Annotated in this window: 58 protein-coding genes (1 of these 58 only partly in view); 33 read left to right on the forward strand and 25 right to left on the reverse strand. The window is 71.0% G+C overall.

The window, feature by feature from the left end:
* The first annotated feature begins 116 nt into the window (after positions 1–116).
* The gene (locus MFF64_RS07120) at positions 117–1,763 is read left to right on the forward strand and encodes a dihydroxyacetone kinase subunit DhaK (protein ID WP_099906912.1); all 1,647 of its coding nucleotides are present in this window, start codon (positions 117–119) and stop codon (positions 1,761–1,763) included.
* Positions 1,764–1,898: 135 nt separating this feature from the next.
* Here MFF64_RS07120 and MFF64_RS07125 read toward each other — a convergent pair whose 3' ends face one another.
* Positions 1,899–2,441 carry a Ros/MucR family transcriptional regulator gene (locus MFF64_RS07125; protein ID WP_099906915.1) on the reverse strand — a complete coding sequence of 181 codons (543 nt, stop codon included), beginning with the start codon at positions 2,439–2,441 and terminating at the stop codon, positions 1,899–1,901.
* Between the two features lie 240 nt (positions 2,442–2,681).
* Between MFF64_RS07125 and MFF64_RS07130 the strand changes: the two genes are divergently transcribed.
* The 5 genes from MFF64_RS07130 to MFF64_RS07150 all read left to right on the forward strand — a co-directional run bounded on the left by MFF64_RS07130 (position 2,682) and on the right by MFF64_RS07150 (position 7,634).
* Positions 2,682–2,897, forward strand: a complete 216-nt coding sequence (locus MFF64_RS07130; protein ID WP_099906926.1) for a ferredoxin — start codon at positions 2,682–2,684, stop codon at positions 2,895–2,897.
* Positions 2,894–4,171: an NAD(P)/FAD-dependent oxidoreductase gene (locus MFF64_RS07135; RefSeq protein ID WP_099906917.1), complete on the forward strand. Its 1,278-nt coding sequence runs from the start codon at positions 2,894–2,896 to the stop codon at positions 4,169–4,171. Before MFF64_RS07130 ends, MFF64_RS07135 begins: the two co-directional genes overlap by 4 nt.
* Positions 4,172–4,187: 16 nt before the next feature.
* A complete protein-coding gene (locus MFF64_RS07140) occupies positions 4,188–5,438 on the forward strand; it encodes a cytochrome P450 (protein ID WP_099906920.1) in 1,251 nt (416 codons plus the stop codon).
* A 63-nt stretch (positions 5,439–5,501) separates the two neighbouring features.
* Entirely contained in the window at positions 5,502–7,052 is a 1,551-nt protein-coding gene (locus MFF64_RS07145; RefSeq protein ID WP_099906923.1) for an FAD-dependent oxidoreductase, read from the forward strand.
* Positions 7,053–7,151: 99 nt separating this feature from the next.
* The gene (locus MFF64_RS07150) at positions 7,152–7,634 is read left to right on the forward strand and encodes a MarR family winged helix-turn-helix transcriptional regulator (RefSeq protein ID WP_238190227.1); all 483 of its coding nucleotides are present in this window, start codon (positions 7,152–7,154) and stop codon (positions 7,632–7,634) included.
* 3 nt (positions 7,635–7,637) lie between these two features.
* Here MFF64_RS07150 and MFF64_RS07155 read toward each other — a convergent pair whose 3' ends face one another.
* The 4 genes from MFF64_RS07155 to MFF64_RS07170 all read right to left on the reverse strand — a co-directional run bounded on the left by MFF64_RS07155 (position 7,638) and on the right by MFF64_RS07170 (position 12,408).
* On the reverse strand, positions 7,638–8,099 hold the full coding sequence (locus MFF64_RS07155; protein WP_099900881.1) for an acyl-CoA thioesterase: 462 nt from the start codon (positions 8,097–8,099) through the stop codon (positions 7,638–7,640).
* Complete coding sequence (locus tag MFF64_RS07160; protein ID WP_238190229.1) at positions 8,096–9,904, reverse strand: feruloyl-CoA synthase; 1,809 nt, start codon at positions 9,902–9,904, stop codon at positions 8,096–8,098. Before MFF64_RS07160 ends, MFF64_RS07155 begins: the two co-directional genes overlap by 4 nt.
* Positions 9,905–9,908: 4 nt before the next feature.
* The gene (locus MFF64_RS07165) at positions 9,909–11,123 is read right to left on the reverse strand and encodes an ABC transporter substrate-binding protein (RefSeq protein WP_099905398.1); all 1,215 of its coding nucleotides are present in this window, start codon (positions 11,121–11,123) and stop codon (positions 9,909–9,911) included.
* A 493-nt stretch (positions 11,124–11,616) separates the two neighbouring features.
* Complete coding sequence (locus MFF64_RS07170; RefSeq protein WP_099905396.1) at positions 11,617–12,408, reverse strand: crotonase/enoyl-CoA hydratase family protein; 792 nt, start codon at positions 12,406–12,408, stop codon at positions 11,617–11,619.
* A gap of 137 nt (positions 12,409–12,545) precedes the next feature.
* Between MFF64_RS07170 and MFF64_RS07175 the strand changes: the two genes are divergently transcribed.
* From MFF64_RS07175 to MFF64_RS07190, 4 genes are read left to right on the forward strand one after another with little or no spacing between them, the layout of a single operon-like run.
* Entirely contained in the window at positions 12,546–13,517 is a 972-nt protein-coding gene (locus tag MFF64_RS07175; protein WP_099905394.1) for a 3-hydroxyacyl-CoA dehydrogenase NAD-binding domain-containing protein, read from the forward strand.
* Between the two features lie 34 nt (positions 13,518–13,551).
* Complete coding sequence (locus tag MFF64_RS07180) at positions 13,552–14,433, forward strand: beta-keto acid cleavage family enzyme (protein WP_099905393.1); 882 nt, start codon at positions 13,552–13,554, stop codon at positions 14,431–14,433.
* A 14-nt stretch (positions 14,434–14,447) separates the two neighbouring features.
* A complete protein-coding gene (locus MFF64_RS07185) occupies positions 14,448–15,668 on the forward strand; it encodes an ABC transporter substrate-binding protein (protein WP_238190231.1) in 1,221 nt (406 codons plus the stop codon).
* The gene (locus MFF64_RS07190) at positions 15,665–16,129 is read left to right on the forward strand and encodes a DUF3237 domain-containing protein (protein ID WP_099906724.1); all 465 of its coding nucleotides are present in this window, start codon (positions 15,665–15,667) and stop codon (positions 16,127–16,129) included. The genes MFF64_RS07185 and MFF64_RS07190 overlap by 4 nt, the downstream gene beginning before the upstream one ends.
* Positions 16,130–16,134: 5 nt before the next feature.
* On the opposite strand, the gene MFF64_RS07195 is transcribed toward MFF64_RS07190, so the two are convergent.
* The gene (locus MFF64_RS07195; RefSeq protein WP_165795840.1) at positions 16,135–17,196 is read right to left on the reverse strand and encodes a PAS domain-containing protein; all 1,062 of its coding nucleotides are present in this window, start codon (positions 17,194–17,196) and stop codon (positions 16,135–16,137) included.
* Positions 17,197–17,737: 541 nt separating this feature from the next.
* On the opposite strand from MFF64_RS07195, the gene MFF64_RS07200 reads away from it, so the two are divergent.
* Both MFF64_RS07200 and msrA read left to right on the forward strand, forming a co-directional pair.
* Positions 17,738–17,980 carry a hypothetical protein gene (locus MFF64_RS07200; RefSeq protein ID WP_099906718.1) on the forward strand — a complete coding sequence of 81 codons (243 nt, stop codon included), beginning with the start codon at positions 17,738–17,740 and terminating at the stop codon, positions 17,978–17,980.
* A gap of 109 nt (positions 17,981–18,089) precedes the next feature.
* Complete coding sequence (msrA, locus tag MFF64_RS07205) at positions 18,090–18,749, forward strand: peptide-methionine (S)-S-oxide reductase MsrA (RefSeq protein WP_099906716.1); 660 nt, start codon at positions 18,090–18,092, stop codon at positions 18,747–18,749.
* 42 nt (positions 18,750–18,791) lie between these two features.
* Here the strand turns inward: msrA and mepA are convergent, their stop codons facing one another.
* A complete protein-coding gene (gene mepA / locus MFF64_RS07210) occupies positions 18,792–19,712 on the reverse strand; it encodes a penicillin-insensitive murein endopeptidase (RefSeq protein WP_099906714.1) in 921 nt (306 codons plus the stop codon).
* 229 nt (positions 19,713–19,941) lie between these two features.
* On the opposite strand from mepA, the gene MFF64_RS07215 reads away from it, so the two are divergent.
* Complete coding sequence (locus MFF64_RS07215) at positions 19,942–20,316, forward strand: PRC-barrel domain-containing protein (RefSeq protein ID WP_238190341.1); 375 nt, start codon at positions 19,942–19,944, stop codon at positions 20,314–20,316.
* 21 nt (positions 20,317–20,337) lie between these two features.
* Here MFF64_RS07215 and MFF64_RS07220 read toward each other — a convergent pair whose 3' ends face one another.
* Entirely contained in the window at positions 20,338–20,703 is a 366-nt protein-coding gene (locus tag MFF64_RS07220; protein ID WP_133123674.1) for a hypothetical protein, read from the reverse strand.
* Positions 20,704–20,728: 25 nt separating this feature from the next.
* Positions 20,729–21,142 carry an EVE domain-containing protein gene (locus tag MFF64_RS07225; protein WP_099906707.1) on the reverse strand — a complete coding sequence of 138 codons (414 nt, stop codon included), beginning with the start codon at positions 21,140–21,142 and terminating at the stop codon, positions 20,729–20,731.
* A 263-nt stretch (positions 21,143–21,405) separates the two neighbouring features.
* Here MFF64_RS07225 and MFF64_RS07230 point away from each other — a divergent pair, with 263 nt between their 5' ends.
* A complete protein-coding gene (locus MFF64_RS07230; RefSeq protein ID WP_238190233.1) occupies positions 21,406–22,014 on the forward strand; it encodes a LysE family translocator in 609 nt (202 codons plus the stop codon).
* Between the two features lie 69 nt (positions 22,015–22,083).
* Here MFF64_RS07230 and secB read toward each other — a convergent pair whose 3' ends face one another.
* On the reverse strand, positions 22,084–22,581 hold the full coding sequence (gene secB / locus MFF64_RS07235; protein WP_099906705.1) for a protein-export chaperone SecB: 498 nt from the start codon (positions 22,579–22,581) through the stop codon (positions 22,084–22,086).
* Between the two features lie 403 nt (positions 22,582–22,984).
* Here secB and MFF64_RS07240 point away from each other — a divergent pair, with 403 nt between their 5' ends.
* From MFF64_RS07240 to MFF64_RS07280, 9 genes are all read left to right on the forward strand, one after another.
* Positions 22,985–23,704 (forward strand): Tim44/TimA family putative adaptor protein, encoded by a 720-nt coding sequence (locus tag MFF64_RS07240; RefSeq protein ID WP_238190343.1) that lies wholly within the window; start codon positions 22,985–22,987, stop codon positions 23,702–23,704.
* 129 nt (positions 23,705–23,833) lie between these two features.
* Entirely contained in the window at positions 23,834–25,084 is a 1,251-nt protein-coding gene (gene mltA, locus MFF64_RS07245) for a murein transglycosylase A (RefSeq protein ID WP_099907740.1), read from the forward strand.
* Positions 25,081–25,674: a Smr/MutS family protein gene (locus MFF64_RS07250; RefSeq protein ID WP_099907742.1), complete on the forward strand. Its 594-nt coding sequence runs from the start codon at positions 25,081–25,083 to the stop codon at positions 25,672–25,674. Before mltA ends, MFF64_RS07250 begins: the two co-directional genes overlap by 4 nt.
* Positions 25,675–26,195: 521 nt before the next feature.
* The gene (rho, locus tag MFF64_RS07255) at positions 26,196–27,509 is read left to right on the forward strand and encodes a transcription termination factor Rho (RefSeq protein ID WP_099907744.1); all 1,314 of its coding nucleotides are present in this window, start codon (positions 26,196–26,198) and stop codon (positions 27,507–27,509) included.
* 193 nt (positions 27,510–27,702) lie between these two features.
* Complete coding sequence (mnmE, locus tag MFF64_RS07260; RefSeq protein WP_099907746.1) at positions 27,703–29,016, forward strand: tRNA uridine-5-carboxymethylaminomethyl(34) synthesis GTPase MnmE; 1,314 nt, start codon at positions 27,703–27,705, stop codon at positions 29,014–29,016.
* Between the two features lie 87 nt (positions 29,017–29,103).
* Entirely contained in the window at positions 29,104–30,987 is a 1,884-nt protein-coding gene (mnmG, locus tag MFF64_RS07265) for a tRNA uridine-5-carboxymethylaminomethyl(34) synthesis enzyme MnmG (protein WP_099907748.1), read from the forward strand.
* A complete protein-coding gene (gene rsmG, locus MFF64_RS07270) occupies positions 30,984–31,625 on the forward strand; it encodes a 16S rRNA (guanine(527)-N(7))-methyltransferase RsmG (RefSeq protein ID WP_099907751.1) in 642 nt (213 codons plus the stop codon). The genes mnmG and rsmG overlap by 4 nt, the downstream gene beginning before the upstream one ends.
* Positions 31,622–32,488, forward strand: a complete 867-nt coding sequence (locus tag MFF64_RS07275; protein WP_099907753.1) for a ParA family protein — start codon at positions 31,622–31,624, stop codon at positions 32,486–32,488. The genes rsmG and MFF64_RS07275 overlap by 4 nt, the downstream gene beginning before the upstream one ends.
* Before the next feature lie 35 nt (positions 32,489–32,523).
* Positions 32,524–33,411 carry a ParB/RepB/Spo0J family partition protein gene (locus MFF64_RS07280; RefSeq protein ID WP_099907756.1) on the forward strand — a complete coding sequence of 296 codons (888 nt, stop codon included), beginning with the start codon at positions 32,524–32,526 and terminating at the stop codon, positions 33,409–33,411.
* 55 nt (positions 33,412–33,466) lie between these two features.
* Here the strand turns inward: MFF64_RS07280 and holA are convergent, their stop codons facing one another.
* The 3 genes from holA to leuS form a co-directional block, all read right to left on the reverse strand.
* A complete protein-coding gene (gene holA / locus MFF64_RS07285) occupies positions 33,467–34,495 on the reverse strand; it encodes a DNA polymerase III subunit delta (protein ID WP_238190235.1) in 1,029 nt (342 codons plus the stop codon).
* 27 nt (positions 34,496–34,522) lie between these two features.
* A complete protein-coding gene (locus MFF64_RS07290; protein WP_238190237.1) occupies positions 34,523–35,059 on the reverse strand; it encodes an LPS assembly lipoprotein LptE in 537 nt (178 codons plus the stop codon).
* Between the two features lie 266 nt (positions 35,060–35,325).
* Positions 35,326–37,917 (reverse strand): leucine--tRNA ligase, encoded by a 2,592-nt coding sequence (gene leuS, locus MFF64_RS07295; RefSeq protein ID WP_099904966.1) that lies wholly within the window; start codon positions 37,915–37,917, stop codon positions 35,326–35,328.
* A gap of 183 nt (positions 37,918–38,100) precedes the next feature.
* Here leuS and MFF64_RS07300 point away from each other — a divergent pair, with 183 nt between their 5' ends.
* The gene (locus MFF64_RS07300; RefSeq protein WP_099904964.1) at positions 38,101–38,784 is read left to right on the forward strand and encodes a YggS family pyridoxal phosphate-dependent enzyme; all 684 of its coding nucleotides are present in this window, start codon (positions 38,101–38,103) and stop codon (positions 38,782–38,784) included.
* A gap of 24 nt (positions 38,785–38,808) precedes the next feature.
* Here the strand turns inward: MFF64_RS07300 and MFF64_RS07305 are convergent, their stop codons facing one another.
* Both MFF64_RS07305 and MFF64_RS07310 read right to left on the reverse strand, forming a co-directional pair.
* A complete protein-coding gene (locus MFF64_RS07305; protein WP_099904962.1) occupies positions 38,809–39,009 on the reverse strand; it encodes a hypothetical protein in 201 nt (66 codons plus the stop codon).
* A gap of 172 nt (positions 39,010–39,181) precedes the next feature.
* Positions 39,182–39,715: a L,D-transpeptidase family protein gene (locus MFF64_RS07310; protein WP_099904960.1), complete on the reverse strand. Its 534-nt coding sequence runs from the start codon at positions 39,713–39,715 to the stop codon at positions 39,182–39,184.
* Positions 39,716–39,852: 137 nt separating this feature from the next.
* Between MFF64_RS07310 and MFF64_RS07315 the strand changes: the two genes are divergently transcribed.
* Together MFF64_RS07315 and MFF64_RS07320 are read left to right on the forward strand one after the other, a co-directional pair.
* On the forward strand, positions 39,853–40,515 hold the full coding sequence (locus tag MFF64_RS07315; protein ID WP_238190240.1) for a 3'-5' exonuclease: 663 nt from the start codon (positions 39,853–39,855) through the stop codon (positions 40,513–40,515).
* 160 nt (positions 40,516–40,675) lie between these two features.
* Positions 40,676–41,362, forward strand: coding sequence for a response regulator transcription factor (locus tag MFF64_RS07320; RefSeq protein ID WP_238190242.1), 687 nt, complete (start codon positions 40,676–40,678; stop codon positions 41,360–41,362).
* A gap of 149 nt (positions 41,363–41,511) precedes the next feature.
* Here the strand turns inward: MFF64_RS07320 and MFF64_RS07325 are convergent, their stop codons facing one another.
* Positions 41,512–42,600: an alanine racemase gene (locus MFF64_RS07325; RefSeq protein WP_425324388.1), complete on the reverse strand. Its 1,089-nt coding sequence runs from the start codon at positions 42,598–42,600 to the stop codon at positions 41,512–41,514.
* Between the two features lie 215 nt (positions 42,601–42,815).
* Between MFF64_RS07325 and MFF64_RS07330 the strand changes: the two genes are divergently transcribed.
* The 3 genes from MFF64_RS07330 (at position 42,816) to dapD (ending at position 45,864) form a co-directional block, all read left to right on the forward strand.
* Positions 42,816–44,339 carry a sensor domain-containing diguanylate cyclase gene (locus tag MFF64_RS07330; RefSeq protein ID WP_099905007.1) on the forward strand — a complete coding sequence of 508 codons (1,524 nt, stop codon included), beginning with the start codon at positions 42,816–42,818 and terminating at the stop codon, positions 44,337–44,339.
* A 165-nt stretch (positions 44,340–44,504) separates the two neighbouring features.
* On the forward strand, positions 44,505–44,957 hold the full coding sequence (locus MFF64_RS07335) for a Crp/Fnr family transcriptional regulator (protein ID WP_099905009.1): 453 nt from the start codon (positions 44,505–44,507) through the stop codon (positions 44,955–44,957).
* A 61-nt stretch (positions 44,958–45,018) separates the two neighbouring features.
* Positions 45,019–45,864, forward strand: coding sequence for a 2,3,4,5-tetrahydropyridine-2,6-dicarboxylate N-succinyltransferase (dapD, locus tag MFF64_RS07340; protein ID WP_099905011.1), 846 nt, complete (start codon positions 45,019–45,021; stop codon positions 45,862–45,864).
* Here the strand turns inward: dapD and panC are convergent.
* Entirely contained in the window at positions 45,861–46,769 is a 909-nt protein-coding gene (gene panC / locus MFF64_RS07345) for a pantoate--beta-alanine ligase (protein ID WP_238190244.1), read from the reverse strand. The genes dapD and panC overlap by 4 nt on opposite strands.
* Before the next feature lie 210 nt (positions 46,770–46,979).
* On the opposite strand from panC, the gene MFF64_RS07350 reads away from it, so the two are divergent.
* The 3 genes from MFF64_RS07350 to MFF64_RS07360 are packed head-to-tail and all read left to right on the forward strand — an operon-like array spanning position 46,980 to position 48,642.
* Complete coding sequence (locus MFF64_RS07350; RefSeq protein ID WP_099901403.1) at positions 46,980–47,411, forward strand: RusA family crossover junction endodeoxyribonuclease; 432 nt, start codon at positions 46,980–46,982, stop codon at positions 47,409–47,411.
* The gene (locus MFF64_RS07355; RefSeq protein WP_238190246.1) at positions 47,393–48,073 is read left to right on the forward strand and encodes a hypothetical protein; all 681 of its coding nucleotides are present in this window, start codon (positions 47,393–47,395) and stop codon (positions 48,071–48,073) included. The genes MFF64_RS07350 and MFF64_RS07355 overlap by 19 nt, the downstream gene beginning before the upstream one ends.
* Positions 48,070–48,642 (forward strand): HD domain-containing protein, encoded by a 573-nt coding sequence (locus MFF64_RS07360; protein ID WP_238190247.1) that lies wholly within the window; start codon positions 48,070–48,072, stop codon positions 48,640–48,642. Before MFF64_RS07355 ends, MFF64_RS07360 begins: the two co-directional genes overlap by 4 nt.
* 17 nt (positions 48,643–48,659) lie before the next feature.
* Here MFF64_RS07360 and MFF64_RS07365 read toward each other — a convergent pair whose 3' ends face one another.
* The 6 genes from MFF64_RS07365 to MFF64_RS07390 all read right to left on the reverse strand — a co-directional run bounded on the left by MFF64_RS07365 (position 48,660) and on the right by MFF64_RS07390 (position 51,815).
* Positions 48,660–49,310, reverse strand: coding sequence for an aspartate/glutamate racemase family protein (locus MFF64_RS07365; protein ID WP_099904181.1), 651 nt, complete (start codon positions 49,308–49,310; stop codon positions 48,660–48,662).
* A 110-nt stretch (positions 49,311–49,420) separates the two neighbouring features.
* Positions 49,421–49,768: a hypothetical protein gene (locus tag MFF64_RS07370; RefSeq protein WP_165795765.1), complete on the reverse strand. Its 348-nt coding sequence runs from the start codon at positions 49,766–49,768 to the stop codon at positions 49,421–49,423.
* A 77-nt stretch (positions 49,769–49,845) separates the two neighbouring features.
* Positions 49,846–50,316, reverse strand: a complete 471-nt coding sequence (gene ybaK / locus MFF64_RS07375; protein WP_099904178.1) for a Cys-tRNA(Pro) deacylase — start codon at positions 50,314–50,316, stop codon at positions 49,846–49,848.
* Positions 50,317–50,340: 24 nt separating this feature from the next.
* Entirely contained in the window at positions 50,341–51,234 is an 894-nt protein-coding gene (gene bla, locus MFF64_RS07380; protein WP_099904176.1) for a class A beta-lactamase, read from the reverse strand.
* A gap of 169 nt (positions 51,235–51,403) precedes the next feature.
* Complete coding sequence (locus tag MFF64_RS07385) at positions 51,404–51,625, reverse strand: hypothetical protein (protein WP_099904174.1); 222 nt, start codon at positions 51,623–51,625, stop codon at positions 51,404–51,406.
* Positions 51,626–51,629: 4 nt separating this feature from the next.
* On the reverse strand, positions 51,630–51,815 hold the full coding sequence (locus MFF64_RS07390; protein ID WP_099904172.1) for a hypothetical protein: 186 nt from the start codon (positions 51,813–51,815) through the stop codon (positions 51,630–51,632).
* Between the two features lie 204 nt (positions 51,816–52,019).
* On the opposite strand from MFF64_RS07390, the gene MFF64_RS07395 reads away from it, so the two are divergent.
* Complete coding sequence (locus MFF64_RS07395; RefSeq protein ID WP_099904170.1) at positions 52,020–52,529, forward strand: ferritin-like domain-containing protein; 510 nt, start codon at positions 52,020–52,022, stop codon at positions 52,527–52,529.
* 3 nt (positions 52,530–52,532) lie between these two features.
* Here the strand turns inward: MFF64_RS07395 and MFF64_RS07400 are convergent, their stop codons facing one another.
* Both MFF64_RS07400 and MFF64_RS07405 read right to left on the reverse strand, forming a co-directional pair.
* Positions 52,533–53,246 carry a maleate cis-trans isomerase family protein gene (locus MFF64_RS07400; RefSeq protein WP_238190258.1) on the reverse strand — a complete coding sequence of 238 codons (714 nt, stop codon included), beginning with the start codon at positions 53,244–53,246 and terminating at the stop codon, positions 52,533–52,535.
* Positions 53,246–53,480, reverse strand: the end of a protein-coding gene (locus MFF64_RS07405; RefSeq protein WP_238190260.1) for an ABC transporter ATP-binding protein. 536 nt of this gene lie beyond the right edge of the window; 235 of the gene's 771 nt are visible here — the last part of the coding sequence; the start codon falls outside the window, past its right edge; the stop codon is at positions 53,246–53,248. Before MFF64_RS07405 ends, MFF64_RS07400 begins: the two co-directional genes overlap by 1 nt.

A 53,480-nucleotide genomic window follows, 5' to 3' on the forward strand; every position in this document is an offset into this window, starting at 1 on the left:
GGCAGGATCGGCCGCGCTGCCGCCGAGTCGCGACCAGGGATCCGCGACCAGGGATCCGCGGCCAAGGACTCGCGGCCAAGGAGGGGCAGCCAAGCTGCCAGGGGAGGACCGACCGGATGGCCCACTTCATCAACGACCGCGCCGCCCTGGTGGCGGAGGCGGTGGACGGCCTCGTCAAGGGCAGCGGCGGGCGGCTCGCCCGCCTCGACGGCGATCGCGCGATCCGGGTCGTGCTGCGGGCCGACTGGCAGGCCGACCGCGTCGCGGTCGTCTCGGGCGGCGGTTCGGGTCACGAGCCGGCCCATGCGGGCTTCGTCGGGCGCGGCCTCCTCACCGCGGCGGTCTGCGGCGACGTGTTCGCCTCGCCCTCCGTCGACGCGGTGCTGGCGGGCATCCTGGCGGTGACCGGGCCGGCGGGCTGTCTCGTCATCATCAAGAACTACGCCGGCGACCGGCTGAATTTCGGGCTCGCCGCCGAGCGCGCCCGGGCTCTGGGCCTGTCCGTCGAGACCGTCACGGTCGCCGACGACGTCGCGATCCCAGGTGCGGCGCAACCCCGGGGCATCGCCGGCACGCTCCTGGTGCACAAGGTGGCGGGCCACGCCGCGGAAAGCGGCCGGCCCCTGGCCGAGGTCGCCGCGGCCGCGCGGGCGACGGCCGCCGGGGTCAAGTCCCTCGGTATCGCGGTCTCGGGTTGCACGATGCCGGGCGGGGTGGCGGAATCCCGCCTCGCTCCGGGGCAGGCCGAGCTCGGCCTCGGCATCCACGGCGAGCCCGGCATCGAGCGCATCGCCCTGCCGCCGGCCGCCGACCTCGCCGGCCTGATGACGGCGCGCCTCGCCGAGGCCCTTCCGGGCGGCGGGCCGCTCGCCCTCCTCGTCAACAATCTCGGCGGCACCACGGCCCTGGAGATGCAGGTGCTGACAGGTGCGGTGCTGGCCACGCCGCTGGGGGCGCGGGTGCGCCTGCTCCTGGGGCCGGCCGCCGCGATGACCGCCCTCGACATGCACGGCGCCTCGCTCTCGCTGCTGCCCCTCGACGCCGCGACGGAGGACGCGCTCACTGCCGCGACCGAGGTCCCGGCTTGGCCGCGGACGGTTCCGGTGGTGGCGCCGACGACGCGGGCGCTGCCCGACCGCCTTGCGCAGCAGGGCCCCGCCGCCTCCCCCTCGCAGGATCCCGCCGTGACGCGGGCGATCACCGCGGTCTGTACGGCGCTGATCGGGGCGGAAGCGGCGCTCAACGCCCTCGACGCGCGGGTCGGGGACGGCGACACCGGTACCACCTTCGCGTCGGCGGCCCGCGCCGTGCTCGCCGATCTCGATCGGCTGCCGCAGGCCGACCCCGCTGCCCTGTGCCGCGCGCTCTCCGACCGCCTCGCGCGGGTGGCCGGCGGATCGAGCGGGGTGCTGATGTCGATCTTCTTTTCCGCCGCTGGCTCCGGCCTCGCCGACGGGATGCGCTGGCCGGAGGCCCTGGCCCGCGGTGCGGAGCGGCTCCAGGCCCATGGCGGCGCACGGCCCGGCGACCGTACCCTGCTGGATGCCCTGGTGCCGGCCCTCGCGGCCCTGCCCATGGGCGGCGTCACCGCGGCGGCGCGGGCGGCTGAAGCGGGAGCCGCCGCCACCGCCCGGATGACCCGCGCCGGCACCGGCCGGTCGAGCTACCTCGCCGCCACCGACCTCGCCGGGGTGGAGGATCCGGGCGCCGTCGCGGTGGCCCGTGCCTTCACGGCCCTGGCCGTCGCAGCGCCAGGGGGTTGAGCTGCCAAGGGGTTGAGGTGCGCGGGCGCCACGACGGCCGGCATGGGACTCGTTCGACGCGACTCCCGCGCCGGTCTCACCCTGAACGTGTCCCGGCATTCCGCCGGCCGAGGCGCAGAATCCCGTGCCGGCGCCTCAGGCGCCGCGGCGGCCGCGGCGCGGCTTGCTCTCGCTCGAGGTCTCGGGCGCGACCGCTGCTTCGGCCGCCGCCTCGGGGGCGAACACCTCGACTGCCTCCTCCGCCGCCTCCTCGTTCCGCACAGAGCGGCGGCGCTGCTGGCCGAGGCCGAGCGAGCGGGCCAGCTCGGAGCGCTGCTCCGAATAGCTCGCCGAGGTCATCGGGTAGTCGTGGGGCAGGCCCCACTTCTGGCGGTAGGCCTCGGGCGTCAGGCCGCGCAGGGTGAGATGGCGGCGCAGGGTCTTGTACGACTTGCCGTCCTCGAAGCTGATCAGGAAGTCATGGGTGATCGAGCGGCGGATCTCGCTCGACGTCGCCTTGGGATGGACCGGCTCGGGGGGAGCTTTGCTCCCTCGCGCCATCTCGTTCAGCGCACCATAGACATCGGAGATCAGCTTCGGCAACTCGGCGCTCTGCAGATGGTTGCTGCTGACATAGGCAGAGATGATATCAGCCGTCAGCGTGACGATCTCATTGTGAGTGCTAGCGGTCTCGTCCATCCCGGCACGCTCTGTGAATCACTGAAAATCGGTGTCATATCCTTAAGTTCGCGGTGACCAAAAAGGCAAGGATTATTTGTTGATAAAAATCACGAACTCGGAGGGACCAACCGGTTGACGTAACAAGCGCATGCGGAATCGACCTCCATGCTGCCCGATCGGGCGGCGGCGTCGCCGGAACCCGGCCGGGCCGCCGCGGTTCTCCCGCCGGATACCGGGAAGCTGGCGGGGGAGTCCTGGATGCGCGTCGTCGTCGATCTGAACCGCTGCCAGGCCTATGCCCAGTGCTGCTACGCGGCGCCGGAGCGCTTCGTGCTGCGGGGCGACGAGATCCTGGTCTACGACCCGGCGCCGCCCGCCTCGGACCGCGCGGCGGTCGATCGGGCGGTGCAGGCCTGCCCGGTCCGCGCCATCCGGGTCGAGCATGAGGATGCGCCGACGGAGCGTCCGGCATGAGGGACGGGACGATCGTGATCGCCGGCGCCTCGCTCGCGGGTTTGCGCGGGGCGGAAGCCCTGCGGGCGAACGGATTTACCGGCCGCCTGGTCGTCGTCGGCGACGAGCCCCATCCGCCCTACGACCGCCCTCCTCTCTCGAAGCACGTCCTCACCGGCGAGATCCCGCCCGGCGCCACCACCCTGCCGGGCGTCGGCGCGCTTCGGGCCGAATGGCGCCTCGGCACGCCGGCGCTCGGTCTCGACCGGGACGGCCGGGCGCTCCACCTGGCGGATGGCGGGCGCGTCGCGTTCGACCGCCTGCTGATCGCCACCGGGGCCCGTGCCCGGCCCTGGCCGATGCCCGGGGAGGCGCGGCTCGCAGGCGTTCACACCTTGCGGAGCCGGGACGACGCGACGGCCCTGGCGGCAGGCCTCGCGGCGCGGCCGGGACGGGTGCTGATCCTCGGCGCCGGCTTTATCGGCTGCGAGGCGGCGTCCAGCATCCGCGCCCTCGGCCTCCCGGTCACGGTGGTCGATCCGGCGCCGGCGCCCCTCGCCGGGGCGCTCGGCAGCGTCATCGGTGGCTTCGTCGCCGGGCGGATGGAGGCGGCGGGGGTCGATGTCCGGCTGGGCGCCCGGGTGACGCATCTCGAGGGTGATCGCGCGGTGCGGCGCGCCCGGCTCGAGGGGGGCGGCACGATCGAGGCCGATCTCGTCGTGGTGGCGTTGGGCGCCGTGCGCAACACCGGGTGGCTCGCCGGCGCCGGCCTCGATGCCGACGAGGGCGGGCTGTCCTGCGACGGCGCCTGCCGCGCCCTCGACGCGGCGGGCCGGCCGGTCCCAGGCATCTTCGCCGCCGGCGACGTGGCGCGCTTCCCCCATCCGCTCTACGGCAACCGCCCGGTCGCCCTGGAGCATTGGGGCAACGCCGTCGCGCAAGCTGCGCACGCCGCCCGGGCGATGCTGGACGGGCCGGATTCCGTGGAGCCCTATGGCGAGCTGCCGGCCTTCTGGTCGAGCCAGTTCGGGCTCAACATCAAGTCGCTGGGCCTCACCGAGGGGGCCGACGCGGTGGCGATCGTGCAAGGCAGCCCGAGAACCGGCCGGTTCCTGGCAGTCTATGGCCGGGCCGGCCGCACGGTCGCGGCGGTCTCGGTCAATGCCGGGCGCTGGCTGCCGGCCTACGAAGGCCCGATCCGGGACGGCGCGCTCTTTCCGCCGATCACCGGCGGCGCCGACCAGCCGAGGCCGGAGCCGATGCCGCCGGGCCTTCCGGCCCATGAGGCCGCCTGATCCCTGAAGGCCCATCATGACCGACGCACCCGATGGCACCCTGTTCGCGACAGCCCGCGATCCGGCGAACCGCGCCGATCCCTACCCGCTCTATGCCCGCCTGCGCGCGCATCCGGTGGCGCGCCAGGACGACGGCACCTGGGTGGCGAGCGGACACGCGGCGATCCGCGCGCTCCTTCATGATCCGCGGGTCAGCTCGGAGGATCTGCCGCCGGCCGAGCACCCGCCCACCGGCAACCCGGTCAAGGACTGGATCGTCAACCCGCTGAAGGACTGGATCACCGACCGCCATCGCCCCTTCATCTTCCGCGATCCGCCCGACCACGGCACCTTGCGCCGCCAGGTGATGGGGCAGTTCACGATCGCCCGGGTGCGGGGCATGAAGCGGCGGACGGAAAGCCTGGTGGCCGAGTGCCTGGACCGGTGCGCCGGCCGCCGGACGTTCGACCTCGTCGATGACCTCGCCTATCCGCTCCCCGTCACGGTGATCTGCGACCTGCTCGGCGTGCCGCGGGAGGACGAACCGCGCTTCCATGCCTGGGCGACGCAGCTCGCCACGGCCCTGGAGCCCGAGAGCCGCCACGACGAGGAGTTGCGCGCCCGCAACACCGAGACCTTCGACGCCATCGCGGCGTACATGCGCGACCTGATCCGCGAGAAGCGCCGGGCACCGGCCGACGACCTGCTCTCAGGGCTCGCCACCGCGAAGGACGGGCAAGCCGGGCGGATGAGCGATCCCGACCTCGTCGCCACCGCGATCCTGCTGCTGATCGCCGGGCACGAGACCACCGTGAACCTGATCACCAACGGCATGCTGACGCTGCTGCGTCACCCCGCCGAGTTCGCGCGCCTGCGCGCCGACCCGGAGCGGGCGCCCCGGGTGATCGAGGAGCTCCTGCGCTACGAGCCGCCGGTGCATTTCCGCACGCGGCTCACACGGGCCCCGATCCCGGTCGCCGGCACGGTGATCCCGGAAGGCGCGCCCCTGGTGCTGCTCTTCGCCGCCGGCAACCGCGACCCGGCGCGCTTCCCCCACCCCGACCGGTTCGACCCCGACCGGGAGGACAACCAGCATTTCGGCTTCGGCGGCGCGCTGCATTACTGCGTCGGCGCGCCGCTCGCCCGGATCGAGGCCGAGGCCGCCCTGACCGCGCTCGCCGCCCGGCTGAGCGCCCCCCGCCTCGCCGAGGACCCGCCCCCCTACCGGCCCGGCGCCTCCCTGCGCGGCCCGAAGCGCCTCTTGCTGCACATCGACGGCATCGGGTGAGGCACCGTTACGGCACCCGCGCGTTTCCTGCCGACGACGCATCCGCTGACGAAGAGGCAGGCCATGGCCGACAAGGATTCGCAGGACAAGCCGGATTTCGCGAGCGGCATCCCGTCGGACGACCTGCCCGAGGGGGCGATGCTCGAGGGCACGCTCGGTGAGGACAAGGTGCTGCTCCTGCGCCGCGACGGCCAGGTGCGGGCGATCGGCGCCCGTTGCACCCATCTCGGCGCGCCGCTCGCCAAGGGGATCGTCGCTGACGGGGAGGTGCGCTGCCCCTGGCACCATGCCCGCTTCAGCCTGGAGACCGGCGAGGCCGTCGGCGCCCCGGCCTTCGACCCGCTGCCGTGCTACCGCGCCGAGGAGCGCGACGGCCGCATCACCGTGACCGGACGGCGCAAAGCCGCGGTCAGGCCCGCGACGAGGAATCCCGGCAAGGTGGTCATCATCGGCGGCGGGGCCGGCGGGCATGCCTGCGCCGAGTGGCTGGCCCGGGCCGGCCACGGCACCGCCGTCACCCTGGTGAGCGACGATCCCGATCCGCCCTACGACCGCACCTTCTGCTCGAAGCAGTACCTCTCCGGCAAGGCGAAGCGCGAGACGACGCGGCTCGCCCCCGAGGGCTTCTACGGCGGCGACGGGCCCCGCCTCCTGCGCGACCGGGTGGTCTCCCTCGATCTCGACGCGCAGGAGATCGCGACCGCGGGCGGCGAGCGGCTGCCCTACGACGCCCTGGTGATCGCGACGGGCGCCGCGCCGCAGCGGCCGGACGTGCCGGGCTTCGAGCGTCCGAACGTCCACACCCTGCGCAGCCTCGCCGACGCCGACGCGCTGATCGCGGCGACCGAGACCGCCCGCAGCGTCGCGGTGGTGGGAGCGAGCTTCATCGGCCTCGAAGTCGCCGCCGCGATGGTGGCCCGCGAGAAGGTCGTCACGGTGGTGGCGCCCGATGCGGTGCCGCTGGCGCGTGTCCTCGGCGAGGCGGTCGGCCGCTTCGTCCAAGGCCTGCACGAGGACAAGGGCGTGACCTTCCGCCTCGGCCGCGAGGCGACGGGCTTCGACGGGACGGCGCTGACCCTCGACGACGGCAGCCGGATCGAGGCCGATCTCGTCGTGCTCGGCACCGGCGTCTCGCCCCGCACCGACCTCGCCGAGGCCGCCGGCCTGACGCTGGCGCAGAAGGACGAGGGCGGCGGCATCGCGGTCGACGCGACTCTCGCCGCCTCCGCCTCCGGGATCTACGCGATCGGCGACGTCGCATCCTATCCGGATCCGCGCAGCGACCGGCGCCTGCGGGTCGAGCACTGGGTCCACGCCCAGCGCCAGGGCCAGCACGTCGCCCGCGCCCTCCTGGCAGGGGCGACCTTGGGCGAGGCGGCGCCCTTCGCCGAGACGCCGTTCTTCTGGAGCGGCCATTACGGCACCAGCCTGCGCTACGTGGGCCATGCCGGCTCGGCGGAGGAGACCCAGGTCGAGGGCGACGTGAGCAAGGGCGATTTCGCCGTCACCTACCGGGAGGACGGGCGCGACGCCGCGCTCGCCACCTGCAAGCGGGACACGCGGTCGCTCGAGGTCGAGGACGCGTGGGACCGGGAGGGCCGGGCGGCGGGCTGAACGCAGCGCCCGGGCGCGCGGCCTCCCCGCTTGCGCCCGGGCCCGATCGCGGGCAGGTGGCGGGACAGGTTCACGGCCGAGACAGGGGCCCGTCCAGCGTTGCCGAGTGATGACACCCCGGGCCTCGCCCGCCTCGAAGGCCTGATCGGCTACACCCTGCGGCGGGCGCAGGTCGCGGTCTCCCGCAGCTTCGTCGAGCTGTTCGCCGATCTCGACGTGCGCCAGAGCCAGCTCGGCGTGCTCACCGTGATCGAAGGCAGCCCGGGCTCGCGGCCGAGCCAGGTCGGCGCGGCGATCGGGATCAAGCGGGCGAATATCGGCCCGCTCCTCGACGAGCTGGAGGCCCGCGGCCTGGTGCGCCGCGAGCCCGACCCGACGGATCGCCGCTCGCAGTCCCTCTTCCTCACCCGGGACGGCGAGGCGCTGATGGCCGAGCTGCACCGCCGCGAGGCTGCCCACGAGGAGCGCATCGCCGCGTTCCTGAGCCCGGAGGAGCGGGCCGCGCTCCTCGGGCTGCTGCGCCGCCTCGAACAGGGCGCGCGGGACGTGGCGGGGGATGAGGGGGCGGAGGAGACCGACTGATCCTCACTCTCCCCGGAACCGCCGCACCAGCTCCTCCGGGATCGGCGCCGCCTTCATCCGGGCCGGGTCGTCGGGGTGGCGGCCGGCCCAGACCCGGCGCTCGCGGCCCTCGACGGCGAGGTCCCCGGCATTGAGCAGGCGGTGGCGTACCGCGAAGCTCGACCGGCCGACATCCACCACCGTCGAGACGATCTCGACCTGGTCGCCGTAGCGCGAGGGCTTGAGGAAGCGCGCCCCGGTCTCGACCAGCGGGATGCCGAGGAGGTCGTAGCGGGCGAGCATCCCGGCCTTCGGCAGCCCGGTCGCGGCCGCGCACAGGAGCGCCGTCGACCAGTCGAAGAAGTCGAAGAAGCGCGGGTTGAACACGATGCCGGCGGGGTCGCAATGACCCCATTCCACCGTCAGGGTGCGGGTATGGGTGAAGCCCTCGTGATCGACGACCTGGTCTTGCGTCGGCGGGGTCATGCGGTCTCCGGGATGATGACGTCGGGAGCGTAGGGTTCGGCGTAGAGGCGGGCGACGGCGTCCGCCCGGTTGCGCAGGACGCCGCGCTGGTTGATCGAGCCCTTGTCGGTCACCTCGTCGCGGTCGAGGGCCGGTGGTTCAGCGAGCAGCAGGAGCCGGGCGATGCGGTTGGACGAGCCGGTGGCCTTCCGCGCGAAGGCCGCGAGGCGCCGGGCGAAATCCCGCCGCAAAGCCGGGTGGGCGAGGATGGCGGCATCGTCGCCCGCCGCCCCGCAAAGGGTGCGGCAGGCGGCGAGGTCGGGGAAGACCAGGGCCGCGACCTCGTCGCGCGCCTCGCCCGCGATGGCGACGTCGCGCACCAGCGGCTGGAACGCGTCGAGGAAGGCGGCCCGCAGGGGGCCGACGCTGACCCAGACCCCGGTGGTGAGCTTGAAATCCTCGTTGAGGCGGCCGTCGAAGGTGAAGCCGCGCTGGAGATCGCTGGAATCGACCGGCACCAGGGCGTCGCCGAGGCGGTAGAACCCCTCCTCGTCGAAGGCCGACGCGGTCAGGTCCGGCCGGCGCCAGTAGCCGGGGGTGACGTTCGGCCCCCTCACCCGCGCCTCGCGCTTGGTGCCGACGGGCGCGACCTTCAGCTCGACCCCGGGCGCCGGAAGGCCGACCTGGCCGGCCTTCGCCGGACGGTCGTCGGTGACGAGGGCGAGCGGCGCGGTCTCGGTGGCCCCGAGCCCCGTCACCATCGGCACCGTCCGGCCGATCGTTTGCCGGGCGAGGTCGTCGATGGCGTCCCAGACCGGCTGCGGCAGGCCGGCGGCGGCGAAGAAGGTGACCTGGAGCCGGCTGAAGAAAGTCTTTCGGAGTTCGGCGTCGTCGCGCAGGTGCGGCACCAGCGCCTCGAAGCCCTTCGGCACCGTGAGGTAGAGGGTGGGGGCCACCTCGCGCAAGGCGCGCACGGTCTCCCGGATGCCGCCGGGGGTCGGCCGGCCCTCGTCGATGGTGAGGGTGCCGCCATTCGCCAGCACCAGGTTGAAGTTGTGGTTGCCGCCGAAGGTGTGGTGCCAGGGCAGCCAGTCGACCATCACGGGCGGCTCGGCCGCGAGCGCCGGGAAGCGCGCCTGCAGCATCGCCTGGTTGGAGCCGAGCATCCGGTGGGTGTTCACCACCGCCTTCGGCACGCCGGTGGAGCCGGAGGTGAACAGGAGCTTCGCCACCGTTTCGGGCGCGACCGCCGCGTGGGCGGCCGCGACGGCCTCGGGATCGTGAGCCTGCATCAGCTCCCTGAACGGCGTCGCGGGCCGGCCGATCTCGGCGCCGTCGGCGACCACCACCTCGGTCCCTGCCGGGACCGCCGCCGCGATGGCCGGGGCGTAGACCGCGCCCTCGGCGGCGAAGACGAGGCCGGGGGTGAGCAGCTCCACGATCGCCCGCAGACGGGCATGGTCCTGCGACACGGTGGAGTAAGCCGGCGAGACCGGCGCCACCGCGATGCCGACATGGAGGGCGGCGAGCGAGATCAGCGCGTGCTCGAAGCCGTTGCCGGACAGGATCATCACCGGCCGCTCGGCCGAGAGGTTCCGCGTGAGCAGGGACGCGGCGATCCGCTCGACGGATTCGAGTGCCGCCCCGTAGGTCAGGGGCTCGAACACCCCGTCCGGCCCGCGCCGGACCAGGAACGGCCGGTCCGGCGCCTCGGCGGCGTGGCGGGTCAGGTGCGCGGTCAGACGCTCGGGATAGGGCGGCAGAGGGGCGGTCGCGGTGACCAGCAGGCTGCCGTCGTCCCGCGCGACGAAACGATGCGTCGTCATCGCCTCACCCCTTCACCAGCGGGCAGCCGCCCTCGGAGAGCGGGCGCCAGGCCTCCTCGGCCGGCACGGTGCGCACCGGTTTGAAGTAGTCCCAGCCGCCCTTGCTCTCGGCCGGGGTCTTGGTGGTGAGGAGGTACATCGGGTGGAGCTTCCGCCCGTCCTCGCGGATGCGGCCGGGGCCGAAGATCGGATCGTCGGTCGGCATCGCCTTCATCGCCGCCACCACCGCGCGGCCGTCGCCGGCCTCCTTCACGGTACTGACGGCCTTCAGGTAATGCTCCACCGCCGAGTAGATTCCGGCCTGCATGTCGTTCGGCATGGCGTGGCGCGGGTGGCGGGCAGCGTAGCGCGCCGCGAAGGCGCGGGTGCCGTCGTTGAGGTCCCAGTAATAGGGCGTGACGATGTAGACGCCCTGCGTCGCCTTGAGGCCGAGCGCCGGCATGTTGGTGATGTTGAGGATCAGCCCGGCGAGGCGCTGGGCCGGGGCGATGCCGAACTCGGCCGCCTGCTTGAGGGCGTTCGAGGTGTCGTCGCCGGCATTCGCCAGCCCGATCACGTCGGCGCCCGAGCCCTGCGCCTGGAGCAGGAAGGACGAGAAGTCGGCGGTGCCGAGCGGGTGGCGTGACGCTCCCTTCACGCTGCCGCCCATGGCCTTCACCTCCTCGGCGGCCGAGCCTTCGAGGTCCTTGCCGAAGGTGTAGTCGGCGGTGAGGAAGTACCAGGACTTGCCGCCCTGCTGCACCAGTGCCTTGGCGAGCGCGTGGCCGAGCGACCAGGTGTCGTAGGTCCAGTGCACGGTGTTGGGCGAGCATTGCTTGCCGGTCAGCTCGGCGGTGCCGGCGCCCGAGCCGATGAACACCTTGTTCTTCTCCCGCGCCAGGTTTGCGACGGCCAGCGCCACGGCGGAGTTCGGCACGTCGACGATCAGGTCGACGCCGTCCTGGTCGAACCAGCGCCGGGCGATCGAGGCGCCGATATCGGTCTTGTTCTGGTGGTCGGCCGAGACCAGCTCGACCGGCCGCCCGGCCTGCTTCGCGAAATCCTCGATGGCGAGCTGGGCGGCGATGACCGAGCCCTGGCCCTGATAGTCGGCATAGGGGCCCGACATGTCGTTGAGCACTCCGATCTTCACGGGCCGCTCGGCGGCGGCGGCGGGAGCGAGCAGCGACAGAAGGGCGGCGAGGGCCGGGGCGAGCCGGCGGACGGCGTGGCGGGACATGGTTTCCTCCGTGGGTAGGGCGGCCGGTCTTGGTGCCGGGTTCTTTGGAGTGCGTATGAAGTCTTCGGAGCGCTTTACTCTGTTAAAACGAGGTCGAAGAAGACGAGAGATCCCCTCTCTCGGCTGGGAGAGGGGTAGGGGTGAGGGTGGAACGCTTCAGTGTAAAGCGCTGAGCGTCGTGCTGGCAGCGGAACAGTCTGAGTTCGACTTAGAACCGTCGCACCTTCACCCCTAAACCCTCTCCCACATGGGAGAGGGGAACAGCGCCTTACTTATTACCCCCTTCGCTTCCCCTTCTCAGGGTCATCCCGGGGCCGCGCATCGGAGCCCGAGATCCAGAACCGCGGGTGGTACCGGATGAGTCGGGCGTGTTCCGCCCCATCCTGAACGTCCTGAGTGTCTGGATTGCGCTTCGCGCCCCTTCGGGGTCCGGGCTCTGCTTCGCGGCCCCGGAATGACGCGGAGGGATCCAGGATGCGGTGCGGGTCCTGAGCTATTCCCTCACCTTCTTCGCCCGCCCTTCCAGGAACTCAGCCAGGCGGCGCTTGGCCTCGGCGTCGCTTTGCGCCACCGCGGTCATCAGGGCCTCGGTGAGGTAGCCCGTCGCCGGGTCGGCCTCGGCGATGCGCGGCAGGGCGTGGATCAGGGCGTAGTTGGTGAGCGGCGCGTTCTCGGCCGCGCGGGCGGCGAGGGCGATCGCCCGTTCTAGCCCCTCCCCTGCCGGCACGACGTAGTGCGAGAGGCCCAGCCGCTCGCCGCTCTCGGCGTCGTGGACGCGGCCGGTCAGCATCATGTCGCGCATCCGCGAGACGCCGATCAGCCGCGGCAGCCGCACAGAGGCGCCGCCGCCGACGAAGATGCCGCGCTGGCCCTCCGGCAGGGCGTAAAAGGCGGACGACTCGGCCACCCGCAGGTGGGCCGAGAGCGCCAGCTCCAGCCCGCCGCCGATCACCGCCCCTTTCAGCGCCGCCACCACCGGCACCCGGCCGAACTCGATCTCGTGGAAGGCCCGGTGCCACATCCGCGAATGCAGCATGCCGGCGGGCGCGTCGCGCTCGGTCAGCTCGGCGAGGTCGAGCCCGGCGCAGAAATGCGGGCCCTCGGCCGCGATCACCAGCGCCCGCACGTCGTCGGGCAAGCCGCGGGCGATGCGCTCCAGCCCCAGCACCATGCCGTCGTCGAGGGCATTGCGCTTGTGCGGGCGGTTCAGGGTCACGATCGCCACCGCGTCCCGCCGCGTGACGACCAGGGACTCGGTGCCGAGGCCCGACAGGTCCTCCGCCATATCGGCGCTCCTCCGATTCTCGCTCCGGCCTGTTCGCGCCGGATTGCCAAACCTGATTTGTAATGTGATATAACTATCTCAACGGGTCAATCGGGCGACAAGCCCTGACAGCAGGCCCGATCAGGGAGGGCGCCGCGATGGACGACGCGAGCGGACCGGCCGGCGGTTATCGCACGGCCATCGGGCGGGTGGCGGTGATCGGCACCGGCGTCATCGGAGCGTCGTGGGTGTCGCAGTTCCTGGGCTCCGGCCTCGACGTCGTCGCCACCGATCCGGCTCCCGGCGCCGAAGACCGTCTGCGCGAGACGGTCGCCCGGCACTGGCCGATCCTCGAAGCGATCGGCCTCAGCGCCGGTGCCTCGCCGGAGCGACTGACCTTCGTGGCCGGGCCGGAAGAGGCAGCGGAGGGCGCCGACTTCGTGCAGGAGAACGGGCCCGAGCGCCTGGAGATCAAGCGCGAGACGTATCGGCGCCTCGATGCGGCAGCGGCGCCCGACGTGGTGCTGGCGACGAGTTCCTCCGGCCTCACCCCGAGCGCGGTTCAGACCGCCTGCCGCCATCCGGATCGGGTCGTCCTCGGCCATCCCTTCAACCCGCCCCACCTGGTGCCGCTGGTTGAGGTCCTGGGCGGCGCTCAGACCCATGAGGGCGCGGTCGCGGCGGCGACGGCCTTCTACGAGCGGATCGGCAAGCGGCCGATCCGCCTGCGGCGCGAGCTCGTCGGCCACGTCGCCAACCGGCTCCAGGCGGCGCTCTGGCGCGAGGCGTTCCACCTCGTCGGCACCGGCGCCGCCACGGTCGCCGACATCGACGCGGCGATCGCCCACGGGCCGGGCCTGCGCTGGTCCCTGATGGGGCCGTGCCTGCTGAATCACCTCTCGGGCGGCCCCGGGGGGCTCGCCCACACCCTCGACCATCTCGGGCCGCTGATGGAAGCGATGTGGGCCGATCTCGGCGACCCGCGCCTGACCCCTGAGCTGAAGCAGACCCTGGTCCGCGGCCTCGACGAGGCGCTGGCCGGGCGCGACCTCGACGCGATGGTGGCCGAGCGCGACCGGCTGCTCGTCGATCTCGTCCGGCAGAAGCGCGACGCGCCGAGCCTGCCGTAGCCCAATCCCGACCAACCCAAACAGGGAGGACAACATGGCCAAGGTGATCGTGACGGTGGCGCCGACGGGCGGCATGGCCTCGAAGGCGCAGAATCCCAACCTGCCGACCCAGCCCGGCGAGATCGCCGAGTCGGTGCACAAGTCCTGGAAGGAGGGGGCGGCGATCGCGGCGCTCCATGCCCGCCGGCCCGACGACGAGGCGACCTGCAACGACGAGATCTACCGCGACATCAACCGGCGCATCCGCGAGCGCTGCGACATCATCCTCAACAACTCGACCGGCGGCGGCTCGAGCGGCGACATGCTGGTGCCGCGCCCCGACGGGCTGTTCGAATCGAGCTTCGAGGAGCGGCTGAAGGGCTGCGAGGCCGGCGCCGAGATGGCGACCTTCGACGGGATGACCTTCGCGGACGTGCATGGCGGCCGCGAGATCCTGGTGGTCACCACGCCGAGCCGCTGCGAGGCCCTGGCCAAGCGCATGCAGGAGCGCGGCATCAAGCCGGAATGGGAGGTGTTCGGGCCCCAGCACATCCTGCAGGACGTGACCCGGCTGATCGAGAAGGGCTACGACAAGCCGCCCTACTACATCAACATGGTGCTCGGCGCCGACAAGGGCTTCCAGGGCGCGATGCCCTACTCGCACGACATCCTGGCGGCGATGATCCGGATGCTGCCGCCGCAATCGATCTTCTGCGTCTCCGGCATCGGCCCGGCGCAGCTGCCGGCGACCACGCAGGCCATCCTGCTCGGCGGCCATGTCCGGGTCGGGCTCGAGGACAACAACTACTATTCCCGCGGCCAGCTCGCCACCAACGAGCAGCTCGTCGCCCGCACGGTGCGGATCATCAAGGAACTCAACCACGAACCGGCGAGCCCGGCGGAGGCCCGGGAGATCCTCGGCCTCAAGGCCGTCTGACGGGGGTCGGCACGATGCGCGCCCTCCGCTCCGCCCTCCTCGCGGGCCTGATCGCCTTCGCGCCGGTCGTCGCCGGTGCGGAGGGCGCCGTCTCCGGCGATCGCGTCAAGATCGGCGTGCTCGCCGACATGTCGACCGCGATGGCCGACAATTACGGCACCGGCAGCGTCACGGCGGCGCGCCTGGCGGTCGAGGATTTCGGGCCCACCGTGCTCGGCAAGCCGATCGAGATCGTCGCCGCCGACCACCAGAGCAAGCCGGACGTGGCGAGCACCCTCGCCCGGCGCTGGTACGACGTCGAGGGGGTCGACATGATCACCGACCTCGACAACTCGGCGATCGCGCTCGGCGTCCAGGCGCTGGCGAAGGAGAAGGGCCGGCTCGCCCTCATCACGGGATCGGGCTCGACGGTGATCACCGGGGCGCAATGTTCAGCGAACGGCGCGCTCTGGGTCATCGACACTCATGCGCTGGCGCGGGCCATCGCCAAGCCCCTGGTGGAGGCAGGCGAGAAGAGCTGGTTCTACGTCGTCGCCGACATCACGCTCGGAAAGTCCTTCGTCGCCGACGTGACGCCGGTGGTGACCAAGGGCGGCGGCAAGGTCGCCGGCCAGGTCTTCCACCCCCTGCTCTCGCCCGACCTGTCGTCGCAGATCCTGCAGGCGCAGGCCTCGGGCGCCGGGGTGATCGCGCTGTTCAACGTCGGCGGCGACGCCATCAACGCGGTCAAGCAGGCCTCCGAGTTCGGGGTGCTCGGCGGGCGTCAGAAGCTCGCCGGCTTCTACATGACGGTGGTCGACGTCCACGCGCTGGGCTTGACGGTCGCGGGCGGGCTCTACCTCTCGGAGGCGTTCTACTGGGACACCGACGACGCCACCCGCGCTTTCGCCAAGCGCTTCTACGATCGCCAGCGGGCGATGCCGAACAGCTACCAGGCCGGGGTCTACTCGGCGGTGATGCATTACCTGAAAGCCGTGAAGGCTGCCGGCACCGACGCGGCCGAGCCCGTCATGGCGAAGATGCGCGAGACCCCGATCGACGACTTCATGACGCGGGGCGGCCGTCTGCGGCCGGACGGGCGGGTGATCCGCGACGTGTCGCTGTTCCGGGTCAAGCGCCCGGAGGAATCGAAGGGGGAGTGGGACGTGATGGAGCGGGTCGCGACGCTGCCCGGCGACGACGCCTTCCGGCCGCTCTCCGAGAGCGACTGCCCGCTGGTCAAGGGCAAGCCGTGAGGCTTCCCCCGCCCGCTCTCGAGCACGTCTTCGACGCCCGCATCGGCGTCGCGGTGCCGGTCGAGGTCGGCGTCACGGTCGCCGGCGCCCGCCGTGTCGTCGCCATCACCGGCGGCACCGTGTCGGGTCCCGCCCTGTCCGGGCGGGTCGTGCCCGGCGGGGCCGATTACCAGACCATCGCGGCAGACGGGCTCACCCAGCTCCACGCCCGCTACGTGATCGAGGCCGAGGATGGCGCCCTGATCTACGTCGAGAATACGGGCCTGCGCTTCGGGCCGCCGGAGGCGCTGGAGCGCCTGCGAAGGGGTGAGCCGGTCGATCCGGCGCTGATCTATTTCCGCACCGCGCCCCGGTTCGAGACCGCGGCGCCGCACCTCGCCTGGATGCAGACCAGCCTGTTCCTCGCCACCGGGGCCCGGGCGCCGGACCACGTGGCGTTGAGCGTGTACCGGGTGGGGTGACCCCGTCACTCCGCCCGCGCCAACGCCACCGCGCCGCCCTCGACCAGGGTGAAGACGATGCCGGCCTTGCGCAGGGCGGCCAGCACGTGGGGGCGGGAGCGCGAGGACGGTCCCTCGGATTCCTCCTCCAGGCGCCGCACGGTGGAGAGCGACAGGCCGCTCTCCCGCGCGAGGTCGTTCAGGGTCCAGTCGAGGAGGCCGCGGGCCGCCCGCAGGTGGCGGCCCTCGATCGCCCGCTCGACGCGGACCGCCGGTTCGGCCTGGCGCTGCGGGCGTTCCCGGGCGGGGGCCTCGGCCGCCAGCGGCGCGATCACGGCGGTCCAGCAGACCGGATCGGGAGTCCCGTCGCGCAGGGGCACCAGCGTCATGCGGAACGGCGCGGCCCCGCCCTCGGCGAGCCGCAGGGTCGGTGCGATGCTGAACGGCTGACCCAGGGCGGCGAGGCGGGGCAGCTCGTCGCGCCAGCGCGGCCGCTCCTCCGGCACGATCGGGCTGAGCCAATCCGCCCGCACCTCCTCGCGGCGCAGGCCCACGAGGGCCAGGAAATCGGGTTCGTACTCGGTCAACGGCAGGCTCGGCTCGGTATGGATGAAGACCTGCGCGTCCCGCGCCAGGCTGGCCAGGCGCTGCTGCTCCAGGCGGTGCATCTCGGCCAGGCGCTCGCGGTCGGTTACGTCGAGGAGCACGCCGGTCGCCGCGACCGGGCGACCCGCAGGGCTGAAGAAGACCTCGCCGCGGCTCACCACCGTGCGCGCCGTCCCGTCCGGTCGGATGAGCCGGACCGTGTGGCTGCTGAGAACCCCGGCCTGGACGATCTGGGCGGCATCCTCGAGCACGTCGCGATCGGCCGGGTGGACGAGGTCGAGCAGCCGCTCGTAGCTCGCCGGTTCGCCCTCCCGCAGCCCGAGCAGGCGGTAGAGCCCCGACGACCAGACCTGCCGACCGGAGACGAAATCCCAGCGCCAGGCGCCGGTCAGGCCGAATGCCTCGATCAGGCGCATGAAGTCGTGCGACGACAGGTCCGCCGCCCGCGGATCCACGCGATGGGCCGGAGGGTGCAGATTCATCGGGCGCCGGTCCGCATGGCGTTTCGATCCGGGCCGGATTGCCGACCCGGGACGAGCTGCCGCCACAAGCCATGAGCCGCCCGCGCGACGCGCGTCCGAATTCCGCTCTCCAAGGTAAATCTTCCTAAGCTCAGCACTCGGGCTTGGCCGCGAATAGGCTGGCATACCGCAGGGTCATTGAATTGTAGGCCGGACGATCCCGGCGGATCAACCATGTGGGCGGGTCACCAGCCCTCGGCCTGCCCCTGTGGTACCGAAGGGTCACTGCTGGCGGCGGCGGCATGGGGGAACCGGTTTCGGTCGCACCTGCACGGCCGCCGAGGGCGGCGGCGAGGCCGGATGCGTCACGATGCGTCACCGAAGCATCGCCGCTCCAGGGAAAAAAGACGAAATTTCTCTCTATGAGCTTTCACGCAGCAAATATCTTCTATGTCGCTCCATAAAATAGAAAACCGCGCCTATTGCTGCGAAGCCTGCACCGGACCTATCTACAGTCTCCAAGCTCCGCCCGCCGGAGCCGTGCGTCACGCCGGATTCGACCATGCGTCCTGCCATCTTCGATCCGTTCGGCGAGCGCCTGGACCTGAGGCCCGGGCAAGAAGCCAGGTGCGCGACGACGCGCCGCCGTCCGGTCCGGACCCGGCGGATCGTCGGCGCCGTGCTGTTCTGGGCCCTGGCGGCCGGGCTGATCACCGCCCGCGGCGTCTTCTTCGATCCCAGCACCGCCTTCGGGCCCGAGGCCCCGGCCCGCGTCGCCGCGACGCAAGCACCGGTCCTGCGCTGACGGCGCGCCTCTTCAGGAACGAGGCCCGGCACCCCACATCAGGCCGCGATCAGAGGCATCTCGCCTCCGGAGCTGCGAGGCTCCGTTCCGATACCGGAGCGACCCGCCGATGCTGTTCTTCCGCAAGCGCGCCGAGATGCCCGCCCCCGACCGGATCCTGCCGGGGCGGCCCACCCCCCAGCCGACGGCGGAGCGGCATTTCGTCAACGGTCACCCGCTCAAGGGCCCGTATCCGGACGGCATCGAGACGGCCGTGTTCGGCCTCGGCTGCTTCTGGGGTGCGGAGCGCAAGTTCTGGCAGCTCGGCGACGGCGTCTTCGTCACCGCCGTTGGCTACGCCGCCGGAACCACGCCGAACCCGACCTACGAGGAGGTCTGCTCCGGGCTGACCGGCCACAACGAGGTCGTGCTCGTCGCCTACGACCCGGACGTGATCCCGTTTTCCGCCCTGCTCAAGACGTTCTGGGAGAGCCACGATCCGACCCAGGGCATGCGCCAGGGCAACGATGTCGGCACGCAGTACCGCTCCGGCCTCTACCTGCCCGACGTCGGGCGCCGGGCCGAGGCCGAAGCCTCCCGCGACGCCTACGCCGCCGCCCTGAAGGCGCGGGGCTACGGCCCGATCACCACGGAGATCCGCGACGGCGGCCCGTTCTACTTCGCCGAGGAGTACCACCAGCAGTACCTGGCGAAGAACCCGGGCGGCTATTGCGGCCTGGGGGGCACCGGGGTGTCCTGCCCGATCGGGGTCGGCGTCGCGGCGGAATGAGGCTCGAACCGGGACCGGCCATGGACCGGTCCCGAAACGGGATCAGCGCGCCTTCAACACCGTGCGGCAGGCCTCCGGCAGTCCGGCCAGGGTCATCGGCGGGCGCGGCTTGCCCGGCGGGCGGGGCTTGGGGTTCAGCACCGCGTCCGAGAACCAGTAATCGAGCTCGGAGCCGCAACCGTCGCCGGCCGGCGGCGGGTCCTGGTCGTGGCAGGCCGCCTCCCCCGCCGGGCATTCGAGCCGGATGTGGAAGTGATAGTTGTGGCCGTAGATCGGCCTCACCTTGGTGAGCCAGCTCCGGTCCGAACCCGCCTCGCGGCAGAGCGCCCGCTTGATCGCCGGATTGACGAAGATCCGCGCCACCTCCGGCTCGCGCGACACCATCTTGATCAGCCGCAGGTGCTCGGGCAGCCACACGCTCGGGTCGATGTCGCGCCGGTCCGGCCGCACCACGTTGGTGGCCGACATCTCCTCGCGCTCCGCCCGGGTCAGGCGCCGGTCCGGCATCGGGGTCAGCCAGATGTCGGCGTCGAGGCCGAGCTGGTGCGAGGCGTGGCCGGTCAGCATCGGCCCGCCCCGGGGCTGGGACATGTCGCCGACGAGGAGGCCCGGCCAGCCCGCCTTGCGCGGCGCCTCGGTAGCGATTTTCTCCAGGAAGGCGACGAGCCGGGGATGGCCCCAGTTCCGGTTACGCGACAGGCGCATCACCTGCCAGGTCGCGCCGTCGATCGGCAGGGCCTCGGCGCCGGCCACGCAGCCGCGCGCGTAGCCGCCGATCGCCTGCGGCGGCAGTGCCGCCGGCGTCGTCGCGCGGCCGAACAGGGCCTTTGCCGGCGTGGACGGATCGTCCGGGTTGGCGAGCGGCGGCAGCGGCTTCGGGGTGAGGGTGCCGCGATCCTGCGCGAGGGCGGGAGCGGCGAGGGCGAGGAGAACCGTCAGGACGGCGGCACGGCGAATCGGCATGGGACCAGGGTGATGGGACGCAGGGGCATGGCCGCAGGCTAGCGCCCCTGACGCCCGGGGGGAACCGCCCCGCTGCTCCGCCATTCGCCGCAGCGCAGATGCCGAACTCTCGCGGCCGGGCGCCGGCTCCGGAACAGGCTCCGCCGCGGCAGCGTTGCCGGGGAAGAGACCAAGATCCGGAGGAATTCCGATGACCACCGTCGCACCGACCGTCGGCGACCGCTCCGACATGGGCAGCACCACCACCAGCGAGACGAGCAAGCTCATCGCCAGCGACCGCGTCGAGGGCACCACCGTGCGCCGCCCGAACGGCGATGCCGTCGGCCGCATCGAGCGCCTGATGATCGAGAAGACCACCGGCCAGGTGGTCTACGCGGTGATGAGCTTCGGCGGCTTCCTCGGCATCGGCGAGGGTTACCACACCATCCCGTGGTCGACCCTGCGCTTCGCGCCGGAGCTGGACGCCTACGTGCTCGACGTCACCGAGGACCAGCTCCGCTCCGCGCCGCCGGCCTCGGCCGAAGGCAATGATCCCTCCTACGACCGGAAGTGGGAGGAGCACGTCCACCGCTACTTCAACGCCACGCCGTACTGGAGCATCTGACGCTCCCCGATGGGAGGCGCCTCACGGCGCCTCCGCCGGCACGCCGGACAGGGTCCAGCGGCACAGGCTCGTCTCCTTCACCTTCAGGCAGTCATACGCGGTGCCGCCGATTACCACCCGCTCGGCATTGCCCTCGATCCGGTCGCGGCCGACCCGTGTGCAACCGAGGTGATCCGCCTTCGGATCCTCTAGCCGGGTCTTGATCGCTGCGGAGCTGCCCCCTGTCTCCGCCATCAGGATGCGCAGGTTCGCCAGGGCCCCGCAGGTCAGGACCTTGTCGGGCAGGGGCTTTGCCGGCGCCTTGGACCTCTGGGCGCTCGCCGGTTCTGCCAGCAGCACGAGGACGAGCCAGCACCCGGCCCGGAGCCCGGCGACCACGCGCCTCACGCGCCGGTCCTCATCGGTGCCTCATCTAAAGACCACCCATGCGGCGCACCAGCGCCCATTCCGCCGCGCTGACTGGCTGCACCGACAGGCGCGAGTTGTTGACGAGCACCATCTCGCGCAAGGCTGGCTCGGCTTTGATCGCCTCCAGGGTGACGGGGTTGGGCAAGCCTGCGACCGCCTTCAGATCGACCATGCCGAAGCGGCCGGTCTCATCGGTGTCGTCGGGATAATAGGTGCGGATCACCTCGACGATGCCGACCACCGCCTTGCCCTCGTTCGAGTGGTAGAAGAGGCCCTGCTCGCCGAGCCGCATCGCCTCGAGGTTCTTGCGCGCGACGTGGTTGCGCACCCCGTTCCAGGATGTCCCCGCCTCGCCGGCGGCGACCTGGTCGTCCCAGGACCAGACCGAGGGCTCGGACTTGTAGAGCCAGTACGCCATCCCGTCGCCTTCCCTCTCGCGATGCGCTCTCGGCCCCCATCGCCCGATCCGGGGGCGGGAGTCCAGGGGGGAGGGCCGGCCCGTCCTGCGATCACCTGACCCAGGGTTCGCCGATGCCGTGCATGCCGCCGCGACGATCGGGGCCGAACGAGCGGCAGCAAAGGGCGAGAGGGCTACGGCCCCGGGAGCCGGCGCGATGGGAGCGACGAAGAACCGTGTATCATCGTGCCGACGGCGCGAGGACGACGCGGAGCGGTTTGATCGTGGACTGGACCTGGTTTCTCTCGGCGAGCGCGTTCGCGGTCGCGATGTCGGCGACGCCCGGCCCCAACAACACCATGGTGGTGGCCTCCGGCGCAACCTACGGCTTCGCCCGTACCGTCCCGCACATGCTCGGCATCGCGGCGGGTTTCCCCGTGATGCTGGTTGTCCTCGGCACGGCCGGCCTGCCGCTGCTCGCCGATCCACGGGTACACGCGGTGCTGAAATGGGTCGGGGCGGCTTACCTGCTGTGGCTCGCCTGGATGATCGCACGCGCCGATCCGGACCCGGCCGACCCGGCCGCGAAGGCGTCCGGCCGCCCCCTCGGCTTCCTGCAGGCTGCCCTGTTCCAATGGGTGAACCCGAAGGCTTGGGTCATCGCGGCGGGCGCGCTCGCCACCTACACGGCCCATGCCGAGGGTGCCTCGGCCGTCGCGACGGGGCTGCTCGCGATCCTGTTCGGGCTCGTCGCCCTGCCCTGCCTGGCCTTCTGGACGCTGATCGGCGTCGGCACCGCCCGGGTGCTGAGGACGCGGCGGGCCCTGCGGTTGTTCAACCTCGCGATGGCCGGGCTGCTCGTAGCGTCTCTGGTTCCGGTCCTGCGGGAGTAGCGGATACGGCCGCGTTTCCCGTGAAACACCGAGGGTGCGCGGGCCGGGACCGACCCGCGCGGATCGGCATTACGCCACGCCGCCCTGCGCCTGGGCTTCGGCGGCCTTCTGGCGGTAGAGGCCGACGAAGTCGATCGGGTCGATGTAGAGCGGCGGGAAGCCGCCGTTACGGACCGCGTCGGCGATGATCTGGCGGGCGAACGGGAACAGCAGCCGCGGGCACTCGATCATCACCGCCGGGTGCATCTGGTCCTGCGGGATGTTGCGCAGGCGGAAGATGCCCGCATAGGTCAGCTCGAACGCGAACAGCACCTCGGCGCCGATCTTGGCGTCGCCCTCGAGCCGCAGCTCGACCTCGAAATCCTCCTCGGCGAGCTGCCGGGCGTTGACGTTGACCTGGATGTTGATCTGCGGGCCTTGCTGCTGCGGCTGCAGCGAGCGCGGCGCGTTCGGGTTCTCGAAGGAGAGATCCTTGGCATATTGCGCCAGGGCGTTGAGGGTCGGGGTGAAATCGTCGGGCTGCGCCGCGGCGCCACCGTTACCGTTCGGGACCGGGGAATCGGCCATGGCGGAGGGTTCCTTCGAGGGCTGGACGAAACGGGCGAGCCGACGCGCACTGGCGCGAAAAACGGCGCGCGCGACGGCGGCGTTGCCGCTATCATGCCCGTAGGCCGCGAACAAGCAGAGGCGCCGATCATCTCTTCCGCGTCACTGCCTTCCGCCTCCCCGATACAGCGGCAGGCCGGCTTCCTCCGGGAAGCTCCGCCAGAACCCGTGCATCGTCGCGCGGGCGCCTGGATACGGCGGGGGCCCGGCCCCATATCCTTCGAATGGCCCGCGGTGCGGCGCCGGCCGGACGCTTGCCTTGCTCCGGTCCCGGTGCCAAAGCCGTCGACGCGCCGGAGATGTCGCAAGCTGTGCCGGGGCGGTCAGGGATGCTCCGCGTAAAGCCGCCACGAACGGATCGATGATGCAGGATTCCCTCGACCTTACGACCCTCATCTTCCTCGGGCTTGCGGTCTTCGTGATCTGGAAGCTGCGCTCGGTGCTCGGTCAGAAGACCGGGAGCGAGCGGCCGCCGTTCAACCCGCTGGCCCGGCGCGAGGAGCCGCCGGCCGCCCCCCGCGACGGCGACAACGTCGTGCGGCTGCCCGGCGCTGGCCCCGAGCGCGGCGCCGCCGCGCCGGTCGCGACCGCGGTGCCGCGCAACTGGAAGGGGGTGGTCGAGCCGAACTCGCCCGCCGCCCGCGGCCTCGACCTGATCCTCCAGCAGGAGCCGAACTTCGATCCCCGTGCCTTCACCGACGGCGCCAAAGTCGCCTACGAGACGATCGTGACGGCCTTCGCCAAGGGCGACCGCAAGACGCTCAAGACCCTGCTCTCGCGCGAGGTCGCGGACGGGTTCGAGCGGGCGATCCAGGGCCGCGAGCGCGCCGGCCAGACCGTCGAGACCACCTTCGTGTCGATCGACCGGGCCGAGATCGTCGGGGTCGACGTGCGCAACCGCGTGGCGCAGGTCACCGTGCGCTACCTCTCGAAGCTGATCACCGCCACCCGCGGCCCGCAGGGCCAGGTCGTCGATGGCAGCCCCGAGAAGGTCGTCGACGTGACCGACGTCTGGACCTTTGCTCGTACCCTCGGCAGCCGCGATCCGAACTGGCAGCTCGTCGCCACGGAAGCCGGGCACTGACGACTGTCGCCGCCGGCGGCTTGATCGGCCGCCGGCCCTCGATCAAGATCACGCGTTGCCACGACCATGCGTTGCCCTTCGCGACGCGATCAGGACACAGCCTTTCCGGGGCCGGAGCCCGTCAAGCCCATGCCACCGGCCATCGGCCCATGTCTCGCCGTACGTCTCGCCGTACGTCCCGCCCCCCTCGTCCTCGCTGTCCTCCTCACCGGCAGCGCCGGCTTGGCGGGGGACGCCTCCTCGGCGGGTGCTGCCCCCTTGCGGGTCGGCGAGGCCGTCCTCGAACCCGTCCCCCTCAGCGCCCTGCCGGGCTTCGCGGACGACGATTTAGCGGCGGCCCTCGCGACCTTCCGGGCGACCTGCGCGACGCCGGCCGGCCCGGTTCTCGCCGAGGCGGCGCCGGGCGCGCCGCGCCAGGACCTCGCCCTGCCCTGCGCCGCCGCGGCCGAGTCATCGCCGGAGGGAGCGCGGGGCTTCTTCGAGCGGCACTTCTCCGCCTACCGCGTCCTGCGGCCGAACCGCGACGCCGTTCCTGAGCGAACGGCTGGCTTCCTCACCGGCTATTTCGAGCCCGAGCTCGCCGGCTCGCCGGTGCCGACGCCGGACTTCACCGTGCCGGCGCTCGCGCGTCCCGACGACCTCGTCTCGCTGGAGCCCGGCGAGACCCGGCCGGGCCTCGACCCGACTTTGCGCGCCGCCCGTCGCGACGGCGACGCTTTCCGGCCCTATCCGGATCGGGCGGCGATCGAGGATGGGGCGCTCGGCAGCCGTGCCCGCCCCCTGCTCTGGCTGCGCGACGCTGTCGATCTCCTGGTGCTGCAGGTCCAGGGCTCCGGCCGGGTGCGCCTGCCGGACGGCCGCTCGGTGCGCCTCGCCTATGACGGCCGCAACGGGCAGCCCTACACCTCGGTCGCCCGCCTGATCGTCACCGGCGGTTACCTGCCGCTCGAAGGCCTGACGCTTGACCGCTGGACCGGCTGGCTGCGCGCCCATCCGGACCGGGCCCGGGACCTGATCCGCCGCAACGCCTCCTACATCTTCTTTCGCGTCGACGACGGCATCCCGGAGCGGGCCGGCCCGCGCGGCGGGGCCGGCGTGCCGCTGACCGCCGGACGCAGCCTCGCGGTCGACGCCACCCTGTGGCGCTACGGGCTGCCGTTCTGGCTCGAGGGCTCGCTGCCGGATCCAGAGGGTGGCAGCACCCCTCTGCGCCGCCTCGTGGTGGCGCAGGATACCGGATCCGCGATCCTGGGGCCGGCCCGCGGCGACCTCTATCTCGGCACCGGCGCCCGGGCCGGTGCTGTCGCGGGACTTCTGCGCGATCCGGCGCGCTTCGTGGTGCTGCTGCCGAAGCAGGGCGATCCCGGAGCCGCCCCGTGAGCGAGCCGCGCCGTCCGCGGCGGCTGCGCCGGCTCTCGTCGGAGGAGAGCCGCCTCTGGGCCGAGATCTCACGTCTGGTCACGCCCTTGCGTGGGCGTGCGGTCCCCGCCGCGCCTTCCCCTCCCCCGCCGTCGGAGCCCGCATCCCCGTCGGCACCGGTTGCCGCGACGGTGCGGCCCGCTGCGAAGAAGTCGATACTGACTCAGTCGCCGACACCGAGCCCGCCTCCTCCAACCCCGGCTCTCCCACCTTTGGCGCCGCTGGAGCGGCGGGTGCGCACGGCCCTGCGCCGCGGCTCGCGCAGCGTCGACGCGTCGATCGACTTGCATGGCATGCGCCAGGCCGAGGCTCATGCGGCTTTGATCGGCTTCCTGCACCGCTCCCGGGCGGCGGGACACGCGGTGGTGCTGGTCGTCACCGGCAAGGGTGGAGGCGGCGGCGACCCTTACGCCGAGCGCGGCGTGCTGCGCCGCAGCGTGCCTCATTGGCTGCAACTGCCCGAGCTGCGCCCCCTGGTCGTCGGTTTCGAGGAGGCCGCCCATCATCACGGTGGCGGTGGTGCGCTCTATATCCGCCTACGTCGCCGCTGATCCGCTCGCCGCCGACCGCATCGCTGCCCGCTCGTCCCGCCGCGATACTGCGCCGTACTGCCGGAATACCTCGGCGGCGACACGCGACATCCTTAAGCCCAGCGACCGCTTTGACGACCGATGGTTGTAATGTCGGGGTTACGCCTTCCAAATGTTAATGCAGCGGCGCGACGACTGCGCCGATAGTTCGCCGTGCTTCGGGCGCGGCCGGAGCATGCGCGCCGGATCCGTCATCTCCTGCGATGTCGCCGCACCGCGCCTTTCCCCACTTTTCCCCGCTGGGGACTTGAGTCGACGACGAGGACCCGTTACATAAAGTCGTTCCCTCCTCCATCGTCACGTCACGTCGCATCCAGGGTCGAACGGCCCCTCCACGCGACCTCCGGGACAATCAGGCGACGACTTCGCGACCGGTGCCCGCCTCGGCCACCCCGTTGCTTCCGCTCAACGCCGCGTCCTGCGGCGGCCGGACCTGTCCTGACATGACGCTCCCCAGCTTCGCCCCCGCACCCCGATATCCCATGATCGAAGATACCCTCGCCCCGATCGAGACCCCGGCCATCCCCGCCATGCGCGAGGTGAAGCTGCAGGATCTCAAGTCGAAGACGCCGACCGAGCTCCTCACCTTCGCCGAGGAGGTCGAAGTCGAGAACGCCTCGACCATGCGCAAGCAGGAGCTGATGTTCGCGATCCTGAAGCAGCTCGCTGCCAAGGACGTCGAGATCATCGGCGCCGGCACGGTCGAGGTGCTGCAGGACGGCTTTGGCTTCCTGCGCTCCTCCGACTCGAACTACCTGCCGGGTCCCGACGACATCTACATCTCGCCGACGCAGATCCGCCGCTTCGGCCTGCGCACCGGCGACACCGTCGAGGGCCCGATCCGCGGCCCGAAGGACGGCGAGCGCTACTTCGCGCTCTTGAAGGTCAACACCATCAATTTCGAGAACCCGGACAAGATCAAGCACAAGGTCCACTTCGACAACCTGACGCCGCTGTTCCCCACGCAGCGCTTCAAGCTCGAATTGTCGGAGCCGACCCGCAAGGATTTCTCGCCCCGGATCATCGACATCGTCGCGCCGATCGGCAAGGGCCAGCGCGCCCTGATCGTGGCGCCGCCGCGCACCGGCAAGACGGTGCTGATGCAGAACATCGCCCAGTCGATCACCCTGAACCACCCCGAGTGCTACCTCATCGTCCTGCTCATCGACGAGCGGCCGGAGGAGGTCACCGACATGCAGCGCTCGGTGAAGGGCGAGGTGATCGCCTCCACCTTCGACGAGCCGGCGACCCGCCACGTCCAGGTCGCCGAGATGGTGATCGAGAAGGCCAAGCGTCTGGTCGAGCACGGCCGTGACGTGGTGATCCTCCTCGACTCGATCACCCGTCTGGGCCGCGCCTACAACACCGTGGTGCCGTCCTCCGGCAAGGTGTTGACCGGCGGCGTCGACGCCAACGCCCTGCAACGGCCCAAGCGCTTCTTCGGTGCCGCCCGCAACATCGAGGAGGGTGGCTCGCTCACCATCATCGCGACGGCCCTGATCGATACCGGCTCGCGCATGGACGAGGTGATCTTCGAGGAGTTCAAGGGCACCGGCAACTCCGAGATCATCCTGGACCGCAAGGTCTCCGACAAGCGTATCTTCCCGGCGATCGACATCACCCGATCCGGCACCCGCAAGGAGGAGCTGCTGGTCCCGCCGGATTCCCTCAAGAAGACCTATGTCCTGCGCCGCATCCTCAACCCGATGGGCGTCACGGACGCGATCGAGTTCCTGCTCGACAAGCTGCGTCAGACCAAGAGCAACAGCGACTTCTTCGACTCGATGAACACCTGATCCGACCGCCGGTCGCGATCACCCGGACGTTGTCGCGCGGCGCCCCGAGAGGGGCGCCGTTCTTTTTTGGCACGACCTCCCGGCTTCAGCAGACAAGCCCCCGACGTATGGGTGGCGCGGCACTCATTCGGATCGCCGGCCGTTCGTGATAGCCCCCTTCCCGAGAACCCCGATCCAACCCCCTCCCCCGCCGATGCACGTCTCCGACACCATCTTCGCCCCCGCTACCGGTTATGGCCGGACCGCCGTCGCCGTCGTGCGGATCAGCGGTCCGCAGGCAGGCCCATCCCTGGCGGCGCTGATCCAGGCGCCATTGCCGCCGGGACGACGCCTGTCTCTGCGCACCTTGCGCGAGCCGGCAACCGGGGAACTCCTCGATCACGCCCTCGTCGCCTGGCTGCCCGGCCCCGGTACCGCCACCGGCGAGGACATGGCGGAGCTGCACCTCCATGGCGGCCCGGCGGTCCGGGCGGCGGTCTTGCGCAGCCTCGGCGCGATCCCGGGACTCGTGCCGGCTGAGCCCGGCGCCTTCACTCGCCGCGCCTTCCTCAACGGCCGCATGGACCTGACCGCCGTCGAGGGTCTGGCCGACCTGATCGATGCCGAGACCGAGGCGCAGAGGCGTCAGGCCGTGCGCCAGCTCGACGGCGTCCTCGGCCGGGCCGTGGAGGGATGGCGGGCCTCCCTCCTCGACGTGCTTGCCGGCATGGAAGCTGCCCTCGATTTCTCCGACGAGGGCGACATCGATGACGAGGCTTTGACCGCGTCTGGTCGCACAGCTGCGGCGCATGTCCGCGACGCGATCCGGGCCGCCCTCGCCGATGGCCGCAGGGGCGAGCGCCTGCGCGACGGTTTTACGGTGGTGCTCGCCGGAGCGCCGAACGCGGGTAAGTCGACCCTGCTCAACGCGCTCGCTCGCCGCGACGTCGCGATCGTCTCCGAGATCCCCGGAACGACGCGGGATGCCATCGAGGTGCGCTGCGACCTGGGCGGATTGCCGGTGCTGCTGGTCGACACGGCGGGATTGCGCGACAGTACCGATGCTATCGAGGCGGAGGGCGTGGCGCGCAGCCGCCGCCGCATCGACCAGGCCGACTTGGTGGTGTGGCTACGTGAGCCGGACGGTGAGACCCCCCCTCCCCTGTCCGTCCCGACGCTCTTCGTCGCCACCAAGGGCGACCTGTCGGACTCGGTCGCGGATGGCGAGATGACGATTTCGGCCCGGACCGGAGCCGGGCTCGACCGGCTCCTCATCGAGATCGAGCGCGCTGCTGAGTCCTCCCTCGGCCAGGGCGAGGCGCTTGTCACGCGCGAGCGACAGCGGATCGCTCTCGAACGCTGCGCCCATCATCTCGATCACGTCGTAGACCGTGGCGCCGAGCTGCCGGCAGAGCTGGTGGCGGAGGATCTGCGTCTCGCCGTGCGCGCTCTGGGTGAGGTGGCGGGGCGTGTCGGGGTGGAGGAGATGCTGGACCGCCTCTTTTCCAGCTTCTGCATCGGCAAATGAGCGGCCAGCTCAGGGTGTTTTCACGTGAAACGCGAGACATCGCGACAGCGCGATTGACGCCGCTGCCGGGCACCGCCTAATCACCTCATGCACTCTGACGAATCTTCCACCTACGATGTGATCGTCGTCGGCGGCGGGCATGCGGGCGCCGAGGCGGCCGCGACCGCTGCGCGTTATGGCGCCCGGACCGCTCTCGTCACTCATCGTCGCGATACGCTCGGGGCGATGTCCTGCAACCCGGCCATCGGCGGCCTCGGCAAGGGCCACCTCGTGCGCGAGGTCGACGCCCTCGACGGGCTGATGGGACGGGTCGCCGACCAGGCCGGGATCCAGTTCCGGTTGCTCAACCGCCGCAAGGGGCCGGCAGTGCGCGGGCCGCGCACTCAGGCCGACCGCAAGCTCTACGCCCGGGCGATGCAGTCGCTCTTGAGCGAGACGCCGACCCTGACGATCATTGAGGGTGAGGTCGCCGATCTCGTCATCAACGACGGTCGAGTGACCGGCGCTGTGCTCGCCGACGGCCGCGCCTTCCCCTCCCGCGCCGTGGTTCTCACCACCGGGACCTTCCTGCGCGGGCTGATCCATATCGGCGAGATGACGATCCCGGCCGGCCGAATTGGCGAAGGTCCGGCACTCGGCCTCTCGGCGACCCTCGACCGGCACGGCTTCACCCTCGGTCGCCTGAAGACCGGCACGCCGCCTCGCCTCGACGGCCGCACCATCGATTGGCACGGCATCGACAAGCAGGCCGCCGACGATGAACCGGTGCTGTTCTCGTCCCTGACCGAGCGCATCACCACGCCTCAGATCGAGTGCGGTGTCACCCGAACGGGCCAGGCGGCGCACGATCTGATCCGCGCCAACCTCCACCGCTCGGCGATGTATTCCGGCGGCATCACCAGCCGCGGGCCGCGCTACTGCCCGTCGATCGAGGACAAGGTGGTCCGCTTCGGCGACCGTGACGGCCACCAGATCTTCCTGGAGCCGGAAGGCCTCGACGACCCGACCGTTTACCCGAACGGCATCTCCACGTCCCTGCCCGAGGAGGTGCAGCACGGCATCGTCAGGTCATTGCCCGGCTGCGAGCGTGCGGTAATCCTGCGTCCCGGCTACGCCATCGAGTACGATTACGTCGATCCACGTGAACTCGATCCGACCTTGCAGACCCGCCGCGTCGCCGGCCTGTTCCTCGCGGGGCAGATCAACGGCACTACGGGCTATGAGGAGGCGGCGGGCCAGGGGCTGGTGGCCGGGCTCAACGCCGCCCGCCTCGCCGGTGCGGCCGAACTCGCGGTGTTCGACCGAGCCGAGTCCTACATTGGCGTGATGATCGACGATCTCGTGACCCATGGGGTCAGCGAGCCGTATCGGATGTTCACCTCGCGCTCGGAGTATCGGCTCAGCCTCCGCGTCGACAATGCGGACGAGCGCTTGACCGGTCGCGGGATCGCCCTCGGTTGCGTCTCGCCGGCTCGCGCGGCCCACGACGCTGCGCGCCGTGAGGCGCTTCAAGGCGCTCGGCAGATGCTGGAGAGCTTGAGCCTCACCCCGACGGAGGCGCAGCGGTACGGCATCGCCCTCAACCGCGACGGTATTCGCCGGTCGGCATTCCAGCTTCTCTCCTATCCGGAGATCACCTGGGATCGGCTCGCTGCCGTGTGGCCGGAACTCCAGGACGTTCCCCCTGCCCTCGCCGATCGCCTCTGCACCGATGCGACCTATGCGGTCTATCTTGACCGTCAACGGGCGGACATCGCGGCATTCCGGCGCGACGAGGCGTTCGCGCTGCCGGCCTTTCTCGACTACGGCAGCATCGCCGGTCTCTCGAACGAGCTGAGGCTGAAGCTCGACACTGTCCGCCCCCTCACCCTCGGCCAAGCTGCTCGCATCGAGGGTGTCACGCCGGCCGCGCTCACCCTGCTGGCAGCCCATGCCCGCCGCGGCGGCCCGGCTCAGGTTCCAGCCGAATGACCTTTAGCCCTCCCGGCCGCGATGCCGTCCTCCGCGACGCCGGCGTTTCACGTGAAACAGCTGCCGCTCTCGATCTCTATGTCGCGCAGCTCACCCGCTGGCAGTCGATCAAGAATCTCGTCGGGCCCTCGACTCTCGCCGAGGTCTGGACCCGTCACATCGCCGACTCGCTCCAGCTCCTGGCGCTCGCGCCCGACGCGGCGCGCTGGCTCGATCTCGGCAGCGGCGCCGGCATCCCTGGCCTGATCCTGGCGATCGCCGGCCGCGAGCGGCCTGGTTTTCGCGTCGATCTCGTCGAGAGCAATGGCCGCAAGGGTGCTTTCCTGCAGGAGACCGCGCGGATCACCGGCGCGCCCGCGAAAGTCCATGTCGCTCGCATCGAGAACGTCGTCGCGAGCTTCACTGATTCGCAGATCGTCACAGCCAGGGCCCTCGCGCCGCTGCCACAACTCCTCACCTGGACCGCACCCTTGTTGAAAAACGGCGCTACCGGGCTTTTTCCGAAAGGGCGTGATGTCTTAACCGAATTGACCGAGGCCGAGGAAAGGTGGAGATTTACTGCGGATCTGATCCCGAGCCGGACCGATTCTGAAGCCAGAATCGTCCGCGTCTCCAGCGTGAGCGGCCTTCTCCCATGATCGCGGAACCTCCTGAGTCGCAGGCGGGCGGCAGCCCACGGCCCTTGCGCATCATCGCGCTCGCCAACCAGAAGGGCGGCGTCGGCAAGACCACGACGGCGATCAATCTCGGCACCGCGCTCGCGGCGATCGGCGAGCACGTGTTGATCGTCGACCTCGATCCGCAGGGCAACGCCTCGACCGGTCTCGGCATCGACCGGCGCCAGCGTCGTCTCTCGACCTACGACGTGCTCTCCGGCGAGGCAGCCCTGGCCGATGCGGTGCAGGTCACGGCGGTGCCGCGCCTGTCACTGATCCCCTCGACCATGGATCTGCTCGGCCTTGAGATGGCGATGGCGAGTGCGGCCGATCGGGCGCAGCGCCTGCGCCGGGCGTTGGAACCGCTCGATCGGGGCGAGGCGCAAGAGGCCCAACCTTCCACCGAGGACCGGCGGTTCACCTATGTGCTGATCGATTGCCCGCCCTCGCTCAACCTGCTCACCCTCAACGCCCTGGCGGCGGCGCACGCGGTGCTGGTGCCGCTGCAATGCGAGTTCTTCGCCCTCGAGGGCTTGAGCCAGTTGTTGCGCACCGTCGAACAGGTCAAGGGCGCCCTCAACCCGCGCCTGGCGATCCAGGGCGTGGTGCTAACGATGTTCGATCCGCGCAACAACCTGTCGGCACAGGTGGTGGCCGATGTGCGCGAGTTCATGGGCGACAAGGTCTACGAGACCATGATCCCTCGCAACGTGCGCGTGTCCGAGGCGCCGTCCCACGGCAAGCCGGTGCTGCTCTACGATCTCAAATGTGCCGGTTCGCAGGCCTATCTGCGGCTCGCCTCCGAGATCATCCAGCGTGAAGGCCGCCTGCCGGCCGCCGCCTGAACCCGCGTAATGGAGTCGATGAGAGGATGAAGGGTATGGCGGAGGAGGGAGCGCGACCGCGCCTCGGGCGGGGTCTCGCAGCGCTGATCGGCGATTTCGGCGAGGAGGCTCCTGCCGCTCTCGAGAAGCCGAAGGCGGGCCAGCGGCGCGTGCCGATCGAGTTCCTGCGGCCGAACCCGCGCAATCCGCGCCGTCACTTCGCCGAGACCGAACTCGAGGAGCTGTCGGCCTCGATCCGCACCCGCGGGGTGATCCAGCCGATCGTGGTCCGGGCGCTCGCCAACGTGCCGGACGCGTTCGAGATCGTCGCCGGCGAGCGGCGCTGGCGTGCGGCGCAGCGTGCCGGCCTGCATGAGGTGCCGGTGGTCACGGTCGAGATCGACGACCGCACCTCGCTCGAATACGCCATCCTGGAAAACGTCCAGCGCGCCGACCTGAACGCCATCGAGGAGGCGGCGGGCTACGAGCGTCTGATGAGCGAGTTCCGGTACACTCAAACCGAACTCGCCGAGATCATCGGCAAGAGCCGCAGCCACCTTGCCAATACCTTGCGTCTCCTGCAGCTGCCGCCTGGGGTGCAGGATCACGTCATTGCTGGCACGCTCACCGCCGGCCATGCGAGGGCGCTCCTCGCCGTCCAGGACCCGCAGGCCGTCGCCCGCCGGGTGATCGATGACGGCATGACCGTGCGCGAGGTCGAGGCCCTGGCCGCCGGCGAGCAGACTGGCACTGGTCCGCGCCCCGGCCGGCCGCGCAAGGCGGCCGTCGAGAAGGATGCTGATACCCGCGCCCTCGAACGGCGCCTGGAGGATGCCCTGGGGATTGTGGTGTCGATCGAGGCCAAAGGTGCCGGTGGCGAAGTGCGCCTGCGCTACACCAGCCTCGATCAGCTCGACGGGCTGTGCCGACGCCTGGAGATGTAGGGCGTAAATCGGCCGGGCATCGATGGCCCGGCCTTTCAGGAGGGCAGGGGGCTCATCAGCCCCGCCGCGCCGCCTCGCTGGCCAAGCGCAGGAAGAGATCGGCCGCAATGGCGTGCGAGAAGTCGCCACCGGCCCGGCGTGCGCCCAGCACCGCCTCCTGCAGCAGCGAGACCGCCCGGCGCAAAGAGGCCGGGCTCCAGCGGGCGAGCTGGATCTCGACGATCTTCTGGCGCCGGAAATGCAGGCCGCGCCAACCCGCCACCATCGCGCTCGGGCTCTTGCCCTCGCCGTCGAGGCGGGTGGCGAGCAGGGTGAGGGCGTGGCGCAGGGCGCCCCCCAGCATCACCGAGGCGTCCATGCCCTCGATCTGGAAACGCCGGTATGTGCGCTCGGTCTCCGTGACGCGTCCCGCGAAAGCGGCATCGATCAGAGCGTTGAGCATCGAGCCCGAGACGTCGCTGCCGATCGCCTCGACATCGTCGATGCCGACCTCGCCCTGGCCGCGGGCGTAGAGCGCGAGCTTCTCGATCTCACCGAGGCTCGCCCGCCGGTCACCGCCGAGGCTGCTGGCGAGGAGGTCGCGGGCTTCGCGGGTGATGCGCAAGTCGTCGGCCCGGAGCGTCCGCTCGATCAGGTCGGCGAGGGTACCGGCATCGTCCGGGTAGCAGGGAATCGCCAGCGCTCTGGTCGAGCGCTCGCAGACGACGCGCAAGGGAGCCGACTTGGCGAGGTCGCCGGCCTCGACCACGATCCGTGTCTCGGCGCCGTCCTGCTTCAGCGCGGCCTCGACCGCCGGTGCGTAATTGCGGCTGCCGGGTCGGACCCAGACCGCGCGTTTGCCGCCGAACAGCCCGACCGTGCCGGCCTCGTCGACGAGGCGGCCGGGATCGCTCGCCAGCACGTCGCCGTCGAGCTTCACCAGCGCGAAGGGGTCGGAGGGATCGTCGACGGCCCTCTCGGCGAGCAGGCGAGCGCGCTCGGCGACGAGGCCGGTATCCGGTCCGTAGACCAGGATCACGGCGATACGCGGGTCGGGGCCGCGGCGCAGCAACCCCTCGACCTCGCCAGCCTTGACGGCGGTCACGACAGGTCTCCGGCGATCATGCGCGGCTCAGGGCTGGGTCGCCAGGATCGCGGCGACGCGGGTCTTGATCTGTTCGGAGAGGAGCTTGGCCAACCGGATCTCGGCGTCGCGGGCGGCGCGCAGGCTGGCGAAGCGCTGGGCGGAGCGGTCGTAGGTGGCGGTGCCCTGGGCAACGCCCTCGGTGATAGTGCGGTCCCCCGACAACGTCTGAACCTTGTAGGAGGCGGTGCCGAGCAGAGTCGCCGATTCGGCCCGGCCGGTAATCGAGCTGACGATCGGCGTCTGCACCGTTTCGCTCGCCGCGAGGGTCAGGCGGTACTTCTTCTCGGAGGGCTGGCCCGACCCGTCGAGGTCGAAGACCAGCTCGCTGCGCAGATAGTGGCCGAGGCGCTCCTGGCCCTGCGCAGTCTTGGCCGGTTCGACCTGAATCGACGCGAGCACGGCGCTCAAGGGGGCGCCGGACGCGGTCGGTCCGTAGAGCGGCCGGAAGCAGGCCGAGAGGCCGAGCGCCAGGGTGGCGACGAGAGTGAGGTTACGCGCCGTCTTCGCCGTACTGCCTGCCATGAAGGTCCGTCCTGCCACCGCTTGTCTCGTGACCGCTACGCTGACGCCGTTACCGCTACGCTGAAGCGCTGCCAAGGGGCCGCCGAGACCTTTCGGGCGGCGGCCGCCGCGCCTCAGAATAGGCGAGGGTGTCTAAAGAGTCTCTGCGGCGACAGCAGGGCCACGGGCGGGTCGATCGCGGGAAATCGGGGATGTTGCGGATAAAGGAAGGGCCCGGCGATCTTTCGATCGTCGGGCCCTGACACTTCACGGGAGCGCGCGCTTGATCAGACCACGATGTTGACGATGCGCAGCGGCACCACGATCACCTTGCGAGGTGGCTTGCCCTCCAACGCCCGCTGTACTGGTTCGAGCGCCAGAACAGCGGCCTGAACAGCGGCCTGATCGGAATCCCGCGGCACGGTGACGTCGGCGCGCTTGCGGCCGTTGATCTGCACCGGCAGCGTCACGCTGTCCTCGACCAGGAGGTCGTGACGAACTGCCGGCCAGGCCGCTTCGGCCACCAGGCCGTCCTGCTTGAGGGCGGTCCAGCAGGTCTCGGCAAGGTGCGGCATCATCGGGGCGATGAGCTGGACCAGGATCAGCGTCGCCTCACGAAGGGCAGGGGAGGGGGCTTGGCCGCGCTCGGCATTCACAGCGTCCTGCAGGCTGTTCGCGAGCTCGTAGATATGGGCGACGCAGCGGTTGAAGCGCAGGCGCTCGATATCCTCCCCGACCGCCGCCAGCGCCTTATGCGCCGCCTTCAGCACCGCCTCGCTGCCGGCATTCGCCGGCTCAGCCCTGCCCTCAGCCACCTCGCTCACCATGCGCCAGACGCGCTGCACGAAGCGCGACGCGCCTTGGACGCCGTCCTCGGTCCAGATCACGTCGCGCTCCGGCGGCGAGTCGGAGAGCATGAACCAGCGGGCGGTGTCGGCGCCGTAGGAGGCGATGATGTCGTCGGGGTCGACGACGTTCTTCTTCGACTTCGACATCTTCTCGATCGCCCCGATGGCGATCGGTGCGGCGGTTTTCACGTGAAACGCCCGCCGGGCACTGTCCTCGGTCACGACCTTGACGTCGACCGGCTGCACCCACGCGCCGGTCTCGTCGCGATAGGTTTCGTGGACGACCATGCCTTGCGTGAACAGGCCGGCGAAGGGCTCGTCGAGCCCGGCCCAGCCGGTCTTGCGCATCGCCCGCATGAAGAAGCGGGAATAGAGCAGGTGCAGGATCGCGTGCTCGATGCCGCCGATATATTGGTCGACCGGCAGCCAGTGATCGGCCACCACCTTGTCGGTCGGAGCGTCCTCGAGCCACGGCGCGGTGAAGCGGGCGAAGTACCAGGACGAGTCGACGAAGGTGTCCATGGTGTCGGTCTCGCGCCGGGCTGCCCCGCCGCAGGACGGGCAGGGCACGTTGCGCCAGGCCGCGTCGCGCTCCAGCGGGTTGCCGGGCACGTCGAACGAGACCTCCTCCGGCAGGCGCACCGGCAGGTCCGCGACCGGGACCGGGACGACGCCGCAGGACTCGCAGTGGATCACCGGGATCGGGCAGCCCCAGTAGCGCTGGCGCGACACGCCCCAGTCGCGCAGGCGGAACTGCACCCGGCGCTGGCCCACGGGAGCACCGTCGAGGGTCTCGGCCTCCAGGCGGTCGGCGACGACCTTGAACGCCGCGTCGGTGTCCAACCCGTCGAGGAAGCGCGAGTTGATCATCCGCCCGTCGCCGTCATAGGCGGTGTCTGTGATGACGAAGCTTGCGGGGTCCTGGTCCGGCGGGCAGACGACGGGCGTGTTGCCGAGACCGTACTTGTTGGCGAAGTCGAGGTCGCGCTGGTCGTGCGCCGGGCAGCCGAACACCGCGCCGGTGCCATACTCCATCAGCACGAAATTCGCGACGTAGACCGGCAGGGTCCAGGACGGGTCGAGGGGGTGGCGGACCTTGAGGCCGGTGTCGAAGCCGAGCTTCTCCGCCGTGTCGATCGCGGCCTGCGCCGTGCCCATGCGCCGGCACTCGGCGATGAAATCCTGCAGCGCCGGATTGTCCTTCGCCACCGCGGCGGCGAGCGGGTGATCGGCGGCGACCGCCAGGAACTTGGCGCCGAACAAGGTGTCGGGCCGGGTGGTGTAGACCGTGACCTCACGGGCTGCGCCCTCCGGCGCGCGCTCCAGGGCGAAGCGCAGCTCAAGCCCCTCCGAGCGGCCGATCCAGTTGCGCTGCATCAGCCGGACCTTCTCCGGCCAGCGCTCCAGGGTGTCCAGCTGGTCGTCCAGGTCCTGGGCGAAGTCGGTGATCTTGAAGAACCACTGGGTGAGCTCGCGTTGCTCGACGAGCGCGCCGGAGCGCCAGCCGCGGCCGTCGATCACCTGCTCGTTGGCGAGCACGGTGTGGTCGACCGGGTCCCAGTTCACCTTGGCGGTGCGGCGCGAGACCAGCCCGGCCTGCAGGAAGTCCAGGAACATCCGCTGCTGGTGCTTGTAGTACTCGGGATCGCAGGTCGCGATCTCGCGGCTCCAGTCCAGCGACAGACCCATCGATTGCAGCTGCGCCCGCATCGTCGCGATGTTGGCGTAGGTCCAGTCCCGCGGGTTGACCTTGTTCTGCATCGCGGCGTTCTCGGCCGGCAGGCCGAAGGCGTCCCAACCCATCGGGTGCAGGACGTTGAAGCCCTTGGCGCGCTTGTAGCGGGCGACCACGTCGCCCATGGCGTAGTTGCGCACGTGGCCCATATGGATGCGCCCCGACGGGTAGGGGAACATCTCGAGCACGTAGTATTTCGGGCGCGGATCGTCGTTGCGGGTGCGAAAAATCTCCCGCTCGGCCCACACCTGCTGCCAGTGGGGCTCGGAATCCTTCGCGTTGTAACGTTCGGCCATGGCGGCGTCTTTGCGACCGGTCGGCGCCGGCGCCGAGAGCACCGGCGGCAGGGATGAAGGGAAAACGTCACGGCCGCAAACGGTTGAGCTTGCTCGGCGCGGCGCCGGCGGACTAGGACACGGTTTGGTCCCGAGGGTCAACAATCAAGGACGGGCGGCGCGCCGCCGGAAAGGAAGCCGGTCATGATCGACTCGCAGACCATCGCCGCGAACCTGGCCACGATCCGCGAGGAGATCACCCGCGCCGCGCAGGACAGCGAGCGCGATCCCACCGGCATTGCCCTGGTCGCGGTCTCGAAGACGATTCCCGCCGAGGGCATCCGCCCGGCGATCGCCGCGGGTCAGCGCCGCTTCGGCGAGAACTACGTGCAGGAGGCGAAGACCAAGTGGCCGTTCCTGCGCGAGGAGGCCGAGGGGATCGAGCTGCACCTGATCGGCCCGTTGCAATCGAACAAGGCGCGTGATGCGGTCGAGCTGTTCGACGTGATCCACACCCTCGACCGGACCTCGCTCGCCGCTTCCCTGTCAAAGGAGATCCAGCGCAGCGGCCGGCATCCGACCCTGCTGGTGCAGGTCAACACCGGCGAGGAGCCGCAGAAGGGTGGGGTGGCGCCAGGCGCGGTCGATGCGTTCCTGGCCGAGTGCCGGGAGACGCATGGTCTCACCGTTTCTGGCTTGATGTGCATCCCGCCGGCGGAGGATCCGCCCTCGGCGCATTTCGGCCTGCTGGCGGCGATTGCCCGCCGCCACGCCCTGCCGATCCTGTCGATGGGGATGAGCGCCGATTACCCGGCCGCTATCCAGATGGGGGCGACCCATGTGCGGGTCGGCAGCGCGATCTTCGGGGCGCGTCAGCCGAAAGGCTGATACGCGCGCATCGACACGCGCAAGTCAGTTCGCGTGCAAGCAGCGGATCTCTTCCCGCGCCTGCTCCAGGAAGCGGACGCGATCCTCGTCCGTGAGCAGAACAGGGGAGTTCGGCAGCCCATCGCGGTAGCGGGCCGTGCTGTCCCAGAGGGTGCCGCGCGCGCCCTCCGCCGCGTGGATCTGTCGGGCTCGAACGATCTCGGTCGCGGTGTAGGCGTCGAGCATGCGTCTCTCCCTGCGTCCGATACGGTTTTTGTGTGGCAGCTGGACCCTACAGGATGTTTTCACGGGGCGCGAGTGTGGCAGCGTTACCAAAATGAAAGAGTTTTTTGTGCCCCGCAACATGATTCGGCGAGGAGATCCTGTCGAATTCTCGTGATGTCGGAGACTATCGTCCTTAGATCGTGAGCCGGGTGCCGGGCCCGAGGCGGCGCAGGAGCCGGACGAGGTCGGGGCGGCGCACGGCGACGCAGCCCTCGGTCGGACGGAAGCCAGGGCGAGCGACGTGCAGGAAGATGGCGCTGCCGCGCCCGGGGCGGATCGGGCCGCGATTGTAGTCGAGGTCGATCACGAGGTCGTAGAGCCCGTCGTCGCGCCAGAGCCGCTCGGCGCTGACGCCGGGAGCCGGCAAGGGGATGGGGCGGTTGTAGCGCCGGTCGCCTGGGTCGTCGCACCACCCGTCCCCCGGGCGGATGCGGTGCAAGGGGAGGGGAGTCGCGGGTCGCACCCCGAGCCGGTCCGGCCGGTAGAAGCCGCCGCGCAGGCGAAACGTGCCGCGGGGCGAGGCGCCGTCGCCCTCGCGCTTGTCCCGCGTCTGGCCGCCCTTGCCGAGGGCGCAGGGAATCAGGACCGGGCCGGCGATCAAGGTGCCACGGCTTCGGTCGAGGGGATTCGGGCGGACCCGCAGGTGCGGGAGGGTGATGCGCTTCATGGGGAACTGTCTTAGGGCGCCGGCTCCGGCGCCGTCCAGGGGAGCATGCGAGGGGAGCGTGCGAGGGGAGCGTGACAGGACGTCCGGTCCGGCGGAGAATGGCGCGAACATTCCGCATCCGAGCCGCCCCGACCGACATGCCTCCGCCGATCCCGCTCCCCGATCCCGCGCCGGACTGGCTCGGCTGGCTGCCGCCGCGCCTCGTCGCGGTCGACGTCGAGACGACGGGACTGGCCGAGGCCGACCGGGTGGTGAGCTTCGGTGCCGTGGCGCTCGCCACCGCCTCCCTCGCCACCGGCGCTCCGGAGATCGCCTGCCACCACCTGATCTTCGATCCCGGTCGAGCGAGCCACCCGATGGCCGAGGCGGTGCACGGTTACGACGACTGGCTCCTGCGCCACCAGGACCCGGCCGGCGCGCATGCCGGTGCCCTGGCGGACCTCCTCGCCGGGGCCGACCTGATCGTCGCCCACAACGCCGCCTTCGATCTCGGCTTCCTCAACCGCGAGCTCGCCGCGGCCGGCCTGGGCCCGGTTCGGCCTGAGGTCTACTGCACCATGGAGGCCTATCGCCGCCGGGGCGAGAAGGGGAGGGCGGCCCTCGACGCGGTGTGCCGGCGCATCGGCATCGCGCGGGTGGGCACTCGCCACGGCGCGCTCGAGGATGCCTGGCTGGCGCTCCGGGCCTATCTCTGGCTCCAGGCCTGCCCGGTGGCGGTGGCGCGCCCGGACCTCGCCGAACCGAGCAACCTGCGCCCCGCTCCGCCGCGCCCGGAGGGCCCGCTGCCGCCCCGCCCGTGAGGTCGGCGCCGTGGACAGGCTCAGGCGCGGCCCTTGCCGCGGCTTGGCGCTCCGCTACTCTGCCCCGCACGCTGCCAGGCTGCGGTCCGTCCGGGACCGTCGCCCCGCCCGGCCGGCGGGATCCCAAGCCCGCCCGCCTTCCTCGAGAGTGCCCGGTTCGATGTCGAACGCCCACCGCCTGCTCGTCGTCGACGACGATCCGACCCTGCGCGACACCCTGACCGAGCAGCTCGCCCTCTCGGACGCCTTCGAGGTGGTCACCGCCGAGACCGCGCGCGGGGCGATGGACCGGGTCGCGGCCGAGCGGGTCGACCTCGTGGTGATGGATGTCGGTCTGCCCGATCTCGACGGGCGCGAGGCGGTGCGGCAGATGCGCCAGGGCGGCTTTCGCGGGCCGGTGATCATGCTGACCGGCCAGGTCTCGGATGCCGACACCGTGCAGGGCCTGGACGCTGGCGCCAACGACTACGTGACGAAGCCGTTCAAGTTCGCGGTGCTGCTCGCGCGCATCCGCGCCCAGCTGCGCCAGTACGAGGCGAGCGAGGACGCGGTGTTCCAGATCGGCCCCTACACTTTCCGGCCGGGAGCGAAGCTCCTCGTCGGCGAGCGCGGCTCGAAGCTGAAGCTCACCGAGAAGGAGACCGCGATCCTGCGCTTCCTCTATCGCGCCGGGCGGCAGGTGGTGGGGCGCGACACGCTGCTCGCCGAGGTCTGGGGCTACAACGCGCAGGTCACCACCCACACCCTCGAGACTCACATCTACCGCCTGCGCCAGAAGATCGAGCCGAATCCGGCGACCGCCTCGATCCTGGTGACGGAGGGCGGGGGGTACAAGCTGCTGCCGTAACGCATCCGAGCTCCGATCGGGCGCGATGTCTCATACCCTCGCGCCTTCGCATCGCCATGTCGATGCGAAAGCGACCGGCGCATCAGCGCCGGCGCCCGTTCGGGCTTGCCTGGCGCCTTCGAACGCGTCCGTTCGAAGGCGCGGCGGTATCACGTAATCATCCCCCGCGCCTCCACCGGCAGCGTGCCGACGATCGCGCCGTCCCGCACCGTCACCAGCGCGTCGACCATGTTGACGACGACGCAGACGTGGTTGGGCACCACCTCGACCAGGGCGCCGACCCCGGGCCGCTCGCCGCAGGCCGCGAGATCGAGGAAGCCGTGCTCCTCCGCGAAGGCGCTGATGCGGGCGCCCGGATGGTCGGGCAGGAGCCCGAACCCGTCGAGGCCGCCGCCGGGATCGCTGGTGAGCGTCTTCGAGCCGGCATCCAGGATGCCTCGCGCAGGCCCGGCCCGGCTCACCACCCGGGAGAGCACCGCGAGCGCGCAATCCTCCAGCCCGGCGACGCCCGCCGCCATCATCATGCGGTCGTTGAAGATTACGGTGCCGGCCCGGTGCTCTGTGGCGCCGCGGACCCGACCGAGTTCCGGCAGGTTCGGCGTGCCGCCGGTCGAGACGATGCGGGCCTCGAGGCCGTGCTCGGTGAGCCCCGCCTGCGCGGCGTCGAGGAAGGCCTGCGCGTCGGCGACGCCGCCGGTCGGCGGGTACATCAGCAGGCCCGCGAAGGCGAGGCCGGACCGGCCCGCGATGTCGCGGGCGAGCGCCACCGCCTCGCCCGGGGTCTCGACGCCGGCGCGCCTGCGGCCGGTGTCGCACTCCACCACCACGTCGAGGGTGCGGCCGCCGGCCCTCGCCGCCTCCGGCAGGCCCGCCACCGTCACCGGGTTGTCGGCCGCGACCGTGATCCGCGCAGGGCTCTCGCGCAGGAGCCGGCCGAGGCGCCCGATCGCGTGCGGGCCGATCAGGTTGTAGCTGATCAGGATGTCGTCGATCCCGGCCCGGGCCATCACCTCGGCCTCACCGATCTTCTGGCAGGTGACGCCGCACGCCCCGGCCTCGATCTGCATCCGGGCGAGGACCGGACTCTTGTGCGTCTTGATATGCGGGCGGTTGGCGAGGCCGGCCGCGTCGCAGGCGGCCTGGAGCCGGGCGATGTTGCGGGCCACCCGGTCGAGGTCGATGACGACCGCAGGCGTGCCGTAGCGGCGGGCGATCTCCTCGCGCAGGGCGGGACTCAGCATCGCGGGGCGCCCTGGCGAGGGGGCACGGGTGAAATCGTCTCGGCACGCATCGTGGTCTCTCCTGCGGCGGCTCCTGCGCGCCGGATCGTAGCTGCAAACGGCACGTGCCGCCCACCCGCATCAGGATGGCCGGTCGTCCTTGGGGCGCAACTCAATCTTAGACTTCCCGGACTAGACGGAGAGGATCGCAGGCACCGCCCAACGGAACGTCGATGCATCCCGGATCCCGCAGGCGGCCGTCCACCGCGTCCCGTACGCTGGCCGGGTCGATCGTCGCCGCAACCCTGGTGATCGGTGCCGTGTCCGGCCTGACGGTCATGCAGATGCGCAGCAGCGCCTGGGAGCAGGTCGGCCGGGTGTCGCAGAACCTGCTGGAATCGGTCGAGCACATGGTCGACCGCAACATCCAGCTCTACGACCTGTCGCTCCAGGCCGTGGTCGAGGGCCTGCGCAACCCGGAGGCCGACGGCATCGCGCCGGGCCTGCGCCAGGCCGTGCTGTTCGACCGGGCCGCCACCGCGAACGGCCTCGGCGCCATCCTGGCCCTCGACGCGCAGGGCAAGGCCTTCGTCGATTCGGCCTCGGTGGTGCCCCGGCGGGTGAGCTTTCCCGACGCGGATTTCTTCCGGATCCACAAGGAGCGGGAGGATGTCGGGCTCTATATCGGCAAGCCGCTCAGGATGGAGCCGGACGGGCGCTGGGCGATCCCGCTCAGCCGCCGCCTCGCCTACGCGGACGGGGCCTTCGCCGGCGTGGTCGTCGGCACGATCGACATCGGCTACTTCAACGTCCTGTTCGGCCGCCTCAGCCTCGGCGACCAGACCCGCATCGCCTTCTTCCGCGAGAGCGGCGAGCTCCTGGTCCGCAGCCCGGTGATGGAGGACGCGATCGGCAGGAACATGACCGCGGCGCCGCATTTCCCGCGCTTCCTCGAACGGCGCTCGGGACAGTTCGTCGCGATCGGCTACACCGAGGCGATCGAGGGCCTGTTCAGTTTCAGTCGGATCGGCGACCGGCCCCTCATCGCCGCGGTGGTGGTCCCCACGCAGACCATCGCCGATCTGTGGCGGCCCAAAGCGATGGCGATCGTCGCCGTGGTGGCGTTCCTGTGCGGCGGCCTGATCGGGCTGACGCTCGTACTCCAGCGCGAGCTTGAGCGGCGGGCCCGCGCCGAGGAGCGAGCGCTCGCGGCCAACAGCGATCTCGCCCGCCTCGCCCATACCGACGGGCTCACGGGCCTGCCGAACCGGCGCCACTTCGACGAAGCCTTCGCACGGGCGCGCGAGGAGGCCGCGCGAACCGGCGCGCCTCTGTCCCTCATCCTCCTGGATGCCGACCGTTTCAAGCGCTACAACGACACCTATGGCCACCTCGCCGGAGACGAGGTGCTGCGCGCCATCGCCCGGGTGCTGCAGCGCCAAGTCCGGGAGCCGGAGGAGGCCGCGTGCCGGATCGGCGGCGAGGAATTCGCCGTGCTGCTGCCTGGCGCTTCCGGCCGGGAGGCCGCCGCCCGGGCCGAGCGCATCCGCCAGGCGGCGGCCCGGCTGCAGATCCCGCATATCGGCAACGAGGGCGGCATCGTCACGGTGAGCCTTGGCGTCGCGGAGGTCGTCTCGGGCGAGACCGTTGGGCAATGCTTCTCGGCTGCCGACGCGGTGCTCTACGAGGCCAAGCGCCAGGGGCGCAACCGCGTGGTGGCGCGGCCCGGCGGTGCGGCGGGCGCTCAGGTCGCGTGAGTGAGCAGCGCGTGCAGGTGGGAGGCCAATAAACCTGCAGCGGTTCGCCTTGCCGTATTTTCTGCGACGAACCGGTGTCCACGGCGCCGGAAAATGCTCTAGAGCTTGGCCGGGCCGCCCGGGTGCTTGAAGACGGCGCCGGCGCGGGAAGGGAGAGCGAGGCCGTTGGCGCTCGACGACGACATCGCGATTCTGGAAGCGGCGCCGCTGTTCGGCTTGATGAACCGGGACGCCCTGCGCCTGATCTCGTTCGCGGCCGAGCGCCGGCGGCTGGACCCGGGCGCCGTGCTGTTCACCCGCGGCGAGACCGCCGAAGGCGGCTTCGTGGTGACTCGCGGCACGGTGGTGCTGGAGCCCCGTGGCCCCCGCGGCGCCCCGGTCGAGGCGGGTCCCTCGGCGCTGATCGGCCAGGCCGCCTTGTTCTTCCCCGTGGAGCGGCCGACCACTGCGCGGGCGGGCAGCTTTCCGGTCGAGGTCATGGTCGTCACCCAGGCGGTGATGCGCCGGATGCTCGAGGTGTTTCCGGACGCCGCCGCGGTGATCCACGACGCGCTCGCCGACGAACTCGCCGCCCTGACCCGTGCCTTCGCCGGCAGCCGCGCCGCCGACCCGACGTGACAGCACCGTGGGGGCTTTGGTAGAGGGGACGCCGCAATGCACTCCCGCCTGGACGCCTCCCATGTCGCACGCCGATCTCGCCCGGACCATCGAAGCCGCCTGGGAGGACCGCGCGACTATCGGCGCCGATACAACCGGGCCGGTGCGCGACGCCGTCGAGGCCGCCCTGGCGCTCCTCGATTCCGGTGAGGCTCGGGTCGCCGAGAAGGGCGAGGCCCAAGATTGGCACGTCAACCAGTGGCTCAAGAAGGCGGTGCTACTCTCCTTCCGCCTCAACGACATGACGCTGATCCCGGGCGGGCCCGGCGGCGGCGGCTGGTGGGACAAGGTGCCGTCGAAGTTCGAGGGCTGGGACGCCGCGCGCTTCCGCGCCGCGGGCTTCCGGGCGGTGCCGGGCGCGGTGGTGCGCCGGGGCGCCCACATCGCCGCCGGCGCGGTCCTGATGCCGTCCTTCGTCAATCTCGGCGCCTATGTGGGCGAGGGCACGATGGTCGACACCTGGGCCACGATCGGCTCCTGCGCCCAGGTCGGCAAGAACTGCCACATCTCCGGCGGCGCCGGCATCGCCGGCGTGCTCGAGCCGCTCCAGGCCAACCCGGTCATCATCGAGGACAATTGCTTCATCGGCGCGCGCGCCGAGGTGGCCGAGGGCGTGATCATCGGCGAGGGCAGCGTGCTGTCGATGGGCGTCTATATCGGCGCCTCGACCAAGATCATCGACCGGGCCACCGGCGAGGTCACTTACGGCCGCGTGCCGCCCTACTCGGTGGTGGTCTCGGGCACCCAGCCCGGCAAGGCGCTGCCGGACGGCACCCCCGGCCCGTCCCTCTACTGCGCCGTCATCGTCAAGCGCGTCGATGCCGGCACCCGGGCCAAGACCGGCATCAACGAGCTCCTGCGGGACTAGTCTCGCCGCGGGACCGACGTCCCGGGCGTCGCGGTCGCCTCGACCGCGACATTGTCGATGAGGCGCGTGCGGCCGAGATAGGCCGCCGCCAGCACCCGGGCCGGGCCCTCGACCCGCTCCAGCGGCGCCAGCGACTCGGCATCGTTCACCGACAGATACTGCACGGGCGCGAACCCCGCCGCCTCCAAAGCCGCCCGGCCCTCGGCCAAAGCGGGCGCCGTCGCCGCGCCGCCGCGCACGGAATCGGCCACCCGTTGCAGCACGGCGTACATCGCGGGCGCCGCCCGCCGCTCCTCCTCCGAGAGGTAGCGGTTGCGGGAGGACAGGGCGAGGCCATCAGGCTCGCGCAGGGTCGGCGCGCCGTCGATCGCCACCGGGATGTCGAGGTCCCGAGCCGCGCGCCGGATCACCTGGAGCTGCTGAAAGTCCTTCTCGCCGAAGATCGCCCGGTCCGGCAAGCATTGCAGCAGCAGCTTCGTCACCACGGTGGCGACGCCGGCGAAGTGCCCGGGGCGCACCGGCCCGCACAAGACCTCCGTCAGCCCCGCCACCGTCACGGTGGTCGAGAAGCCCGGCGGGTACATGGTCGCCACGTCGGGCAGGAAGGCGGCATCGGCCCCGACCTCCGCCAGGAGCGCGAGATCGGCCTCCAGAACCCGCGGGTAGCGCGAAAAATCCTCGTTCGGGCCGAACTGCGTCGGGTTGACGAAGATGCTGACCACGACCCGCCGGCAGCGTTCTTGCGCCTGCCGCACCAGGGACAGGTGCCCCTCGTGCAGCGCCCCCATGGTCGGCACCAGCGCCACACCCTCGCCGGCCGCCCGCCAGGCCCGCACCTGCGCCCGCAGGGCGGGCACGTCGCCGAGGCGGAGGACAGGGGTGGGAGGGGAGGGGGGCAGCGTCATCGTGATCTCCGGTCAGTCGAAACCGGCGCGACGGTAGTCGGGGTGTGGGCCTCGCGCCAGGGGCACGCCGTGCCAAGACGCAGAGAAGATCCACGCCGCCTCCGCTGGTCGTCGTCGCGGCGGAAGGGCGGGCGTTTGGGACGATTGCTTCCTGGCGAGGCCGGTATCCTTGGGTAACATCAAGCGATTCGCTTGAGTTCGAGCTGCACCGTGCCCCCGCAAGGAACACTCTACCCGCTTGAATTCTTCATCGGTGCCACTCCTCTCTCGCTGCAGGCGAAAGCAGCCTCGAAGGCGCGATGGATGGAGACCATCAAACGAGCAGCACGAAAGCGCATTGATGTCACGTACGAGCTCGGCTTCGTCGACAATGGACAGTTCTGTCTCACAATCTCCTATGTCCCGGACGCGCCCACGATGGGCGATATCGACAATATCGTGAAGCCGATCATGGATGCGCTGATCCACCTGGCTTACAACGACGATCGCTTGGTCGAGCGCGTCGTCGCGCAGAAGCTGGAACCGGGGGTCGATTGGGATTTCGTTCAGCCCAGCGATCAATTGTCCGATGCTCTGCTCGTCGCATGGCCGGTCGTTTATGTCCGTATCGACGATGACCCGACATGCTGGAGGACAGCCTGATGGCTCCATCGCTGCGACCCCGCGACGGCGAAGCCGAGCGGCACTTCATCGAGACCCTGCGCGCGCTCTGCGAGCAGGCTGGCTTCGCCTTCCAGATTGAACCAGCGCCCGATCAGCTGCCTGATTTCCTGGGGGACTACCGGCCCGACGCCGTGGCCCGGAAACCCATGCGGAACTTCGCCATCGACGTGTGGAGCGGGCCGGACCCGTCCGAGCCGCCGCTGCCGTCCGTCCGCCGGCTGTTCGACGGCCATCCCGACTGGCATCTCCACGTCGGCTTCATGGCGAGCGACCCGCTCCGGGCGATCGTGATCCCCGGTGCCGATCCGGCGCAGATCCGCGCACAGGCCGCTGAAATTCGAGCGCTCCACGCGGCGGGGCATCGTCGGCCCGCCTTCGTCATGGCCTTGTCGCTGCTGGAGGCGGCCCTGCGGGTGCAAAGCGAGGACGCGGACGGTACCAACCCGCCTGGTGCCGTCGTCCAGGCCCTGGCCATGAACGGCCTGATCGAGCCGGAGACCGAGCATGCCTTGAGGCCATTGGTTGCTCTCCAGAACCGGATCGTGCACGGCGATCTCGCTGCCGATCCCATGGCAGACGATGTCGCGCTTGTCCTCGCGGCGGTCGAGACGACCTTGAGCGAGGAGGCCTCCCACCCATGACCCCGGACGAACTCGCCGGCACGCTCGATTTCCTGCAGCGGGCCGAAGCCCTCAAGAGCACCCTGCGCAGCGGCTACGCCGCCTCCGGCCGGCAGGAGAGCACGGCCGAGCATACCTGGCGACTCTGCCTGATGGTGATGGTGCTGGCCGATGGCGCCGAGGGGATCGACGCATTCAAGCTGCTCAAGATGTGCCTCGTCCACGATCTCGGGGAGGCGCTCGGCGGCGACATCCCGGCGACCGATCCCCGCGCGGCGGACAAGACCGCGCAGGAACGTCGCGACCTCCTGGCTCTCACCGCGCCGCTGCCGCCGGCGCGCCGGGACGAGATCATGGGGCTGTGGGAGGAGTACGAGGCCGGCACCTCGCCGGAGGCGATCCTCGCCAAGGGCTTCGACAAGCTGGAAACGATCCTCCAGCACAACCAGGGCCGCAATCCGCCGGGGTTCGACTACGCCTTCAACCTCGTCTACGGCGCCAAGCACACCGCCCGCCATCCGCTGACGGCGGCGATCCGCGCCGTGCTGGACGAGGGCACGCGGGCGCGCATGGTCGATCGCGTGGAGTAGCGCTCGGCTCCGGCCCTCTACCCGGCGCGGGACGCAATGACTGCTGCGGTAAGACCGACCGCCGGGCTGGTGAGGGGACGGGTCTCCTCGGGCAGCAGGGCGGCGGCGCCGGCCATGGAGGCCTGCGCCAGGGCCACCTGCGTCGCTCCGTCCTCTCGCGCGATGCGGGCAGCGCGGGCGATCAGCGCCCGATATCTGTCGAGATCGCCCGCCCTGAACGCCTCCCAGGCCTGCGGCACCACCTGCACGGTCACCTCCGCACCTGTGCTTCGCGCGGCCGCCTCGAACAGGCACCGGGTCGGCTCGACCGTCGTCTCGACAGCGCAGAGCACCGCCACCATGCCGCCATCCTTCACCGCTTCGGCAGCAAGGGCCGCATCGACCCGCAGGACCGGGACTGGAGCATCAGCAGCCGCGATCTCCACGACTGGTCCGAGGGTCGAGCAGGTCAACAGAACCGCATCGACCTCGGCGGACAGGCTGCGCAGGACCGCGACGGTCTCGGCGGCGATCTCGGGCGTGAGCCGTCCCGCCCGCTCGGCGGAGGAGAGCAGGTCGGCGCGCACGGTGTGGTGCAGGCTGACGCCGGTCAGCCCGGTCATCCGCAAAGCCTCGTCGAAGACAGCGGCGTTGCTGTCGATCGTGTGAAGGCAGGCGATGCGGGGCATGGGCGATAATCCAGCTGCGGCAAGGCTGGTCTAGCCGTCGAGACCGGGGCGGCAAGACCCGAATTGATCGGCCGCGAAGGCGTCGCCCGGACTCCATCGGAACCAGGTGGCTAGAAACATCCCCGGACCAGCCGGCGCCCATACGGGTCATCGACGCCCCGTGGGGGCGGGAAGCCGTAATAGCTCGGCTTGCCGAGGCCGAAGGGTGAGCCGACATAGGTTGGATCGCCCAGCGCATTGGTGGGCACGAAGCCCTGGCCCGGCGGACAGGCGGGGCGGGCCCGGGTGGCGGGCGAGGCGTCGCTGTCGCCCCGGGGGAAGTAGCGCAGGGCCGGAGCGAGGCCCGGCGCGGGCCGCGGCTCCGGCCAGTAGCCGGGCTCCGGCATGTCGGCCGCCCCCGCCGGCCCCGCGAGGCCGAGGGCGATCAGGCCCGCCAGCAGCCGCACGCCGTAACCCATTCGCCCGTCCCTTCGTGCCATCCCGGCTTGAGCCCTGCACCGAGCCTTGGCGGATCATGGTTAACGTTGCGTTTCCGTCAGGTCACGGCCTCGGTCCGGGCCTGGAGCACGCGCACGAGGTCGTCGGGTTTCACGCGCAGCTGCAATCCGCGCTGGCCGCCATTGACGAAGATCTCCGGATAACCGAGGGCGGCCGCGTCGACCACGGTCGGGACCGCTCGCTTCTGGCCGAGCGGGCTGATGCCGCCGACATGGTAGCCGGTCAGCCGCTCGGCGTCGGCCGGGCGCATCATCGCGGCGGACTTGGTCTTGAAGGCGGCGGCGAGCTTCTTCAGCGACACCTCCCGGTCGGAGGGCACCAGCACGCAGACCGGCTTGCCATCGACGGCCGCCATCAGGGTCTTGAACACCTCCCCCGGGGCGACGCCCATCGCTTCCGCTGCCTGGAGGCCGATGCGGGTCGCCTCCGGGTCGTAGTCGTAGGTGTGGACGCTGTGCGTGATGCCGGCGCGGGCGAGGACTTGAGTGGCGCGGGTGGTCTTCGACATCGGAGCCGGATCGGAGCTTGGGGATCAGGTGCCCGGCAAGATCCGGGCAATCAGCCGGCCGATCTCGGCGTGCAGGGCGTCGCGCGCGGCGGGCTCGGCCGGTGATCCGGTGAGATACACCGCCGAGAGGATCGGCGCACCGTCCGGCCGGTGGATCAGCGCCACGACGTTGGCGGTGCCGTTGTCGCCGGTTCCGGTCTTGTCGGCGGTGCGCCATCCCGCCGGCAGGCCGGCGCGCACGCGCTTCAGGCCGGTCGGGCTGTCGTGCATCCAGCCGACGAGCCGGGCGCGCGACTCTGCCGACAGGGCCCGGCCGAGCAGGACGTTGTCCAGGAGGCCGACCATCGCCGCCGGGCTCGTTGTGTCGCGCACGTCGCCGGGGATGGCGGTGTTGAGCGTCGGCTCGGTGCGGTCGAGGCGGGTGACGGTGTCGCCGTGGGCGCGCGCGAAGGCCGTGATCCCCTCGGGCCCGCCGATCGTGTCGAGCATCAGGTTGGCGGCGGTGTTGTCGCTCCACACCACGGCGGCGGCGCAGAGTTCGGCGAGCGTCATGCCGGTCTCGACGTGCTTCGACGTGACCGGAGCGTAGCTCAGGAGGGCGTCATGGCCGTAAGCGATCCGTCGGCTGAGGTCGTCCTCGCCCGTGTCGGCCCGGGCCAGCACCGCGGCGGCGGCGATCGCCTTGAAGGTGCTGCAGAGTGGGAAGCGCTCGTCGGCCCGATGGCCGAAACGCCGACCGGTGGCGGTGTCGCGCACCTCGACACCGAGCATGCCGCCGTCGCGCCGCTCCAACTGCGCGAGCCGAGCCGCAGCGTCCTCCGCAGCTTCCACGCTCCGGGCGGCAGAGGCGACGATCGCCGCACCGATCAGGGCGGCGCGACGGGTGAGGCCGAGCTGAAGAAGGGCGGGGTGAGACATGAGCGGGCTCCCTGCACGCGGTTCGTCAGGGATGCTCTCTTGCTGTCCGACCTTGGCAATATCGCGCTGAGGCCGTGACGGGATCGGGGCGCCCGCCCCGCCGTTTCACGGGAAACATCCTTAATGGACGGATGTCACCCGCCGACGGCGAGGCATGGCGCCGCCGACGTCAATGCGACCGCGGCGAGTGCCCCTTGCGATCCGGATCGTGGGTGTGATGCCGGTCGCGCTCGCCGCCGCCGCCCGAGACGTGGGAGCGGCTGTCGTTGGTGGCCGCGCCCGGGTTCGGGCCGGCATGGGCGGTGGGGTCGGGCCGGTCGGGCCGCTGGTGGCTGCTGCCGGGGCCGCCATGATGGCGGTTGGCGGCGTCGGTCTTGTCCGAGGTGCTCATGAGGTCACCGATCCTGCTGATAGCCCTGGTTGGTGGTATTCACCTTCGAGTTGCCGGCCTGGCCGATCTTGTCCGGATCCTTGGTCTGGTTGGCACCCTTCGGCCCGGTCTCGGTCGGAGCGCGCTCGGCGCTGCCGGGCCCCTTGTCGGAGCGGTTGGCCGGCGGCACGGGAGGCGGTGACGCGGTCATGGCAGTCTCCCTGAGGGTTGGGCGAGGTGTCGCCTCGCGGTGGAGCGCGGACAACGCCGGCCCTCTCCAGGCGTTCCTGCCCGGTGCGGGACCCTCGGATACTTTGTCACAGTATTAGTATCTGGGGCGAACCGGAGGTGGCGGAGGACGTTGGCCCGGGCAGCAGACACCTGCCCCCAAACACGCCAGGAAGGAGCCCCCGAGATGGCCGAGGACGTCCGTTCGCTGTACGTGACCGCGCTGAAGAACACCCACGCGCTCGAATTGCAGGCGCTCCAGATCATGGAGCGGCAGGTCGAGCGCCTGCAACGCTACCCCGACATGGAGGCCGCCCTGCGCCGGCACATCACCGAGACTCACGGCCAGCGCGACCGGCTCGACGAGGCCCTGGCGGCGATGTCCGAGAGCCCCTCGACCCTCAAGGAGGGCGTGCTCGGCTTCATGGGCAACATGGCGGCGCTCGCCCACACCCCAGCCCAGGACGAGATCCTGAAGAACGCCTTCGCCAACCGCGCCTTCGAGAATTACGAGGCGGCGGCCTACGACGCCCTGATCACGCTCGCCGAGGCGGCCGGCCAGAGCGCCCGGCTGCCGGCCTTCGAGATGTCGCTGAAGGAAGAGCTGGCGATGGCCCAGACAATGGCCGACCTCGTGCGGCCGACGACGCGCCGCTACCTCGAACTGACCATCAGTGGCGACAAGGCGGATCGCTGACGCTCAGAGCCGGAACAGTCCGCCCCGGCCGGTGATCCGGCCGGGATCGGCGCCCGCGGCGCGCAAGGACGCCCACAGGGTGACGGCGATCGAATCGTAGACCGGGATGCCGAGCTCGGCCTCCAGAGATTCGACCATCGCCGCCCCCGCCATGTTGGTGCAGACGATCGCCACCGCCTCTGCGCCTTCCGCGGCGACCGCCCGGGCCATGGCGGCGACCTCCGCCTCCGGTACCTCCGCGAAGGAGAAGTTGTCGGACAGCCCGCAATGCCGCTCGGCCGTGCAGTCGAACCCGGCTTCGCCCCAGTTCGCCTGGATCTTCGCCTGCACGTCGCCCGTATAGGGCGTGACGAGGCCGACCCGGCGGAGACGGGCACGGGTGAACGCCTCGCGGAAGCCCAGGACGGCGGTCGCGGCCGGGATGCCGGTGACCTCCGTGATCCGGGCGCACAGGGCCTCGTCGCGGGCGAAACCCAGCCAGGCCGCCGATGTGCCGTTCCAGGCGATCGCATCCACCTTGGCATCCGCGAGGAGCGCGGCCGCACCGAGGATCGGCGCTTCGTCGAACTGCCCGAGCCCCGCTGCCGAGAGGGTGATCTCGGTGACGCGAAAGCGCGAGAAGTGGGCGGTGACGTCGCTGGCGTCGCGCAGCAGCTCGGCCGTCGCCGGCTCGAGCCGGGTGTTCGACGACGGGGTCAGCATCCCGAGACGTGTCATCACGCGGCCACCCTGCGGCTCGATTCCTCGCGGATCAGCCCGAGGACGCGGCGCTTCATGTCGTTGAACTCCGGGCCCGTCACGTCCCGCGGCCGGGGCAGGTCGAAGGGGATGAACTCGCGGATGCGGCCCGGGCGCCGGCTCATCACGGCGATGCGGTTGCCGAGCACCAGGGCCTCGTCGACCGAGTGGGTGACGAACACCACCGTGGCACCGACCCGCTGCCAGATCGTG

The organism is Methylobacterium frigidaeris, from assembly GCF_022179185.1.
GTDB classification, from domain to species: Bacteria; Pseudomonadota; Alphaproteobacteria; order Rhizobiales; family Beijerinckiaceae; genus Methylobacterium; species Methylobacterium frigidaeris.

What these genes read in the sequence shown, in the direction of transcription:
- MFF64_RS07120 (WP_099906912.1), top strand. Translation starts at nt 117, where the DNA reads ATGGCCCACTTCATCAACGACCGCGCCGCCCTGGTGGCGGAGGCGGTG.
- MFF64_RS07125 (WP_099906915.1), bottom strand. Translation starts at nt 2,441, where the DNA reads ATGGACGAGACCGCTAGCACTCACAATGAGATCGTCACGCTGACGGCT.
- MFF64_RS07130 (WP_099906926.1), top strand. Translation starts at nt 2,682, where the DNA reads ATGCGCGTCGTCGTCGATCTGAACCGCTGCCAGGCCTATGCCCAGTGC.
- MFF64_RS07135 (WP_099906917.1), top strand. Translation starts at nt 2,894, where the DNA reads ATGAGGGACGGGACGATCGTGATCGCCGGCGCCTCGCTCGCGGGTTTG.
- MFF64_RS07140 (WP_099906920.1), top strand. Translation starts at nt 4,188, where the DNA reads ATGACCGACGCACCCGATGGCACCCTGTTCGCGACAGCCCGCGATCCG.
- MFF64_RS07145 (WP_099906923.1), top strand. Translation starts at nt 5,502, where the DNA reads ATGGCCGACAAGGATTCGCAGGACAAGCCGGATTTCGCGAGCGGCATC.
- MFF64_RS07155 (WP_099900881.1), bottom strand. Translation starts at nt 8,099, where the DNA reads ATGACCCCGCCGACGCAAGACCAGGTCGTCGATCACGAGGGCTTCACC.
- MFF64_RS07160 (WP_238190229.1), bottom strand. Translation starts at nt 9,904, where the DNA reads ATGACGACGCATCGTTTCGTCGCGCGGGACGACGGCAGCCTGCTGGTC.
- MFF64_RS07165 (WP_099905398.1), bottom strand. Translation starts at nt 11,123, where the DNA reads ATGTCCCGCCACGCCGTCCGCCGGCTCGCCCCGGCCCTCGCCGCCCTT.
- MFF64_RS07170 (WP_099905396.1), bottom strand. Translation starts at nt 12,408, where the DNA reads ATGGCGGAGGACCTGTCGGGCCTCGGCACCGAGTCCCTGGTCGTCACG.
- MFF64_RS07175 (WP_099905394.1), top strand. Translation starts at nt 12,546, where the DNA reads ATGGACGACGCGAGCGGACCGGCCGGCGGTTATCGCACGGCCATCGGG.
- MFF64_RS07180 (WP_099905393.1), top strand. Translation starts at nt 13,552, where the DNA reads ATGGCCAAGGTGATCGTGACGGTGGCGCCGACGGGCGGCATGGCCTCG.
- MFF64_RS07185 (WP_238190231.1), top strand. Translation starts at nt 14,448, where the DNA reads ATGCGCGCCCTCCGCTCCGCCCTCCTCGCGGGCCTGATCGCCTTCGCG.
- MFF64_RS07195 (WP_165795840.1), bottom strand. Translation starts at nt 17,196, where the DNA reads ATGAATCTGCACCCTCCGGCCCATCGCGTGGATCCGCGGGCGGCGGAC.
- MFF64_RS07200 (WP_099906718.1), top strand. Translation starts at nt 17,738, where the DNA reads ATGCGTCCTGCCATCTTCGATCCGTTCGGCGAGCGCCTGGACCTGAGG.
- msrA (WP_099906716.1), top strand. Translation starts at nt 18,090, where the DNA reads ATGCTGTTCTTCCGCAAGCGCGCCGAGATGCCCGCCCCCGACCGGATC.
- mepA (WP_099906714.1), bottom strand. Translation starts at nt 19,712, where the DNA reads ATGCCGATTCGCCGTGCCGCCGTCCTGACGGTTCTCCTCGCCCTCGCC.
- MFF64_RS07215 (WP_238190341.1), top strand. Translation starts at nt 19,942, where the DNA reads ATGGGCAGCACCACCACCAGCGAGACGAGCAAGCTCATCGCCAGCGAC.
- MFF64_RS07225 (WP_099906707.1), bottom strand. Translation starts at nt 21,142, where the DNA reads ATGGCGTACTGGCTCTACAAGTCCGAGCCCTCGGTCTGGTCCTGGGAC.
- secB (WP_099906705.1), bottom strand. Translation starts at nt 22,581, where the DNA reads ATGGCCGATTCCCCGGTCCCGAACGGTAACGGTGGCGCCGCGGCGCAG.
- MFF64_RS07240 (WP_238190343.1), top strand. Translation starts at nt 22,985, where the DNA reads ATGCAGGATTCCCTCGACCTTACGACCCTCATCTTCCTCGGGCTTGCG.
- mltA (WP_099907740.1), top strand. Translation starts at nt 23,834, where the DNA reads ATGCCACCGGCCATCGGCCCATGTCTCGCCGTACGTCTCGCCGTACGT.
- rho (WP_099907744.1), top strand. Translation starts at nt 26,196, where the DNA reads ATGATCGAAGATACCCTCGCCCCGATCGAGACCCCGGCCATCCCCGCC.
- mnmE (WP_099907746.1), top strand. Translation starts at nt 27,703, where the DNA reads ATGCACGTCTCCGACACCATCTTCGCCCCCGCTACCGGTTATGGCCGG.
- mnmG (WP_099907748.1), top strand. Translation starts at nt 29,104, where the DNA reads ATGCACTCTGACGAATCTTCCACCTACGATGTGATCGTCGTCGGCGGC.
- rsmG (WP_099907751.1), top strand. Translation starts at nt 30,984, where the DNA reads ATGACCTTTAGCCCTCCCGGCCGCGATGCCGTCCTCCGCGACGCCGGC.
- MFF64_RS07275 (WP_099907753.1), top strand. Translation starts at nt 31,622, where the DNA reads ATGATCGCGGAACCTCCTGAGTCGCAGGCGGGCGGCAGCCCACGGCCC.
- MFF64_RS07280 (WP_099907756.1), top strand. Translation starts at nt 32,524, where the DNA reads ATGGCGGAGGAGGGAGCGCGACCGCGCCTCGGGCGGGGTCTCGCAGCG.
- MFF64_RS07290 (WP_238190237.1), bottom strand. Translation starts at nt 35,059, where the DNA reads ATGGCAGGCAGTACGGCGAAGACGGCGCGTAACCTCACTCTCGTCGCC.
- leuS (WP_099904966.1), bottom strand. Translation starts at nt 37,917, where the DNA reads ATGGCCGAACGTTACAACGCGAAGGATTCCGAGCCCCACTGGCAGCAG.
- MFF64_RS07300 (WP_099904964.1), top strand. Translation starts at nt 38,101, where the DNA reads ATGATCGACTCGCAGACCATCGCCGCGAACCTGGCCACGATCCGCGAG.
- MFF64_RS07305 (WP_099904962.1), bottom strand. Translation starts at nt 39,009, where the DNA reads ATGCTCGACGCCTACACCGCGACCGAGATCGTTCGAGCCCGACAGATC.
- MFF64_RS07310 (WP_099904960.1), bottom strand. Translation starts at nt 39,715, where the DNA reads ATGAAGCGCATCACCCTCCCGCACCTGCGGGTCCGCCCGAATCCCCTC.
- MFF64_RS07315 (WP_238190240.1), top strand. Translation starts at nt 39,853, where the DNA reads ATGCCTCCGCCGATCCCGCTCCCCGATCCCGCGCCGGACTGGCTCGGC.
- MFF64_RS07320 (WP_238190242.1), top strand. Translation starts at nt 40,676, where the DNA reads ATGTCGAACGCCCACCGCCTGCTCGTCGTCGACGACGATCCGACCCTG.
- MFF64_RS07330 (WP_099905007.1), top strand. Translation starts at nt 42,816, where the DNA reads ATGCATCCCGGATCCCGCAGGCGGCCGTCCACCGCGTCCCGTACGCTG.
- dapD (WP_099905011.1), top strand. Translation starts at nt 45,019, where the DNA reads ATGTCGCACGCCGATCTCGCCCGGACCATCGAAGCCGCCTGGGAGGAC.
- panC (WP_238190244.1), bottom strand. Translation starts at nt 46,769, where the DNA reads ATGACGCTGCCCCCCTCCCCTCCCACCCCTGTCCTCCGCCTCGGCGAC.
- MFF64_RS07355 (WP_238190246.1), top strand. Translation starts at nt 47,393, where the DNA reads ATGCTGGAGGACAGCCTGATGGCTCCATCGCTGCGACCCCGCGACGGC.
- MFF64_RS07360 (WP_238190247.1), top strand. Translation starts at nt 48,070, where the DNA reads ATGACCCCGGACGAACTCGCCGGCACGCTCGATTTCCTGCAGCGGGCC.
- MFF64_RS07365 (WP_099904181.1), bottom strand. Translation starts at nt 49,310, where the DNA reads ATGCCCCGCATCGCCTGCCTTCACACGATCGACAGCAACGCCGCTGTC.
- MFF64_RS07370 (WP_165795765.1), bottom strand. Translation starts at nt 49,768, where the DNA reads ATGGGTTACGGCGTGCGGCTGCTGGCGGGCCTGATCGCCCTCGGCCTC.
- ybaK (WP_099904178.1), bottom strand. Translation starts at nt 50,316, where the DNA reads ATGTCGAAGACCACCCGCGCCACTCAAGTCCTCGCCCGCGCCGGCATC.
- bla (WP_099904176.1), bottom strand. Translation starts at nt 51,234, where the DNA reads ATGTCTCACCCCGCCCTTCTTCAGCTCGGCCTCACCCGTCGCGCCGCC.
- MFF64_RS07385 (WP_099904174.1), bottom strand. Translation starts at nt 51,625, where the DNA reads ATGAGCACCTCGGACAAGACCGACGCCGCCAACCGCCATCATGGCGGC.
- MFF64_RS07390 (WP_099904172.1), bottom strand. Translation starts at nt 51,815, where the DNA reads ATGACCGCGTCACCGCCTCCCGTGCCGCCGGCCAACCGCTCCGACAAG.
- MFF64_RS07395 (WP_099904170.1), top strand. Translation starts at nt 52,020, where the DNA reads ATGGCCGAGGACGTCCGTTCGCTGTACGTGACCGCGCTGAAGAACACC.
- MFF64_RS07400 (WP_238190258.1), bottom strand. Translation starts at nt 53,246, where the DNA reads ATGACACGTCTCGGGATGCTGACCCCGTCGTCGAACACCCGGCTCGAG.